The organism is Cobetia sp. SIMBA_158 (genome assembly GCF_046566945.1).
In the GTDB taxonomy this organism is placed as follows: Bacteria; Pseudomonadota; Gammaproteobacteria; order Pseudomonadales; family Halomonadaceae; genus Cobetia; species Cobetia amphilecti.
Map to the genome: position 1 here is coordinate 1 of NZ_JAWJYL010000015.1, position 57,671 is coordinate 57,671.

The 57,671-nt window shown below is 63.0% G+C and carries 48 protein-coding genes and 1 tRNA gene; 15 read left to right on the forward strand and 34 right to left on the reverse strand.

The window, feature by feature from the left end:
* Positions 1 to 2 precede the first annotated feature (2 nt).
* From R2R70_RS16735 to glpK, 4 genes are all read right to left on the reverse strand, one after another.
* A tRNA-Val gene (locus R2R70_RS16735) sits at positions 3 to 76 on the reverse strand.
* A 352-nt stretch (positions 77 to 428) separates the two neighbouring features.
* The gene (locus R2R70_RS16740; RefSeq protein WP_279836059.1) at positions 429 to 1,151 is read right to left on the reverse strand and encodes an MIP/aquaporin family protein; all 723 of its coding nucleotides are present in this window, start codon (positions 1,149 to 1,151) and stop codon (positions 429 to 431) included.
* Between the two features lie 216 nt (positions 1,152 to 1,367).
* Positions 1,368 to 2,090, reverse strand: coding sequence for an MIP/aquaporin family protein (locus R2R70_RS16745; protein WP_052384798.1), 723 nt, complete (start codon positions 2,088 to 2,090; stop codon positions 1,368 to 1,370).
* Positions 2,091 to 2,092: 2 nt separating this feature from the next.
* A complete protein-coding gene (gene glpK / locus R2R70_RS16750; RefSeq protein ID WP_348473312.1) occupies positions 2,093 to 3,625 on the reverse strand; it encodes a glycerol kinase GlpK in 1,533 nt (510 codons plus the stop codon).
* A 471-nt stretch (positions 3,626 to 4,096) separates the two neighbouring features.
* On the opposite strand from glpK, the gene R2R70_RS16755 reads away from it, so the two are divergent.
* Positions 4,097 to 4,888 (forward strand): DeoR/GlpR family transcriptional regulator, encoded by a 792-nt coding sequence (locus R2R70_RS16755; RefSeq protein ID WP_107336310.1) that lies wholly within the window; start codon positions 4,097 to 4,099, stop codon positions 4,886 to 4,888.
* A gap of 605 nt (positions 4,889 to 5,493) precedes the next feature.
* Positions 5,494 to 6,996, forward strand: a complete 1,503-nt coding sequence (glpD, locus tag R2R70_RS16760) for a glycerol-3-phosphate dehydrogenase (RefSeq protein WP_153636254.1) — start codon at positions 5,494 to 5,496, stop codon at positions 6,994 to 6,996.
* Between the two features lie 103 nt (positions 6,997 to 7,099).
* Here glpD and R2R70_RS16765 read toward each other — a convergent pair whose 3' ends face one another.
* A complete protein-coding gene (locus R2R70_RS16765) occupies positions 7,100 to 8,491 on the reverse strand; it encodes a class II fumarate hydratase (protein WP_410978558.1) in 1,392 nt (463 codons plus the stop codon).
* Between the two features lie 353 nt (positions 8,492 to 8,844).
* Between R2R70_RS16765 and R2R70_RS16770 the strand changes: the two genes are divergently transcribed.
* From R2R70_RS16770 to nadB, 3 genes are all read left to right on the forward strand, one after another.
* A complete protein-coding gene (locus R2R70_RS16770) occupies positions 8,845 to 9,495 on the forward strand; it encodes a peroxiredoxin-like family protein (protein ID WP_410978559.1) in 651 nt (216 codons plus the stop codon).
* A 352-nt stretch (positions 9,496 to 9,847) separates the two neighbouring features.
* Entirely contained in the window at positions 9,848 to 11,167 is a 1,320-nt protein-coding gene (locus tag R2R70_RS16775) for an FUSC family protein (protein ID WP_410978560.1), read from the forward strand.
* The gene (gene nadB / locus R2R70_RS16780; protein ID WP_410978561.1) at positions 11,164 to 12,870 is read left to right on the forward strand and encodes an L-aspartate oxidase; all 1,707 of its coding nucleotides are present in this window, start codon (positions 11,164 to 11,166) and stop codon (positions 12,868 to 12,870) included. The genes R2R70_RS16775 and nadB overlap by 4 nt, the downstream gene beginning before the upstream one ends.
* A 5-nt stretch (positions 12,871 to 12,875) precedes the next feature.
* Here the strand turns inward: nadB and R2R70_RS16785 are convergent, their stop codons facing one another.
* On the reverse strand, positions 12,876 to 13,754 hold the full coding sequence (locus R2R70_RS16785) for a hypothetical protein (protein ID WP_410978562.1): 879 nt from the start codon (positions 13,752 to 13,754) through the stop codon (positions 12,876 to 12,878).
* Complete coding sequence (locus tag R2R70_RS16790; protein WP_043335628.1) at positions 13,714 to 13,989, reverse strand: succinate dehydrogenase assembly factor 2; 276 nt, start codon at positions 13,987 to 13,989, stop codon at positions 13,714 to 13,716. The genes R2R70_RS16785 and R2R70_RS16790 overlap by 41 nt, the downstream gene beginning before the upstream one ends.
* 269 nt (positions 13,990 to 14,258) lie before the next feature.
* Here R2R70_RS16790 and R2R70_RS16795 point away from each other — a divergent pair, with 269 nt between their 5' ends.
* The 3 genes from R2R70_RS16795 (at position 14,259) to lapB (ending at position 16,282) form a co-directional block, all read left to right on the forward strand.
* Positions 14,259 to 14,555, forward strand: coding sequence for an integration host factor subunit beta (locus R2R70_RS16795; protein WP_043335630.1), 297 nt, complete (start codon positions 14,259 to 14,261; stop codon positions 14,553 to 14,555).
* A 242-nt stretch (positions 14,556 to 14,797) separates the two neighbouring features.
* Complete coding sequence (locus tag R2R70_RS16800) at positions 14,798 to 15,103, forward strand: lipopolysaccharide assembly protein LapA domain-containing protein (RefSeq protein WP_054555462.1); 306 nt, start codon at positions 14,798 to 14,800, stop codon at positions 15,101 to 15,103.
* Positions 15,104 to 16,282: a lipopolysaccharide assembly protein LapB gene (gene lapB, locus R2R70_RS16805; protein ID WP_043335632.1), complete on the forward strand. Its 1,179-nt coding sequence runs from the start codon at positions 15,104 to 15,106 to the stop codon at positions 16,280 to 16,282.
* A gap of 147 nt (positions 16,283 to 16,429) precedes the next feature.
* Here the strand turns inward: lapB and R2R70_RS16810 are convergent, their stop codons facing one another.
* A complete protein-coding gene (locus tag R2R70_RS16810; RefSeq protein ID WP_410978563.1) occupies positions 16,430 to 17,893 on the reverse strand; it encodes a sodium-dependent transporter in 1,464 nt (487 codons plus the stop codon).
* A gap of 418 nt (positions 17,894 to 18,311) precedes the next feature.
* Between R2R70_RS16810 and R2R70_RS16815 the strand changes: the two genes are divergently transcribed.
* The gene (locus tag R2R70_RS16815) at positions 18,312 to 18,965 is read left to right on the forward strand and encodes a potassium channel family protein (RefSeq protein ID WP_043335637.1); all 654 of its coding nucleotides are present in this window, start codon (positions 18,312 to 18,314) and stop codon (positions 18,963 to 18,965) included.
* The gene (locus R2R70_RS16820) at positions 18,962 to 20,356 is read left to right on the forward strand and encodes a potassium transporter TrkG (protein WP_410978564.1); all 1,395 of its coding nucleotides are present in this window, start codon (positions 18,962 to 18,964) and stop codon (positions 20,354 to 20,356) included. The genes R2R70_RS16815 and R2R70_RS16820 overlap by 4 nt, the downstream gene beginning before the upstream one ends.
* A 125-nt stretch (positions 20,357 to 20,481) precedes the next feature.
* On the opposite strand, the gene ihfA is transcribed toward R2R70_RS16820, so the two are convergent.
* The 15 genes from ihfA to galE form a co-directional block, all read right to left on the reverse strand.
* On the reverse strand, positions 20,482 to 20,838 hold the full coding sequence (ihfA, locus tag R2R70_RS16825; protein WP_107336300.1) for an integration host factor subunit alpha: 357 nt from the start codon (positions 20,836 to 20,838) through the stop codon (positions 20,482 to 20,484).
* Positions 20,839 to 20,864: 26 nt separating this feature from the next.
* Entirely contained in the window at positions 20,865 to 23,249 is a 2,385-nt protein-coding gene (gene pheT, locus R2R70_RS16830; RefSeq protein WP_410978565.1) for a phenylalanine--tRNA ligase subunit beta, read from the reverse strand.
* A gap of 56 nt (positions 23,250 to 23,305) precedes the next feature.
* Complete coding sequence (pheS, locus tag R2R70_RS16835) at positions 23,306 to 24,325, reverse strand: phenylalanine--tRNA ligase subunit alpha (protein ID WP_043335643.1); 1,020 nt, start codon at positions 24,323 to 24,325, stop codon at positions 23,306 to 23,308.
* Positions 24,326 to 24,683: 358 nt separating this feature from the next.
* Positions 24,684 to 25,037: a 50S ribosomal protein L20 gene (gene rplT, locus R2R70_RS16840; protein ID WP_043335644.1), complete on the reverse strand. Its 354-nt coding sequence runs from the start codon at positions 25,035 to 25,037 to the stop codon at positions 24,684 to 24,686.
* Between the two features lie 45 nt (positions 25,038 to 25,082).
* Positions 25,083 to 25,277, reverse strand: coding sequence for a 50S ribosomal protein L35 (gene rpmI / locus R2R70_RS16845; protein ID WP_043335648.1), 195 nt, complete (start codon positions 25,275 to 25,277; stop codon positions 25,083 to 25,085).
* 100 nt (positions 25,278 to 25,377) lie between these two features.
* Entirely contained in the window at positions 25,378 to 25,917 is a 540-nt protein-coding gene (gene infC / locus R2R70_RS16850) for a translation initiation factor IF-3 (protein ID WP_082388253.1), read from the reverse strand.
* 34 nt (positions 25,918 to 25,951) lie between these two features.
* Positions 25,952 to 27,850: a threonine--tRNA ligase gene (gene thrS, locus R2R70_RS16855; protein ID WP_043335653.1), complete on the reverse strand. Its 1,899-nt coding sequence runs from the start codon at positions 27,848 to 27,850 to the stop codon at positions 25,952 to 25,954.
* A 338-nt stretch (positions 27,851 to 28,188) separates the two neighbouring features.
* A complete protein-coding gene (locus tag R2R70_RS16860) occupies positions 28,189 to 29,064 on the reverse strand; it encodes an OmpA family protein (protein WP_043335655.1) in 876 nt (291 codons plus the stop codon).
* Between the two features lie 277 nt (positions 29,065 to 29,341).
* Positions 29,342 to 30,496: an amidohydrolase gene (locus R2R70_RS16865; protein ID WP_410978566.1), complete on the reverse strand. Its 1,155-nt coding sequence runs from the start codon at positions 30,494 to 30,496 to the stop codon at positions 29,342 to 29,344.
* Between the two features lie 20 nt (positions 30,497 to 30,516).
* The gene (locus R2R70_RS16870) at positions 30,517 to 31,029 is read right to left on the reverse strand and encodes a DUF2489 domain-containing protein (protein ID WP_082388255.1); all 513 of its coding nucleotides are present in this window, start codon (positions 31,027 to 31,029) and stop codon (positions 30,517 to 30,519) included.
* A gap of 231 nt (positions 31,030 to 31,260) precedes the next feature.
* Positions 31,261 to 32,394 (reverse strand): glycosyltransferase family 4 protein, encoded by a 1,134-nt coding sequence (locus tag R2R70_RS16875; RefSeq protein WP_410978567.1) that lies wholly within the window; start codon positions 32,392 to 32,394, stop codon positions 31,261 to 31,263.
* The gene (locus tag R2R70_RS16880) at positions 32,391 to 33,743 is read right to left on the reverse strand and encodes a UDP-glucose dehydrogenase family protein (RefSeq protein ID WP_131432476.1); all 1,353 of its coding nucleotides are present in this window, start codon (positions 33,741 to 33,743) and stop codon (positions 32,391 to 32,393) included. Before R2R70_RS16880 ends, R2R70_RS16875 begins: the two co-directional genes overlap by 4 nt.
* A gap of 1 nt (position 33,744) precedes the next feature.
* Entirely contained in the window at positions 33,745 to 35,595 is a 1,851-nt protein-coding gene (locus tag R2R70_RS16885; protein WP_410978568.1) for a sulfatase-like hydrolase/transferase, read from the reverse strand.
* A 79-nt stretch (positions 35,596 to 35,674) separates the two neighbouring features.
* Positions 35,675 to 36,502, reverse strand: coding sequence for a 3'(2'),5'-bisphosphate nucleotidase CysQ (gene cysQ / locus R2R70_RS16890; RefSeq protein ID WP_216059966.1), 828 nt, complete (start codon positions 36,500 to 36,502; stop codon positions 35,675 to 35,677).
* Positions 36,503 to 36,672: 170 nt separating this feature from the next.
* Positions 36,673 to 37,695 carry a UDP-glucose 4-epimerase GalE gene (galE, locus tag R2R70_RS16895; protein WP_054555473.1) on the reverse strand — a complete coding sequence of 341 codons (1,023 nt, stop codon included), beginning with the start codon at positions 37,693 to 37,695 and terminating at the stop codon, positions 36,673 to 36,675.
* A gap of 524 nt (positions 37,696 to 38,219) precedes the next feature.
* On the opposite strand from galE, the gene R2R70_RS16900 reads away from it, so the two are divergent.
* A complete protein-coding gene (locus tag R2R70_RS16900; RefSeq protein WP_054555474.1) occupies positions 38,220 to 39,716 on the forward strand; it encodes an SLC13 family permease in 1,497 nt (498 codons plus the stop codon).
* A gap of 246 nt (positions 39,717 to 39,962) precedes the next feature.
* Here the strand turns inward: R2R70_RS16900 and gltS are convergent, their stop codons facing one another.
* On the reverse strand, positions 39,963 to 41,153 hold the full coding sequence (gene gltS / locus R2R70_RS16905; RefSeq protein ID WP_410978569.1) for a sodium/glutamate symporter: 1,191 nt from the start codon (positions 41,151 to 41,153) through the stop codon (positions 39,963 to 39,965).
* A gap of 457 nt (positions 41,154 to 41,610) precedes the next feature.
* Entirely contained in the window at positions 41,611 to 43,335 is a 1,725-nt protein-coding gene (locus R2R70_RS16910; protein WP_043331272.1) for a 2-isopropylmalate synthase, read from the reverse strand.
* A gap of 557 nt (positions 43,336 to 43,892) precedes the next feature.
* Here R2R70_RS16910 and R2R70_RS16915 point away from each other — a divergent pair.
* Positions 43,893 to 44,381 (forward strand): Lrp/AsnC family transcriptional regulator, encoded by a 489-nt coding sequence (locus tag R2R70_RS16915; RefSeq protein WP_043331273.1) that lies wholly within the window; start codon positions 43,893 to 43,895, stop codon positions 44,379 to 44,381.
* A 126-nt stretch (positions 44,382 to 44,507) separates the two neighbouring features.
* Here the strand turns inward: R2R70_RS16915 and hppD are convergent, their stop codons facing one another.
* Together hppD and R2R70_RS16925 are read right to left on the reverse strand one after the other, a co-directional pair.
* A complete protein-coding gene (gene hppD, locus R2R70_RS16920) occupies positions 44,508 to 45,587 on the reverse strand; it encodes a 4-hydroxyphenylpyruvate dioxygenase (protein WP_216059963.1) in 1,080 nt (359 codons plus the stop codon).
* Positions 45,588 to 45,945: 358 nt separating this feature from the next.
* On the reverse strand, positions 45,946 to 46,551 hold the full coding sequence (locus R2R70_RS16925; RefSeq protein ID WP_175088642.1) for a LysE/ArgO family amino acid transporter: 606 nt from the start codon (positions 46,549 to 46,551) through the stop codon (positions 45,946 to 45,948).
* A 134-nt stretch (positions 46,552 to 46,685) separates the two neighbouring features.
* Here R2R70_RS16925 and R2R70_RS16930 point away from each other — a divergent pair, with 134 nt between their 5' ends.
* Positions 46,686 to 47,624 carry a LysR family transcriptional regulator ArgP gene (locus R2R70_RS16930; RefSeq protein ID WP_324690335.1) on the forward strand — a complete coding sequence of 313 codons (939 nt, stop codon included), beginning with the start codon at positions 46,686 to 46,688 and terminating at the stop codon, positions 47,622 to 47,624.
* Positions 47,625 to 47,664: 40 nt separating this feature from the next.
* Here the strand turns inward: R2R70_RS16930 and argE are convergent, their stop codons facing one another.
* Entirely contained in the window at positions 47,665 to 48,903 is a 1,239-nt protein-coding gene (argE, locus tag R2R70_RS16935) for an acetylornithine deacetylase (RefSeq protein WP_242007671.1), read from the reverse strand.
* Positions 48,904 to 49,134: 231 nt separating this feature from the next.
* Positions 49,135 to 50,343, reverse strand: coding sequence for a formaldehyde dehydrogenase, glutathione-independent (gene fdhA, locus R2R70_RS16940; protein WP_054555477.1), 1,209 nt, complete (start codon positions 50,341 to 50,343; stop codon positions 49,135 to 49,137).
* A gap of 426 nt (positions 50,344 to 50,769) precedes the next feature.
* Here fdhA and R2R70_RS16945 point away from each other — a divergent pair, with 426 nt between their 5' ends.
* On the forward strand, positions 50,770 to 51,147 hold the full coding sequence (locus tag R2R70_RS16945; protein WP_043331278.1) for a hypothetical protein: 378 nt from the start codon (positions 50,770 to 50,772) through the stop codon (positions 51,145 to 51,147).
* Between the two features lie 516 nt (positions 51,148 to 51,663).
* Complete coding sequence (gene cfa / locus R2R70_RS16950; RefSeq protein ID WP_410978570.1) at positions 51,664 to 52,842, forward strand: cyclopropane fatty acyl phospholipid synthase; 1,179 nt, start codon at positions 51,664 to 51,666, stop codon at positions 52,840 to 52,842.
* Between the two features lie 46 nt (positions 52,843 to 52,888).
* On the opposite strand, the gene R2R70_RS16955 is transcribed toward cfa, so the two are convergent.
* From R2R70_RS16955 to R2R70_RS16975, 5 genes are all read right to left on the reverse strand, one after another.
* A complete protein-coding gene (locus R2R70_RS16955) occupies positions 52,889 to 53,572 on the reverse strand; it encodes an FUSC family protein (RefSeq protein ID WP_410978571.1) in 684 nt (227 codons plus the stop codon).
* Positions 53,557 to 53,994, reverse strand: coding sequence for a DUF2955 domain-containing protein (locus tag R2R70_RS16960; RefSeq protein ID WP_410978572.1), 438 nt, complete (start codon positions 53,992 to 53,994; stop codon positions 53,557 to 53,559). Before R2R70_RS16960 ends, R2R70_RS16955 begins: the two co-directional genes overlap by 16 nt.
* Positions 53,995 to 54,003: 9 nt before the next feature.
* On the reverse strand, positions 54,004 to 54,963 hold the full coding sequence (locus R2R70_RS16965) for an HlyD family secretion protein (RefSeq protein WP_410978573.1): 960 nt from the start codon (positions 54,961 to 54,963) through the stop codon (positions 54,004 to 54,006).
* The gene (locus tag R2R70_RS16970) at positions 54,960 to 55,481 is read right to left on the reverse strand and encodes a MarR family winged helix-turn-helix transcriptional regulator (protein ID WP_052384225.1); all 522 of its coding nucleotides are present in this window, start codon (positions 55,479 to 55,481) and stop codon (positions 54,960 to 54,962) included. Before R2R70_RS16970 ends, R2R70_RS16965 begins: the two co-directional genes overlap by 4 nt.
* A gap of 338 nt (positions 55,482 to 55,819) precedes the next feature.
* A complete protein-coding gene (locus R2R70_RS16975; protein ID WP_043331281.1) occupies positions 55,820 to 57,373 on the reverse strand; it encodes a sigma-54-dependent transcriptional regulator in 1,554 nt (517 codons plus the stop codon).
* Positions 57,374 to 57,671: the final 298 nt, after the last annotated feature.

Below are 57,671 nucleotides of genomic sequence, written 5' to 3' on the forward strand. Positions count from 1 at the left end.
GGTAGGACCAGGCGGATTTGAACCGCCGACCTCCACGATGTCAACGTGGCGCTCTAACCAACTGAGCTATGGTCCTGTGTCAGCATGCTGAAATGCGAAGCAGTGTGATGCGAAGTGCTTTGCCCTGTCAGCGAGGACGTATTCTACGCAACTCCCGTTTTGATGCAACCCCCTGATGATAAAAAAATTTCTCGCCATTCCGCCTTGCCATGATCAGGTAAAAAGAACGGGCACAGAGCAGGCACGGACCGGCTGCGCGCGCGGCACGCAAGCAAGGCACGTCATCGCGGCCAGGCCTGAAAAGAACTCACCCGGTCTGATCTGATCTGCCCTGCTCTGCCCGGCACCGCCAGCCACTCTTGCCGAATGACACAAGGTTGGCTGGCAGCGCACGGACACGACAATGACTAGCTGCGGCACCTCGACGGCTAGAGGAAGACCCGACGCAGCGCAGCTGCCAACACCGCCCCCAGCAAGGGACCGGCAATCGGTACCCAGGCATACTGCCAGCCCGAACTGCCCTTGCCGGCAATCGGCAACACCCAATGCGCGATGCGCGGCGCCAGGTCACGCGCCGGGTTCATCGCGTTGCCGGTCGGCCCACCCAGCGACAGGCCGATCGCCCAGACCAGCACACCGATCAGATACGGCAGCGCCTGATCGGTGATCAGCGCGCTGTCGACCATGCTACCGATGGCGAAGATGAGCACCACCGTCGCGATCGCTTCACTGATGACATTGGCCGTCTTGTTGGCCACTGCCGGATCAGTACAGAAGACCGCGCGTTTACGCAGCGGGTCTCGGGTCACCTCCCAATGCGGGTAATAGGCCGCCCACACCAGCACCGCCCCCATGAAGCAGCCCAGCAGCTCCGCCAGCATCATCCTGGCGACCTTGAGCTCGTCGGTATGCACGCCCAGCAGGTATTTCGCGATCGTCACCGCCGGATTGAGATCGCCGTAGGGCGACCCTGTCGAGGTCGAGACCAGCACCCCGACCATCACGGCAAATCCCCAGCCGGCATTGATCATCAACCAGCTGGAACCCGCTCCCTTGGTGCCCCTAAGCATCGCATTGGCGACCACGCCACCTCCCAGCAGAATCATGAAGGTGGTACCCAGAAACTCGCCCGTCATGACGTCAGTCCACATCTTGATGACCTCCGCCACTTGCCCCCTGTCAGTCGTCTACCGCCACCTCTCGCCCGCACGAACGCGCCCCATGACGATGGAGTGGTGCTATCGCCGGGTGATGGCAAGAAAAGGCGGAGACCCGAAATGACTTCGCCCCGTCGAGGGACGGGGCGAAGTCAGGCTACAGTGCCACAGGTGCAGGGGGCTGCTCCAGCGGATTGCGGCAAGGATTTGTTACAGCAGCAGATGCCACATCGAGGCCGCGATCAAGGCCCCCGCCAGGGGGCCGGCGATCGGCACCCAGGCATACCCCCAGCCGGAGGCGCCCTTGCCGTGGATCGGCAACAAGGAGTGCGCGATACGCGGGCCCAGATCACGTGCCGGGTTGATGGCATAACCGGTCGCGCCACCCAGCGAGAGGCCGATGGCCCATACCAGCATGCCGACCAGATACGGCAGCAGGCCAGCGCTGATGGTGCCGGAACCGACGATGGCACCGATACCGAAGATCAGCACCACGGTCCCGATCACTTCGCTGAGCATGTTGCCCAGACGACACTCGACTGCCGGGTCCGTGCAGAACACCGCCCGCTTGAGGCCAGCATCACTGGTGCGCTTCCAGTGCGGCAGATAGGCCAGCCACACCATCACGGCACCGGCGAAACAACCCAGCATCTGCGCGATGACATGCCGCGCCACATCCATGAGGGTGGCATGTACCCCGAGCAGATACTTGGCCAGCGTCACCGCCGGATTGAGGTCCGCCTGGGGCGAGCCGGTCGAGACGGCCACGAACACGCCGATCATCACGGCAAAGCCCCAGCCGGTGGTGATCACGATCCAGCCGGAACCATTGCCCTTGGTGTCAGACAACACCACATTGGCGACCACGCCACCGCCGAACAGGATAAGGAACAGACAGCCGAGAAACTCGCCTGTCATGACATCGGTCCACATGCTCAGTGGCCTCCGTCGCTTTTCACTCTTTCCACCGCTTCCAGCCAACCGGCGTAGAGGCGCTCACGCTGCTCTTCCGCCATTTCCGGCGCGAAGGTACGCTCGCAATGCCACAGCTCGCTGATCTCATCCAGGCTTTCATACCAGCCGATATGCAGGCCGGCCAGATACGCGACGCCCAGCGCCGTGGTTTCCAGCACGCGCGGACGATCCACCTTCACGCCCAGCATGTCAGACAGGAACTGCATCACCCAGTTGTTGCTGACCATGCCGCCATCCACGCGCAGATTCGCGCAGTTGATGGTCACGTCATCCAGCATGCACTCCTGCAGGTCACGCGTCTGATAGCACACCGACTGCAGGCCGGCCGCCACGATATCGGTGATGCCGGTGCCACGGGTCAGCCCCAGAATCGCGCCTCGCGCCTGCGGGTCCCAGTGCGGTGCTCCCAGGCCAGTGAAGGCCGGCACCATGTAGACGCCGTGATCGGCCTTGGCCGCACGCGCCAGCGGTTCGGTCTCGGAGGCATCGGAAAACAGCTTCAGGCCATCACGCAGCCACTGCACGGTAGCGCCCGCCACGAAGATGCTGCCTTCCATGGCATAGGTCGGCTTGCCATTGAGGCGATAGCCCACCGTGGTCAGCAGACGATTGCGGGACAGCTCCATCTTCTCGCCGGTGTTCATGATCATGAAGCAGCCGGTGCCATAGGTGCTCTTGCTCATGCCGGGCGTGAAGCAGGCCTGACCGACCAGCGCCGCCTGCTGATCGCCGGCCACGCCGCGAATCGGCATCGCCGCACCGAACAGCTGCGGGTCGGTGGTGCCGAAATCATCACTGGAATCCAGCACTTGCGGCAGCAGGCTTTCCGGGATACCGAACAGCTCCAGCAGCTCGCTGTCCCAGCACTGATCGACGATGTTGAACAGGCAAGTACGCGAGGCGTTGGTGGCATCGGTGACGTGACGCTTGCCAGCGGTCAGCTTCCAGATCAGGTAGCTGTCGACGGTACCGAAGGCCAGCTCGCCTTTCTCGGCACGTGCGCGAACGCCTTCGACATTCTCGAGAATCCAGCGCAGCTTGGTCGCGGAGAAATATGGGTCGATCAGCAAACCGGTCTTCTGCTGGATCATGTCACCATGACCGGCATCGGAAAGCTCACGACAGTACTCGTGGGTGCGACGGTCCTGCCAGACGATGGCGTTGTAGACCGGCACGCCGGTCTCGCGGTCCCAGACGATGGTGGTCTCACGCTGGTTGGTGATCCCGATGGCGGCCACCTGCTCGGCGCCGACATTGGTGTTGATCAGCGACTGACGCACGGTGCGCTTCACCGACCCCCAGATATCATCGACGTTGTGCTCGACCCACCCGCTGTCCGGGAAATGCTGCGGGAATTCTTCCTGGGCCAGACCTGTCACCGTCCCTTCACGATCGAACAGGATGGCGCGGGAGCTGGTGGTACCCTGGTCGATCGCGAGAATGCGCGTGGGTCCATCGACGCGAGAGTCTTTCTCTGGCTTGGGGCTAGACATTATGACTGTCCTTGGCTTCGAGGCTGCTTCTGAGAGTACACGTCAGCGGAGACTGCGGTACTTCACTATATTGGCTCGGGTATCATGTGAGGGCGACAGGAGAAAGCGGGTTGGCTTTGTCCTCTTCACGCTTGGCAGGCGCAGCGAGAACACTTCCTCTTGAACCATCACAACCGAACACGAAATGTTCGTCTTTGAATATCGCTGCAAACGTTAGCGCCAAATGCGCGCTATCACAAACGTATTACCAATCAATATCATTGTACCTTGGTCTCATGCCCAATGCGCCGACATGGCCTGTTGCAGCTTCGCAACACCTTGACGCCATTCGTCAAATTGCACTGACGCCCCCCTGTTGGATTAGGATGTACCCTCACTGGACGACCCCACTCCCCAACGGCAACCGTGATGTGCGCTTCCTGACATGAAGTGAACTCACTATCCGCAAGCCGCTGACAACAAGAGAGCAGGATGATGCAGCCAAAGCGCCATCGCGCCATTGTCGAACTGATCACGCGTCAGGGATATGCCTCCATCGAGCAGCTGGCCAGTCACTTCGAGGTCACGCCACAGACCATTCGTCGCGACCTCAATCAGCTGTCCGAGGCCGGCGCGCTCAAGCGCGTGCACGGGGGCGCGGGGCTTGAGTCCAGTACCGTCAGCACCGCCTACAGCACCCGCAAGACATTGAACCTGGGCGCCAAGCGGCGCATGGCGGCGGCCCTGGCCAGGCAGATTCCTGACCACGCCTCGCTGTTCATCAACATCGGCACCAGCAACGAGATGGTGGCCGAGGCGCTGTGTGATCACCATGGGCTTGAGGTCATCACCAACAACCTGAACGTGGCGGCCATCCTCCAGCACAAGGAGGATTTCAATGTCATCGTGGCCGGCGGCATGGTGCGTTCCCGCGATGGCGGCATCATCGGCGAGGCAACCATCGACTTCATCAACCAGTTCAAGGTCGACTTCGGGATCATTGGCATCAGCGGCATCGATGAAGATGGCTCGCTGCTGGAATTCGACTATCAGGAAGTGCGTGTCGCCCAGGCGATCATCCACAACTCACGCCAGGTCTTCCTGATCGCGGATCACTCCAAGTTCCAGCGCAATGCGGTCGTGCGCCAGGGCAACCTGAGTCAGCTCGATGCGCTCTTCACCGATATCCAGCCCCCGGAAAGCATCCTGACCCTGATGCGTCAGCACGAAGTCGCGCTGCATGTCGCCGGTGACGAGTCGCCGGGTGAGACTGGCGACGCTTGAGCACCAGGATGCGCCACCCAACCCACTAGTCGCTTCACCAACAAGTCATCGCGCAATCAGGTCATCGCGCAACCAAGGGGCCAGGCAATACGCCGACGTGCGGCCTGGCCCGGCTCTCGCCCCCTTATTCCTCGGCCCCTTTCCCCCTTTCCTCCTTTCCTCCTAGCCCCCTTTCCCCCCCTTTCCCCCCTTTGCACCGATGAACCTCGCATATCACGAAAGCTACCCAGTTGATGACTGTGCGCTGCCCAGCGGCACCGCTTCGTCTCCGTATAACCTGTCAGGACGCTTGATCAGTCACTGCGGGCATCGTCTGCGCCGCCCGCGCGGCAACATGACAGCCAGGCGCTTCATGAAAATGTCACGCCATGATCAGAGACTGAGAAAAAAACACCGGCAAGACAACAGGTTGAATATCAGGCAATCCTCGGTTGCCAGACACTCGCCCAAATGATCACTTCCGAAAGCCATCAGCGCAGAAGAATCCCCTTGATGTTCGACTTTTGCTAAGCTATGTTCACTTTCGAAAACCTATTATCGCGCACCTTGCCGGTGCAGACTCATTCGCCCCACCCGGTAGCGCCGGGCACGAGCAGGAGCAGCCCATGTCCCGCGACAACGATGCACTTCTTGACCTCTTCATCATCGGCGGCGGCATCAATGGCGCCGGTATCGCCAACGATGCCAGCGGCCGTGGCCTGAGCGTGGCCCTGTGCGAGCAGAACGACCTCGCCAGCGCGACCTCCTCCGCCAGCAGCAAGCTGATCCACGGCGGCTTGCGCTATCTGGAGCACTACGAATTCCGTCTGGTGCGCGAGGCCCTGCAGGAGCGCGAGGTACTGCTCAAGAAGGCACCGCATATCATCTGGCCGCTGCGCTTCATCCTGCCGCACCAGCCGCATCTGCGTCCGGCGTGGATGATTCGTGCGGGCCTGTTCCTGTATGACCACATCGGCAAGCGCGAGACCCTGCCAGCCTCCAAGGGCCTCAAGTTCGGCGAGCAGAGCCCGCTGGTCAGCGAGATCAATCAGGGCTTCGAATACTCGGATTGCTGGGTCGATGATGCCCGTCTGGTCATCACCAATGCGCTGCAGGCGCGCGAGCAAGGCGCCGAGATCATGACGGGCACCCGCTGTGTCGGCGCCCGTGATGTCGAGGGCCACTGGGAGCTGACACTTGAAGATGTCAGCAGCGGCGAGACCTTCATCCGCCGCGCACGCACCCTGGTGAATGCGGCAGGCCCTTGGGTGGAGTCCTTCATCAAGGGCGCCACCGAACGCACGCCGCGCTACGGCATCCGCATGATCCAGGGCAGCCACCTGATCGTGCCGCGCATCAACACCGATGACCGCGCCTTCATCCTGCAGAACAAGGACAAGCGCATCGTCTTCGTGCTGCCCTATCAGGAAGACTTCAGCCTGATCGGCACCACCGATGTGCGCTACAAGGGCGACCCCTCCGAGGTGGCCTGCTCCAGCGATGAGACCGACTACATGCTCGAGGTGGTCAACCATCACTTCAAGCGCAAGCTGAGCCGCGAGGACGTGGTCTCGACCTTCTCCGGCGTGCGCCCGCTGTGTGACGACGAGTCGGCAGACCCGTCCGCGATGACGCGTGATTACACCCTGCACCTGGATGACAGCGGCGCACCGATGCTGTCCATCTTCGGCGGCAAGATCACCACCTATCGCAAGCTGGCCGAGTCGGCACTCGAAGACCTCAAGCCGCTGCTGCCGAGCATGGGCGAGCCGTGGACCCACGAGAAGGCCCTGCCCGGTGGCGATATCGAGAGCCGCGCAGCCTTCACCCGCCAGCTGCAGCGCGACTACCCGTTCCTCGGCGAAGCACGCGCCCGACGCTTCGCCTCAAGCTACGGCAGCCTGTGCCTGCACTTCCTCGACGGCAAGAAGAGCGAGGCGGAGCTGGGCGAGGACTTCGGCGCCGGCCTGAGCGCCGCCGAGATCGACTACCTGGTCGAGCACGAATGGGCGCGTGAGGTGCAGGATGTCGTCTGGCGCCGCACCAAGCTGACGCTGCGCCTGAGCGATGAGCAGAAGACGCGCATCGGCGACTACCTCAAGGAACGCCTGCTGGCACGCGCCGCCTGATGAAAACCGGCTGAGCCAGCAGCAAAAAAGCCCGCCCCTCCTTGCCGGAGGGGCGGGCTTTTCGTTCAGGGACAGGCGGAATTTTAGGTCATGTATTGACGACTTACTGGATACCGCCCGCCGTCAGCTTGGCCGGGTCGAGCAGACGCTCCAGCTCCTCGCGTGACAGTTCAGTCTCTTCCTCGGCCACATCCAGAATCGGACGCCCGGCCTGATAGGCCACCTTGGCCACTCGCGCCGCCTCGTTGTAACCGATCACCGGATTGAGCGCCGTGACCAGAATCGGGTTCTTGGCCAGCGGTGCCTCGATGTTGTCCTGGCGCACGTTGAAGGTGGCAATGGCCTTGTCCGCCAGCAGGCGGCTGACATTGGCACTCAGCGTGATCGAGGACAGCAGGTTGTTGGCGATCAGCGGCAGCATGACATTGAGCTGGAAGTTGCCGCTCTGCCCGGCGATGCCGATGGTGGCGTCATTGCCCATCACCTGCGCCGCCACCTGGGCGGCCGCCTCGGGAATCACCGGATTGACCTTGCCCGGCATGATGGAGCTGCCCGGCTGCAGAGCCTCAAGCTCGATCTCGCCCAGCCCTGCCAGCGGGCCGGAATTCATCCAGCGCAGGTCGTTGCTGATCTTCATCATCGCCACGGCGTAGGTACGCAGATGGCCGGAGAGCTCGACTGCCGTGTCCTGGGAGGACAGCGCCGCGAAGAAGCTCTCGGCGGGACGGAAGGCATGGCCAATCTGGTGCGAGAGGCGGTCGGCAATGCGCTCGGCGAATTCCGGATGCGCGTTGATGCCACTGCCGACGGCGGTGCCGCCCTGGGCGAGGCGCTCGAGGCGCGGCAGCACCTGCTCGATACGCTCGATAGCCTGCCCGACCTGCGCCTGCCAGGCACCCAGCTCCTGACTCATGCGAATCGGCATCGCATCCATCAGGTGAGTGCGACCGGTCTTGACGACGTCGTCCACTTCAGAGGCCTTGCGGGAGATCACCTCATGCAGATGGCGCAGCGCCGGCAACAGGGTGTCCGAGACAGCGATGACGGCGGACAGATGGATCGCCGTCGGGATGACATCATTGCTCGACTGGCCCATGTTGACGTGGTCGTTGGCGCCGACGGTCACGTCCTTGTCGCCAAGATGCTGATTGGCAAGCTGCGTCAGCACCTCGTTGACGTTCATGTTGGTCGAGGTGCCGGAACCGGTCTGGAAGACATCGACCGGGAATTGATCGGCATGTTCGCCGTCGATGATCTGCCGCGCCGCCTTGATGATCGCCTCGGCACGCACGTCATCCAGCAGCTCCAGGTCACGGTTGACCTCGGCGGCGGCCAGCTTGATACGCGCCACGGCACGAATGAAGGCAGCAGGCAACGACTGGCCGCTGACGGGGAAGTTGTCGACCGCTCGCTGAGTCTGGGCGCCATAGAGTGCGCTGGCCGGCACTTCGAGTTCACCCATGCTGTCGCGTTCACGGCGGGTCTGGCTGCTCATGCTTGTCTCCCTGTGCTGTTGCATATGACGTCGCACCTGGCTGGCGTCACTGATGGGCGGCTGGCAACAACTTGATCAATGACCTGATCGCCAGCTTCGATCCCCTGATGATCACTTGGGGACGCACAGGATACCAATCAAGCCGCTTGATGGTAGTGATTATCAATAACAATTACACATTCATTACCGGGCTCCGTCATCACCCGCCCTGCAACGGCGCGGACGCACGCTTGCAAGATGGCTTGTCACCAATCCTCTGTTACGCAAGACGGGGCCTCGGTTACACTACCGAGCGTGCGAGGGCCTATGGCTGGCCCTTTCCAGCGGCCCACTACCACCTTAGCGAGGACAGCATGAAAAGCCTGAAAGAGCAGACTGAAGCGAAGGTTGAAGCTGGGCGCCAGGCCAAGCCTGATTTCATGAAGAATGTCGATGAGATCATCGAAAACGCCAAGGCTTTGCAACAGGGTGCGAATGCTCTCTCCGTGAGCGAGAAGGCACCCGGGTTCGCGCTGCCCAACGCCGCAGGCCAGGCAGTGTCTCTCGAGGAATTGCTCGAATCAGGCCCGGTCGTGGTCACCTTCTATCGTGGTGACTGGTGCCCCTACTGCAGCTTGCAGCTGAGAGCCCTGAATGAGCGACTCGATGACATTCGTGCTCACGGCGCACAGTTGGTCGCCATCAGCCCACAGGTGCCGGATGACTCGCTCTCCGCCACCGAGATCGATGAGATGCAGTTCCACGTGTTGTCAGACCAGGACGCAGAGGTCGCCTCTCGCTATGGCGTCGCCTGGAAGGTGCCGGACTATCTGATGGAGCACATGCGCGTGGACCGTGAACTCGATCTGGATGCCATCAACAACGGGGATGGCAGTGTATTGCCTATCCCGGCAACCTTCGTCATCGCACAGGACAGAACCGTGAGCTGGCGTCATGTCGATGTCGATTACCGGACACGCTCGGAACCCGAAGATATCGTCAACGCCTTGAAAGAGCTCGCCTGACACCCTCATAGGCACTTGATGCTCCCCAGACGCCAGCCACCGCCGGCGTCTGGGGTAATATCTCCCGCGTGAGAGGCAGCAGTCTTGAACCGCGACAGTCTTGAATCACTACAGTCTTGAACCACCATGGTCTTGCGCCACCGCAGCCTTGAGCCACCTCGAGCCTGAATCAGCAGCGCAGTGGAGATTCCACGCCTCCACTGCATTTACATCAATGTCGACCATCACCTCATCTTCTCCAGCCACGGGACCCTGTCGCTCCAGATGTTCACCTCATTCTCGTTCACGATGACTGAACCCTTTCGCCCTCGGGTAGCCTCTTCCTCATGACAAGCACAGTGAGATACGCCCGATGAAATGGTTCTCGCACAACCCTTACTTCACCTATCTGCACCGCCAGCGCCTGCATATCCTGCGCGTGACCGTCGCCCTGACGCTGTGCTTTTCCACCATCGAACTGTTCAGCCTGCCGCACAGTTCCTGGGCATTGGTCAGTACCGTGATGGTCATGGGCAACCTGCCCCACGTCGGCGGTGTCATCGACAAGGGCTGGCAACGTCTGGTCGGCACCCTGCTTGGCGGCCTGTGGGGCCTGATATTGATTCTGGTCGCCGAGCCGCTACCGGGCGTGGTGCCCTTCTGGAGCATCGTCGGCATCGCCCTGGCGCTGAACGCCACCTTCAGCAATCGCTATGGCTACAGCTCACTGCTGTTCTGCGTCACGCTGCTGATGGTGATCGGTGATGGCAATCATGATCTCGGCATCGGGCTATGGCGCGTCTTCAATGTGGTGCTGGGCACCCTGATCAGCATCGTGGTCAGCATGGTGCTGCTGCCCCAGAAGGCGACGGATGTCTTCCGCTTCCTGCTGGCCGACAACCTCGACAAGCTGGCACGTCTCTACCACGGCCATACCAAGGCCGAGCGTGAGGGCGTCAATGAGGGGCTCGCGCTGGTGCGTGCCACCTCGGCACAGCTGGTCAAGCAGCGCGGACTGGTCGATGCCGTCGCTCAGGAAGGTCGCATCAATCGTGCCGACATCGAGGAAATCCTGTCCTTCGAGCGCCGCATGATCTCGACCATCGAGCTGCTGCAGGAAACCCACTGGAACACCCGCGAGGGGCATGAATTCATCGAGGGGCTGGATGGCCTGCGCGATGCCCAGCATCGTCTGGCCCGCGCCCTGGGGACCCTGGCCTTTCAGGTGCGCACCGGCCAGAGCATCGAGCTGACGGTGACGCCCTTCGACCTGCAACGCTATGCCGATGTTCGCAATGTCGAGAGCCGCAACGGCCGCGCGCTGTTCAGCCCGGCAGGCTACCTGTGGCTCAACCGCGAACTGGCACGCCTGACCGAAGCCCTGGGCGAGCGCCTGGCCTTGCTGGAGCGCCTGCCGAGCCAGCGCCTGCAACGCCGACTGCCGGGCCATGGCCTGATCAGTGATGCACGCCGCCTCTTCCTGCCCGAAGACCCGACACCGGGCGATACGGCAGCCCCCACCAGGCGCGAGAACAGCGCTGGCGAGCATCACTCTTCGGTCGGCAAAGCGCCGGCCAGCAAAGCGCCGGCGAGTGATGACAGCATCAGTGACAACAGCAGCGATGAGCCAGACCGCCACGACAGGCACCAGCCGGACTCGGCCGGCAATGAGACTGCCAGGAAAGACACATGAACTCAGTATCCGGAGTGACTCCCGCAAGCCAGCATGACGTGCTGATCGTCGGTGGCGGCGCGGCAGGTTTGACCCTGGCACTCAGCCTCGCCAATCGCCTGCCCCCCGGCCCGCGTACCCGCCGCGTCACGCTGTTGCGTCCGGCGCGTGAGGCACAGGGTGCCAGCCGCTGGGCGCAGGGCGGTATCGCGGCGGTGCTGGCGCCCGAGGACGATGTGGAATCCCATGTCGCCGACACCCTGATTGCCGGCGATGGCCTGTGCAACGAGCGTGCGGTGCGCTTCACCGTCGGTCACTCGCGGGAGGCCATCGAATGGCTGATCGCGCTTGGCGTGCCCTTCACCCCGGCCGACGCCGACGCCAGCTACCCCTTCCACCTCACCCGTGAAGGGGGGCATGGTCGCCGCCGCATCATCCACGCCGCCGACGCCACCGGGCGGGCGTTGCTCGATACGCTCAGCGCCCACGTCGAAGCCCACCCGAACATCGAGATTCTCGAAGACCTGCTGGCGGTCGACATCGCGGTCAACGCCGGCCGCGCCAGCGGTCTGTGGGTGATGGACGGCACGGGCCAGCGCCAATGGCTGGCGGCCAATGACCTGGTACTGGCCACCGGCGGTGCCAGCGGCCTGTTCGCCCACGCCACTAGCCCGAGCGCCAGCGTCGGTGATGGCATGGCGATGGCGACTCGCGCCGGCGCCAGCCTGATGAACCTGGAGTTCCAGCAGTTTCATCCCACCTGCCTGTATGACCCCGATGGCACGCCCTTTTTGATCTCCGAGGCGGTACGGGGCGAAGGGGGACTGCTGCTGCGCCCGGATGGGCATCGCTTCATGGCCGATCATGATCCGCGCCTGGAGCTGGCGCCGCGTGATGTCGTGGCACGTGCCATCCTCGCCGAGATGCGCACGCACGGCCTCGAGCATGTCTGTCTGGATATCAGCGCGCTGGGGGCCGAGGCCATCGAGCATCACTTCCCGACCATCGCCGAGCACTGCCTGGCACGCGGGATCGATATTCGTCATGCACCGATTCCCGTCGTCCCTGCCGCCCACTACAGCTGCGGCGGCATCGCCACCGGACTGGATGGCGCCAGCGACCTGCCGGGCCTGTGGGCCATCGGCGAAGTCGCCTGCACGGGCCTGCACGGCGCCAACCGCATGGCCAGCAACTCGCTGCTCGAGTGCCTGGTGCAGGCGCGCGCCTGTGGTGAAGCGCTGGGGCAGCCGCGCCGCGCCGACGAGCCACGCCTGATGAGCACGCTCGACTCGCTGATGCCGCAGCACGCCGCCCTGCTCACACAGCTTGCCGACAATGGTCAGGTCTGGCGCTGCGTGATGCATCTGAGCGCCGACGAGGCGCGCACGCGCCTGCAAAGCTTGCGCCAGCTGATGAGTCTGCAAGCGGGGATCGAGCGCAGCCAGCACGGCCTGAGGGAGGCGTTGAAGCAGATAGCGCAGTGGGTCTCGCTGGAGGCGGAGCAAACGGCGGAGACCGAGCAGCACAGGCAAGCTTCAGCGCCGCGTGCAGGGCTCGATCATCTGGCGCTCTATCAGGCCTTGACACTGGCACCGCTGTTGCTGCTCAGCGCCCATCAGCGCCATGAGTCACGTGGCCTGCACTTCATCCGCGACTTCCCGATGCCGGCGCCGCGTGCCCGCGATAGCGTCATTCGGCTCTCGGCCTTCGCTGCCGCGATCTGAGCGGTTCAGCGTAGGTGGTCTCCCTGGGCAGCGACGCGCCGCAGGGTCTCCAATGGCGGCGGCTGACGCGGCAAGCCATGCGGCAAGGGCGGCCACAGCAACCACAGCCGCAGCTGGTGAAGGTCTTCGCTGGAGGCGCTATCCGGCCACAGCCACACCTGCTGGGTTTTCAGGTGCTGCTGGTCCGCGTCCTGCGCTCTCAAGCCCTGTAGCCCCATCCCCTGTGGCCCCATCCCCTGGGGCCCGAAATCCTGCGGCGAGATCTCGAGCCCCAGCAGACGTGGTGAGCACCACAGACAGCGCACGTTGACGGGCTGCCAGCTGCGTGAGGCACCATCGGCCCACCACCAGCAGAGCTGCATCTCCGGGTGACGATGGCGTGCCTCTGACGCAGGCGGGGTGTCGCTGACTTCGGTCTCGGCTTCGCTCTCTGCTTCACTCTCGGCTTCAGCCTCGTTCTCCGGCACTGGCGCCTGGCCACCGCTGGCAAGCGCCACATCGGCGCAGAGGCTGCCCCCCAGGGCCAGCCAGACTCGCGCCTCGGGGTCCTTGAGGCGCCGCCGAGCCTGGCGCCACCATGACACCAGCTCTACGGCCTGCAGCAGCCAGCCCAGCCCCAACACGCTCAGCAGCGCCATGACACCATCCGGCAGCTGAGCGAGCCCCTCAAACGCACAATACCCCGCCTCGAAAGGCAGGGCATTGCGTAGAAATTGCCACTGACAGGTCCACCACGTACTGACAACGAACTGGCCAGTCGCCAGCTCGGCAAGCCAGACCCACAAGGCGAGACTCGCCGCCAACAGCCCGACGCGCAGGCTGGCGTGGGTCGCGAACGCCTGTCTAGAGGCCCTTGAACTGATCGCGCTCGCCATTCTCGGCATTGGCGATCACCATGTTGATCAGGCGCTGGTACTCGGCATTGCCGCACGGGTCGCGCTTCATCAGCCACACGAAGAGATCCTGGTCCTCTTCGGCCAGCAGCTGCACATAGAGCGCCTTGTCGTCTTCGCTCAAGGCGTCGAAACGCTGCTCCAGAAACGGCAGCAGCAGCAGATCGAGCTCCCACATGCCGCGACGCGAATGCCAATGAAGCCGCTTGCGAATCACATCTTCCATTGCCTGAACCTCAGTCGTCACATCAATGCGCGCAGTATACCCGAGGGGGGCGTCAGCGGCATCCGTTGACCCGTCGCTCGGGCAGGAATTGGCAATCCGTGCCGTGATCGGCAATGATGTCCCTAGTGCGTTGTTTTCTCAGGATTTGCCCATTATGCTGAGGAGATAACAATCACAAGGATGCGTGTGCCTGTCCGGTGACAAGAGGTCGCCCGGCTGCCGCATCACGAACGCCTTTCGCGAGAAAGGTGCAGGCATGGAGAGATCCGATGACCAAGTCCGAGCTGATCGAACAGATAGCCATGCGACAGCCTGAGTTGTCGCTCAAGGATGTAGAGGCCGCGGTTCGCATCATCCTCGATGATGTGACAGACGCCCTGGCCCACGGCGGTCGCGTCGAGATTCGCGGTTTCGGCAGCTTCTCGCTGCACTACCGTGAGCCACGACTGGGGCGCAACCCCAAGACCGGTGAGCCGGTGGACCTGGATGGCAAGTTCGTCCCCCACTTCAAGCCCGGCAAGGAGCTGCGCGAGCAGGTCGATGCCAGTCGCGCCCTGGGGTATTGACGACAGCGCGACTGATGACAGTGCCAAAGACGACGGCGCGGCTGACTGACAGCGCTGCCCGCAGAGGAAGACCCGGTGTCACGGGGCCGACTGGCTCAGCGCCGGCCGACATCTGCTCAAGCCGTCATGCCAGAGACGACAACCACCCACCTCACGGCGTCGCCGCCAAGACTCGCGCGATGGGCAGTGATACACTCGCTCCCAGATGATTCACGACTGCATTTCATGACAAGGAAACCGTTATGCGTTGGCTAAAAGGTCTCGTTCTGGCCGTGATCCTGCTGATCGTCCTGCTGGTCGGTATTCTCTTTGCCGTTCACAACCAGCAAGCCGTGCCCCTCGACCTCATCTGGGTAGAGCTGCCTGCTGCGTCCCTTTCCATGTGGCTGCTGTTCTCGCTGGCCGTCGGCGTCGTGCTTGGCATGGTCGCGATGACGGGCATGTACCTGCGCCTGCGCACGCTGTTGACCCGTGCCCAGCGTCGCAACCAGCAGCAACGCAAGGAACTGGACCAACTGCGCATCCAGGAGATCAAGGAAGTGGCATAAATGCCTGATCTGATATTGCTGGGATTGCTGATGGCGGCCATCGCCATCGGATTCTGGCTGGGGCGGCGTGATCGTCGCCCCGATGAACAAGCACCGGCTCCTGCCACCCTGTCCCGCGACTACTTCGTCGGCCTCAATCATCTGCTCAACGAGCAGCCTGATCGTGCCATCGAAACCTTCGTTCAGGCCCTGGAAGTCAACAGCGACACCGTCGATACCCACATCGCGCTGGGCAATCTCTATCGCAGTCGCGGCGAAGTCGATCGTGCCGTCAAGATTCACCAGAACCTGCTGGCCCGCCCTGCCCTGGATAGCGAACAGGGCGAGCGTGTCCAGCTGGAACTGGCCCGCGACTTCATGCGCAGCGGTGTCTATGACCGCGCCGAGAAGCTGCTGGAAACCCTCCTCAAGCAAGCGCAACACGACAGCCATCGGCGTGCCGGCCGCCGCCTGTTGATCGACCTCCTCGAGCGGGAACGCGAATGGGAGGCCGCACTCGAAGTCGCCCACGCCATCCTGCGTCAGGAAGGCGGCATCCGCCGCGCGGCGGCCCACTGGCACTGCGAACTGGCCGCGCTGGATATCGCCGAAGGCAGTCAGGCGATGGCCCGCAAACGCCTCAAGCAGGCACTCTCCACCGACGAGAAATGCGTCCGCGCCAACTGGATGCTGGCCGAGATCGAATTCGATCATGCCAACTACAAGCAGTGCATCCGCCTGCTGCAGCGCATTCCACGTCAGGACACCGGCTTCACCCCTATCATCCTCGAGCCACTGGGCAACGCCTTTCGCATGCTGGATGACGAGAGTGGCCTGGTGCGCCTGCTGCATCAGGAAGTCGAGCGCGCGCCCTACACCACGACGGTCATCAGCCTTGCGCAATTGATCGAGCGCCGCGAGGGCGTCGAGGCCGCCGCCAGCTTCGCCAGCGAGCAGCTGCATCGTCACCCCAGCCTGCGCGGCGTCGACTACCTGCTCGATCTCTACCTGCTGGATGCCGACGAGCGCGAGACCGAGCGTTTCAATCTGCTCAAGCGTCATACCCAGCAACTGATCCAGGCGCGTCCTCGCCATCGCTGTCATCGCTGCGGCTTCGAAGCCTCGATGCTGCTCTGGCAATGTCCGAAGTGTCGTCACTGGGGCACGGTCAAGCCGATCACCGGTCTGGAAGGCGAGTAACGGCGCCAGCTGTTAGACAGATACCAGCAGACAGACAGACCACAGACACCAGAACGAAAAGCCCCCTGCAGCACGCTGCAGGGGGCTTTTTCATGCCGCTTTGATGACTACCGAGCTGGCGCTATCGAACTGACGCTAGCGAGCATATCAGCCCTGCTCGGCGGCACGCTCGCGCAGGCGCGGCGAGAGCAGCTCACCCACGAGACAGGCTGCCAGGATGACAGCCACGAAATACGGCCAGTCGCCGAATGACAGCTCTGCGACACCCAGGGCGTCGACGAAGATCGCCAGGATGCAGACCGGACTGACATAGCGAATCATGAACAGCCACAGACGATAGCCGGCATCGCTCAGATTCAGCTCATCGCGCAGCATGCTGCTTTTGAAGACGAACCCGGCCAGCAGCGCCATGGCGATGCCACCGATCGGCATCATCCAGCGCGAGGTCAGATAATCGAGCCAGTCGAAGAAGTGCTTGCCGGCCAGCGTCCAGTCCGCGCCGAGATTGAACGACAGCATCGCGAACATCGCCACCAGCCACAGCACGCTGCCAGCCAGCCACGAGGCCCTGGTGCGGCTCATGTTGCGGCTCTCGCTCAGCCAGGCGACGGTCGCCTCGATCATCGAGATGGCGGAGGTCAGGGCGGCGATCGAGAGCATGGCGAAGAACAGCACCCCGAACAGCTGCCCGAAGGGCATCTGGTTGAAGGCCACCGGCAGACTCATGAAGATCAGCCCCGGCCCGGAGGACGGGTCCATGCCATTGGCGAAGATGATCGGGAAGATCGCCAGACCCGCCATCAGCGCCACCAGGGTATCGGCGATCGCCACCGTGAAGGTGGTGCGGGCGATGGAGGTGCCCGACGGCAGGTAGGAGCCATAGGTGAGGATGGCGCCGGAGGCCAGCGACAGGGTAAAGAAGGCATGCCCCAGCGCGGCCAGCACCCCTTCGCTGCTCAAGCGCGTGACATCGAAATCGAACAGGAAGTGGAAGCCTGCCGAGAAGTTGCCCGAGGTCAGGGCATAGCCGATCATGATCAGCAGCATGATCACCATGCCCGGCATCATCCAGCGCACGCTCTTCTCGACGCCTTCCTGCACTCCGCGCCCGACGATCAGCATCGTCACCACCGTCACCAGCGTGGCCCAGCCACCCAGCGCCCATGGGTTGGCGTTGCCGGCCTCGAAGATGGCGCCCAGCTCCGCGACGCTGTGTCCGGACAGCGCGCCACTGGCCATCTTCCACAGGTAACTGAACGACCACCCCGCCACCACGACATAGAACGACAGGATCATGAAGCCGGCCAGCATCGCGATCCAGCCGAAGACCTTCCATAACGGACTGGCCCCCGCTTCACGCGCCAGATTGGCAATCGCCTCGATGGGGCTGCCGCGCCCGCGCCGCCCGAAGGCGATCTCCGCCATCATCACGGGCACGCCCACGGCGAGGATGCAGGCCAGATACACCAGCACGAAGGCGCCCCCGCCGTACTCACCGGTGATATAGGGAAACTTCCAGATATTGCCCAGCCCTACCGCGGAACCGGTAGCTGCAAGGATGAAGCCCCAGCGACTGATCCAGAGATTCTTGGGTTGCTGTCTTGCCGTCATGGAATACCTTACGAGTTATTGTTGTGAGCCAGTGGTGATCGACGCAACGCCTGGCCGTCTTGGGTGCTCACACAGACCATTTTACTGATATGAAGCAGGTTCGTCCGCGATTCCCATCGAAAATCACCACGATTCCCTCAGAATTCCTCTGCGAAAACGCCATCACCACACGACGGCAATCACTCTACATTAGATGCTTCAAATTGGTAACATTTGAAACGATACCTGCCACTCAGGCCTGACAAGCAACCTCGCCTGAGACGCACCGCGCCGCAAAAGGACCCGACATCCCCGCATCACTGGAGTAGGCTCATTCAAGAGACGCCGACCAGAACGCTCTGGCTAGAGAGTGCTGGGCTAGAGAGCTTCTGGACAAAAAGCGTATGGTCTCACCCAGCAGCGCAGACAAGGAGTCGTCATGCATCGTCAATTCGCGGTCATCGGACTGGGCTATTTCGGCAGCACCGTCGCGCGGGAGCTCAGGCGCCATGACCATGAAGTGCTCGGCGTGGACGCCGATGAGAAGCGCCTCAATGCCGTGGCAGACCTGCTCAATCAAGCCGTGATCGCGGACCCCACCGATGAACATGCCCTGCAGGAGCTGGGGCTTGAGCAGTACGACGCCGTCTTGATCGATCTGGCCGACTCGATGGAACAGAGCCTGATCTGCGCGCTGCTGGCCAAGGAGCTCGGCGCCAGGGAGCTGTGGGTCAAGGCCACCTCGGATGCACACCACAAGCTGCTCAGTCGTCTGGGTGTCGATCACATCGTGCATCCGGAGTACGACCTGGGCGTGCGTGTGGCAGAAAGCCTCGCCTACCATGCCATGGTCGACTTCATCCATCTCGGCGATCACCAGTTCGTGGTCGAGCTGGAGGTCAGTGCACGACTGGGCGATGACTGCCAGCAGCTCGATCAGCTGCCCATCGATGACGACATCAGCGTGATCGCGCTGCGCAAGGGCAAGACACTCGATCGCCAACCCTCCGGCAGCACGCGTCTGGCCGCCGGTGACCATCTGGTCCTGATCGGCGAGCTGAGCGCGCTGCGCAAGCTGGGAGCACATCTATGAGGCAGCGCTACCGGCGCTATCTCCGCCCCCTGACCCGCAGCCCACGCGGGCCCATCATCCATCTGTCGCCGCCGGAGATTCTGCTGAGCGGCTTTCTGGGCCTCGGCATGCTGGGCGCCTGCCTGCTGAAACTGCCCGGCATGCACCAGCAAGGGCTGAGCTGGCTGTCGGCGCTGTTCACCGCGACCTCTGCCATCACGGTCACCGGCCTCTCCGTCACTCCGCTCAGCGACTTCACCCTCGCGGGCCAGACCGTCGTAGTGATACTGATCCAGCTCGGTGGCCTCGGCTTCATGACCATCGCCGCCCTGTCGCTGGTGATGCTGGGCCAGCGCCTGCCGATGCATCAGACCAGCCTGCTGCGCGAGGCGCTCAATCGCAGCAGCTCACGCGAGATAGGCCGCCTGCTCAAGATCATCACCGCCTTTGCGCTGACGCTCGAGCTGGCAGGTGCCTCCTTGCTGGCGTTGGACTGGGTGCCCGAGTACGGCTGGCAGGAGGGGCTCTGGCTGAGCCTTTTCCACTCGGTCTCGGCCTTCAACAATGCCGGCTTCACCCTGTGGCCGGACAGCCTGATGCGCGAGGCGGCCAACCCCCTGACCAGCGGCGTGATCGGCATCCTGTTCATGACCGGCGGCATCGGCTTTGCCGTCATCGGCGAGCTGCGCGAGCGGCGGCGCCGACATGGCTGGCGCGTATTGCTGCAGCCGTCACGCTTCTCGGTGCAGACACGCCTGGTGATCGAGGCCACCGTGGCGCTCAACCTGCTGAGTCTGGTGGTGATACTGGCGCTTGAATGGCGCAACCCCGGCACGCTGGGCGCCATGGCCAGTCATGGCGAACGCCTGCTCGCCGCTGCCTTCATGGCCATCACACCGCGCACCGCCGGGTTCAGCGTCATCGATTCCGCCGAGATGACACAAGCCTCGACCCTGTGGACCATGGCGCTGATGTTCATCGGCGGCGGCAGCGGCTCGACGGCCAGCGGCATCAAGTTGACCACCTTCGTGGTGCTGCTGCTGACCACGCGCGCCTTTCTGCGCAGCGAGCCCTCCCCTACCCTGCACGGCCGCCGCATCGGCGATGACACCGTCTTCAAGTCGATCGCCGTGGCACTGGCGGCGATGTTGCTGATCTTCAGCATGCTGTTCGGCCTGACCATCACCGACCCGGACCACGCCTTTCTGTCGCTGGCCTTCGAGACCGTCTCGGCCTTCGGCACCGTCGGCCTGAGCCACGGCCTGACGCCCGAGCTCTCGCCCGGCGGGCAATTGCTGATCATCGCGACCATGCTGCTGGGCCGCACCGGGCCACTCGCCCTCGGCTACCTGCTGGCGACCCGCAGCCGCCCCGGCATCAGCTATGCGCGCACCGAGCTCTCGATCGGCTGATGACGCACACCTGATGACACAAGAAACGATGCCTCAGAACGACGAAAGCCCCGACGCAAGGCGTCGGGGCTTTCGTGAGCATGGTCACCCGCTCAGGGAGCGGCGGGTGAGATCAGGCAATGACCTCAGTGATCATCATCATGATCATCGTGGTCATCATGCTCTTCAAGACGCTGATGTGCGTGCGTCTCGCCGTCGTACTCATCCACTCGGGCCTTGAGCTTCTGACCTGGGCGGAATGTCACCACGCGACGCGCGGAGATCGGAATCTCCTCGCCTGTCTTGGGATTGCGCCCCGGACGCTCGCGCTTGTCACGTAGATCGAAGTTGCCGAAACCGGACAGCTTCACCTGTTCATTTTCCCGCAGGCAACCGCGAATCTCGTCGAAGAATACCTCTACCATCGACTTGGCTTCGCGCTTGGACATGCCGAGTTCTGCGTGCAGATGCTCGGCAAGTTCCGCCTTGGTCAACGCTCCCATGTCCGCTCCCTCGTTCAAGTGGCGACTCATGCTCTCAGCGCCGCCCCGAAACGTGTGTGGCCATCGGTGACGATCGCATCGACTAACTGATTGATTTCCTCATCATTCAGCGTGCGCGAAGGATGCTGCCAGGTCAAGCCCAGGGCGAGCGACTTGTGACCATCGGCTACCCCCTGGCCCTGATAGACGTCAAACAGGCGCAGGTCCGTCAGCCATTCACCGGCTTGCGAGCGGATGGCGTCGAGCAGCGACTGCACGTGAACGCCCTCTTCGACCACGAAGGCCAGGTCGCGACGCACTTCCGGATACCTGGAGAGCGGCGCGAAGCGCGGCAGACGGCCCGCGCAGGCAGAGGCCAGTGTGATCTCGAACACGAACACCTCGACCTTCAGGCCAAGCTCGGCGCGCGCCGCCGGGTGCAGGGCACCCATCCAGCCCGCCGGCTCGCCATTGAAGAACAGCTGAGCGCACTGGCCCGGGTGCAGTGCCGGATGCTCGGCGGCTTCGAAGCGCCAGGCATCCAGATTGCCGCCCAGTGCCAGCAGTGCCTCGACATCGCCCTTGAGATCGAAGAAGTCGACCTTGTCACGACCGCCATTCCAGCCTTCCGGCAGACGGGCGCCGGTGATCAGGCCACCGATCATCGGCGTCTGCTCGAGGGAGTCCAGCTCACCGTGGAACACAAGCCCGGTCTCGAACAGGCGCACGCGCGACTGCTGACGATTGAGGTTGTGGCTCAGCGCCTTGACCAGCCCCGGCAGCAGTGAGCTGCGCATCACGGCCATGTCGCTGGAAATCGGGTTGGCCAGTGCCGGCGCCACCCCTTGCGGGTCCAGCGTCTTCTGCAGCTCAGGGGCGACGAAGCTGTAGCTGATCGCTTCCTGATAGCCCCGCGCCACCAGCTGACGACGCAGGCTGGTCAGCGGCTGGGTGGTCTCATTGGCCACGGCCGGCGCCAGACGCGCGTTCGGACGGCTGACCGGCAGATTGTTGTAGCCGTGGATGCGTGCCAGCTCTTCGATCAGGTCAGCCTCGATGCTGACATCGAAACGCCAGCTCGGCACCGTCACCTGCCATTGGCTATCGCCATTCGCGGCGACCTGCATGCCTAGACGCTCGAGAATCTCGACGATCTCGTCATCCGGCAGCGCCATGCCCAGCGTGCGCTCGACACTGGCGCCGCTCAGGCTGACGACGGCGGCCTTGGGCAGCGCTGCGTCGCTTGCGACCTCGATGATCGGGCCCGGCTTGCCGCCGGTGATCTCGAGCAGCAGGGCTGTCGCGCGCTCGATGGCATCACGCTGCAGCTGCGCGTCCACACCACGCTCGAAACGATGTGAGCTGTCGGTGTGCAGGCCGTAGCTGCGCGCCTTGCCAGCGACGCTCAACGGCGCGAAGAAGGCCGACTCGAAGAAGATGTCGCGCGTCTCGGCGTTCACGCCACTGCCTTCGCCGCCCATCACGCCAGCGATGGCCAGCGGACCCTTCTCATCGGCGATGACCAGGGTGTCGTCACGCAGCGCGACTTCTTGACCGTCGAGCAGCGTCAGCGGCTCTTCAGCGGCTGCCATGCGCACCTCGATGCCACCGTTCAGGCGTGCCAGATCGAAGGCGTGCATCGGCTGGCCGAGTTCGAGCAGCACGTAGTTGGTGACGTCGACGACGGGGTCGATGCTGCGAATACCACTGCGACGCAGACGCTCCTCGAGCCACAGCGGCGAGGTCGCGGCGACATTGACGTCACGCACGACACGCCCAAGATAACGCGGGCACGCCTCTGGAGCGCTGACGGTGACCGGGAAGGTATCGTCGATCTGGGCGGCGACCGGCTCGATGCTCGGCGCCGTGACGGCGAGACGGTTGAGCACGCCGACTTCACGCGCCAGACCCTTGACGCTCAGGCAGTCGCCGCGATTCGGGGTCAGATCGACCTCGATGGCGTTGTCGTCAAGATTCAGGAAGTCACGGGCATCGCGGCCCACCGGCGCATCCGCGGCCAGCACCATGATGCCGTCGGAGGCCTCGGCTTCCAGACCCAGCTCGGAGGCGCCACAGATCATGCCGCGGGATTCGACACCGCGCAGCTTGGCCTTGCGAATCTTGAAGTCGCCCGGCAGCTTGGCGCCGACCTGAGCGAAGAGCACCTTCTGGCCAGCGGCGACATTCGGCGCGCCACAGACGACCTGCACCAGTGCACCACTGCCATCATCCACCTGGCAGACATTGAGGCGATCGGCCTCCGGGTGCGGTTGCTTGTCCTTGACCTCGGCCACGACCACACCAGTGAACTCACCGGCGACCGGTTCGATACCATCGACTTCCAGACCGGCCATGGTGACCTGATCGGCAAGCTGCTGGGTGTTCAGTTCCGGCGACACCCACTCACGCAGCCACTGTTCGGAAAATTTCATCTTGCTGTCCTGTTCCGTAAGTTCACGCCCTCAAGGCGCGATACGTGAATGAGTGCCTAGCTGAACTGGCGAAGGAAACGCAGGTCATTCTCGAAGAACAACCGCAGGTCGTTGACGCCGTAACGCAGCATCGCCAGACGCTCCACGCCCATGCCGAAGGCGAAGCCGCGGAAGCGCTCGCTATCGATACCGGAGTGACGGAAGACTTCCGGATGCACCATGCCGCAACCCATCACCTCGAGCCAGCCGGTGTGGGAGCAGACACGACAGCCGTCACCGGCACACATCACGCACTGGATATCGACTTCAGCGGACGGTTCAGTGAACGGGAAATAGGACGGACGGAAGCGCACTTCCAGGTCATCACGCTCGAAGAAGGCATGCAGGAACTCTTCGACGGTGCCCTTGAGGTCGGCGAAGCTGACATTCTCATCGACCAGCAGACCCTCGACCTGATGGAACATCGGGGTGTGGGTCAGATCGGAGTCGCAGCGATAGACGCGGCCCGGGCAGACGATGCGCAGCGGCGGCTCACTGGCCTTCATGCTGCGTACCTGCACCGGTGAGGTGTGAGTGCGCAGAAGACGCGTGGCATCGAAATAGAAGGTGTCATGCATCGCGCGCGCCGGGTGGTGCGACGGGATGTTCAGCGCTTCGAAGTTGTGATGGTCATCTTCGATTTCCGGCCCTTCTGCGACACCGTAGCCGATGTGCGAGAAGAAGCTTTCGATACGCTCAAGCGTACGGGTGACCGGGTGCAGGCCGCCTACCGGCTCACCACGGCCCGGCAGGGTCACATCGACGCGCTCGGCGGCAAGACGCGCATTGAGCGCCGCCGTTTCCAGCGTATTGCGACGTGCATCCAACTCGCCACTCAGCAGCTGCTTGGCTTCGTTGATGGTCTCACCGGCCTTGGGACGCTCTTCGGGGGACAGCTTGCCGAGGCCCTTGAGCAGTGCGGTGATCTCGCCCTTCTTGCCGAGAAAACGTACCCGTACCTCGTCGAGGGTCTGGACGTCTTCGGCCGCCTGGATCGCGGTGCGTGCTTCGTCCACCAGGGTGGAAAGATGTTCCATCCGTTCAGCTCCGATCGCTTGAGTCACTGGCGCGGCAATGTCCGCCACCAATGGAAGTCGCGCCGACCCGAAGGTCGGCAGGGAGAGCGCTCCGCCTGCGGTGAGTCACACAGACGATCGCACCCTTGCCAGAGACCGGCCCACAACGCGGCCAATCCCGTTCATGTCGCTGTCGACCCACCGCCGGCTCTCTGACGGCAGGCCAAACAAAAACAGGGGAAGAGCGGCTGCTCTTCCCCTGTGACGTAACACGTCATCTCGATACCGCCTGAGTTGTCCAATGCAAGCATTCGACAGTCACGGCCCGATTCGCCACCTGAGCGGCTCGCCGGGTCTGGGCGACATCTGATCCGGTCACTTACTGAGCAGCCTTGGCCTTCTCGACGATGGCAGCAAAGGCAGCTTTTTCGTGAACCGCGATATCGGCGAGGACCTTGCGGTCGATCTCGATATTGGCCTTCTTCAGGCCAGCGATGAAGCGGCTGTAGGACATGCCATTGATGCGGGCCGCAGCGTTGATACGCGCGATCCACAGGGCACGGAACTGACGCTTGCGGACACGACGGTCACGGTAAGCGTACTGGCCGGCCTTGATGACAGCCTGCTTGGCTACGCGGAAGACGCGTGAACGCGCTCCGTAGTAACCCTTGGCCTGCTTCATGATCTTCTTGTGACGGCGACGTGCGACGACGCCACGCTTGACGCGGGACATAGCGTACTCCTGATATTAAGAAAGTTGGACCGAGGTAAGGACGGCTTACAGGTTCGGCAGCATGCGCTGGATCAGCGCCTTGTCTGCAGCGTGAACCTGCTTCATGCCACGCAGCTGACGCTTACGCTTGGTCGACTTCTTGGTCAGGATGTGGCTACGGAAGGACTGCTTGTGCTTGAAGCCGTTGGCAGTCTTCTTGAAGCGCTTGGCAGCGCCGCGGTTAGTCTTGATCTTCGGCATGAGTATTAACTCCGCTCGGTTTCTTGAGAAAATCCAGGGCCGACAAAAAGAGCCACGCCCGCAGGCGTGACCCTGATGTGTCCGTTTTACTGCCTATGGATCACTTCTTTTTCGGCGCGAGAATCATGATCATCTGACGGCCTTCCATTTTCGGGAAGGACTCGACGGTCACGAGCTCCGAGAGATCGCCGGCGATCCGTTCCATCAGCTTGCGGCCGATGTCCTGGTGCGCCATTTCGCGACCACGGAAGCGCAAGGTTACCTTACCCTTGTCTCCGCCTTCGATGAAGCGAGTCAGGTTGCGTAGCTTGACCTGATAATCGCCTTCATCGGTACCAGGACGGAATTTGACTTCCTTGACCTGGATCTGTTTCTGCTTCTTCTTCTGCAGATTCTTCTGTTTCTTCTCGTCGAAAAGAAACTTGCCGTAATCCATGATCTTGCAGACGATGGGGTCGGCATTGGAAATCTGGACGAGGTCGAGCCCTGCCTCTTCGGCCTTGACAAGCGCATCTTTGGTTGACACTACGCCAACCTGCTCGCCATCTGCGTCGATGAGGCGGACTTCGTCCGCACGAATACGGTCATTGATGGGAGCCCGCTTTTCCTGGGGGCGTCCGCGCTGATTATTCCGCTTGATCGTTGCGTCTCCGTTTGGCTGAAATTCGTTACTGTCAGACCTGTTCTTCCTTCAGGCGTTCCATGAATTCTGAAACTTTCATGGTGCCGAGGTCTTCACCGGAACGGGTTCTGACAGCTACTGCATCAGCTTCCACTTCCTTGTCGCCAACGACGATGAGGTAAGGAACCTTCTGCAGAGTATGCTCACGGATTTTAAAGCCGATCTTCTCGTTCCTCAAGTCTGCTTTGACACGGATGTCATGTTTCTCGAGGCGGGAGACCAGATCCTTGGCATATTCTGCCTGGGAATCCGTGATATTCATTACGACAACCTGCTCCGGGGCGAGCCAGAATGGCATCGCGCCTGCGTGGTGCTCGATCAGGATGCCGAGGAAGCGCTCGAAGGAGCCGAGAATCGCGCGGTGCAACATGACCGGCATGCGACGCTCTCCACTTTCATCGACAAACTGGGCACTGAGACGCTCAGGCAGATTGAAGTCGAGCTGTAGAGTACCACACTGCCAGACACGATTCAGACAATCTCGCAGAGAGAATTCAATCTTTGGTCCATAGAAGGCACCCTCACCCGGCTGCAGCTCCCACGGCAGGCCAGTCGCATCCAGTGCTGCCTGCAGGCCGGCTTCGGCCTTGTCCCACGCTTCCGGCTCACCGATGAAGGATTCCGGACGGGTGGAGAGCTTCAGTTCGACGTCTTCGAAGCCGAACTGACGGTAGACTTCCAGTGTCAGACGGATGAAGTCCTCGGCCTCGGACTCGACCTGATTCTCGGTACAGAAGATGTGGGCGTCATCCTGGGTGAAGCCACGCACACGCATCAGACCATGCAGAGAGCCGGACGGCTCGTTGCGGTGGCATGAGCCGAACTCGGCCAGACGCAGCGGCAGGTCACGGTAGCTCTTCAGGCCCTGATTGAAGACCTGGACGTGACACGGGCAGTTCATCGGCTTGACCGCGTACTCACGCTTCTCGGACTCGGTGGTGAACATCAGCTCGTTGTAATGCCCCCAGTGCCCGGACTTCTTCCACAGCGAAAGATCGACCACCTGCGGCGTCTTGATCTCCTGGTAGCCATTGGCACGCTGGATACGACGCATGTACTGCTCGAGCACCTGATACATGGTCCAGCCATTCGGGTGCCAGAACACCATGCCCGGCGCTTCTTCCTGCATATGGAAGAGGTCCAGCTTCTTGGCCAGCTTGCGGTGATCGCGCTTCTCAGCTTCCTCGAGACGCTTGAGGTAGGCCTTGAGCTGCTTCTTGTCCGGCCAGGCGGTGCCATAGATGCGGGTCAGCATCGGCTTGGTGGAATCACCACGCCAGTAGGCACCGGCCAGCTTGAGCAGCTGGAAGTGCTTGAGGTGACGGGTATTCGGCACGTGCGGACCGCGGCACATGTCGGTGTATTCTTCGTGGTGGTAAAGGCGGATGGTGTCGCCTTCGCCGATGCCCTCGATGATCTCCTGCTTGTACGGCTCATCGCGCTTCTCGAAAGCGGCCATGGCCTGGTCACGCGAGACATACTCACGCACCACATCGTACTCGCTGTCGATCAGCTGCTTCATGCGCTTCTCGATGGTCTCGAGATCTTCCGGGGTGACCGAGCGGCCAAAGTCGATGTCGTAATAGAAACCGTCATCGATGACCGGGCCGATGGCCATCTTGGCCTCCGGGTAGAGCTGCTTGACGGCATGACCGATCAGGTGTGCGCAGGAGTGACGAATCACGTCCAGGCCTTCCGCATCACGCGCCGTGAGAATGGCGACGTTGGCGTCTTCGGTGATCATGTCAGCGGCATCGACCTCGACGCCATTGATCTTGCCAGCCACGCAGGCCTTGGCAAGACCGGGGCCGATGGACTCGGCCAGCTGCATCACGGAAATCGGAGTATCGAAGGTACGCTGGCTGCCGTCAGGCAGAGTAACGATAGGCATGAAGAATTCCTTGCGTTCAGTGGTGGCCCTTACCAAGGGTCACGTGAAGCGAATTTGGCCGAACGCGGGGCGTCGGCTCGAAATGGGGGCAATGACGATCACGCCCCTCACGCTACTGACCCCGGCCTACAATGCCTGGGGCGCCGCCCACTGCCCCATGCTGATCGAGCGACCAGTCAGGGCGTGGACACATAACGCGGGAACATGAACGAGGCAAGACCTTAGCAGCCCGTTCAAAAGTCGTAAAGATACGCTTGAGCCACTGAAGGCCATGCACGACACGAACGCAGACGGGGCGCCCTGAGGCGCCCCGTCTGATTCAGCTTACCGCGTTCGGCTTACTTGACTTCAGCAAGCTCGACACGACGGTTTTCGGCACGGCCTGCAGCGGTATCGTTGCTGGCGACCGGCTGCTCTTCACCGTAACCCACAGTCTGGATACGGTTGGCGCCAACACCTTCGGAAGCCAGGTAGGCCTTCACGGAGTCAGCACGCTTCTGGGACAGCTGCTTGTTGTAGGAGTCAGAACCCACGGAGTCAGTGTGACCTTCGACGCGAACGCGGACGTTCTCGTTGGAGACCAGCTTGGCCGCCACACCGTTCAGCACTTTCTCGGCGTTGGCAGTCAGCTTGGCGGAGTCGAACTCGAAGTTCACGTCACGCAGGACGAGGTCAGCGACACAGCCCAGGGCATTGACCTTGGCACCGGCCGGGGTGTTCGGGCACTGATCCTGGTAGTCCGGCACGCCGTCACCGTCGGAATCGAGCGGGCAGCCTTTCGCGTCAACAGTGACGCCGGCCGGAGTACCCGGGCACTGGTCCTTGTAGTCAGCAACGCCGTCACCGTCGGTGTCCAGCGGGCAGCCTTTCGCATCAACAGCGACGCCTGCCGGAGTCCCCGGGCATTCGTCACGGTCGTTCGGCACGCCGTCGCCATCGTCATCCATGGACTTCGGAGCATCGTCAGCACACAGCAGTGCACCGGCAGTCGCGCCGCCGACAGCACCCAGAGAAGCGCCGGTATCTTCGTCGCTGTCGCCAGAGACGCCGTAACCAATCCCGCCACCGATCAGGCCACCGGCCAGACCGCAGACGAACGGCTGGCTGTACCAGGGCTTCTCAGCAGATGAAGACTGGGAAGCAGAGCTTGCGCAGCCAGACAGGCCAACAACCAATGCAGAACCCAGAACCAGGCCAGTCGTAGATCTTTTCATGTAAGACTCCTTCTTAACACAGCGCAATATGTAACGAGGGTGTTACGTATCGACTCAGTATAAGAGCCGAACTCGTTACGATGAAAGGAATTTTATTCAAATCTTCCTTTAAGAAGAAAGCACATGCAGGTGCGTCCTTCCAGCTCTGATCGGGTCTGTTTCCCTTGAAAACGGTACCGATCCTCAGGCATACGGTGAAGGAAAACAGTGTTTTTTGCAACGTCGAAAAACTTTGACACTAACTGTATCAGAATGGCGACGCTGTAAAACCCCTGTTTTACTCTCTTCCAAGGTGCTGGCGCACCAGCCCCTCGAAAATCTCGACGCCGGGCGCCAACAGCGTATCAGGAAAATCGTAATCGGGGTGGTGAAGCCCCGGCATTTCCTCACCTGCGCCAAATGTGAACATGGCGGCATGGCAGTCACGTGCCAGCACGCCAAAGTCCTCGGACCAGCGATGCGCCTGAGGAAGTTCCACGCAATCAAGCGCTTGCTGTCGCGCCACGCGGCGAATCATGTCGTTCGCCTCAGGCGAATTCCAGGTCGCATCGAAGGTGTCACACCAGTCCACGTCGATGCCCAGACGGTCTTCTTCCGCCTCGCTGCGTGCCAGTGAGACCGCCGCTTCGGCCAGCGCCTTCATCATGTCATCACTCTCGGTGCGCAGGGTGACCATCACCTCGGCGTCGCCCGGTGAGGTGCCGAACGCGACCTCGCCCAGGCGCGCATGAATCAGGGTCACCATCGCAAGTCCGGTCTCATCGGCAAATTGCAACGGCAGACGCGACAGGCCTTGCATGATGCGACACATGGCCATCGCCGGGCTGCGACCATTTTCCGGGTGGGCCGCATGTGCACAGAGCCCGGAAAGCCGCACGATCATGCCGCGTGAGGCACAGGTGAAGGCATGGTCGCGCACGCTGACTTCCCCGAGGGGGCGCCCCGGCAGGTTGTGGCACGAATAGAGATAGTCCGGCTTGAGCGCGGCAAAGGCCTTGCTGCGCACGACGGCGCGCGCCCCTTCGCCGGTTTCCTCGGCGGGCTGGAACAGCAACACCACCTCGCCCCTGGCGACCGGAGACGCCGCCAGGCGCTGCGCCACGCCCAGCATCCAGCTCATGTGGCCGTCATGGCCACACAGGTGCCCGACATGCGGGTGACAGGAGGACCAGTCGCCGCGTGGCGCCTCATCGATGGGCAGCGCATCCAGCTCACAGCGCAGCATGACGCGCGGGCCTGGCTCGGCGCCGCGGAAGATGGCGGCCAGACCATGCCCGCCCAGCCCGCTGACCACCTCGGCGCCGGCCTCCTGCATCCAGCATGCGATGCAGGCCGCCGTGGCGGCTTCCTGTCCGGAGAGTTCCGGTGAGCGGTGCAGGGCGTGACGCAGCTCGGCCAGCGGCGTGCCCAGCAAGGAAAGTGTCGTGTTCATGCCTGCCTCTTGAAGACTCATCAGACTGCCTGCCCCAGATCTGCTGGCGAAGCGGGACGCTTGCGCCCCAGGTAATGCTGATGCCAGAACTCCATGTTGCTCAGCACGCGACTCGCCGCCAGCTGCAGCGGCTCCGCCAGCGCTTCCTCGACGGCGATGCGCTCCTTGTCTTCGGCAAGGCGTTCACGCGGCGACAGCTCCTTGCGCGCCGAATGGGTGTGCAGGTGTGATACCCGCCCATGCAGGACACCGAAGACCGAGAGCACGTCATCTTCGGCCAGACTGGTATCGAGAATCTCGATCAACACCTTGCAGCGCAGACCGCCTTCCACCATGTCGACCTGCCCGGCCTGCATGGCGCGTGCGATGGCTTCGAGGCTTTCCAGACAGTTGGCGCGCGCCTGGATGAGCTCTTGCTCACGACGCGCCTCACGCACCTTGACCTCGCGGCGCAGCTTGAGGGCATAGAACGCCAATCCCGCGATGATGATGATCGCGATGACGGCCAGAATGATGCTGATAGTCAGGGACATGCCTTTCTCCTGCGGTAAACAAGCCATGAGTATAGGGACTGCACACGCGACACCCAAGGCGGGGCACTGCGACCGATGACCACGTAGCCCACCCTCACCCACGCCTTGCGTCAACAAAAGGCCCCGCATCAGGGATACGGGGCCAGTCGTGTCATTCACTCTTGCACGCTTTTCTCTGTCGCACTCATGCTTCGTCCGGCACGCGAGCGGTCAATCTGTCAGCGCGGACCTTCACCGCCCCGCCATCAAGGCCTCGAAGCTGGCCTTGAGCTTGAGATTCTGCGCCTGATGCGAGTAATTGCATGCCAGGCTGGCCAGCGCAGCGCTCAGCGCCTGCGTATCGCTCTCGAGCAGATGGGTGCTACGCTCGGCCCACTGCTGTGGCGTGGACTCTGCCGCCATGACCAGTTCAGGGTAGTCATCGAGCAACTCGGCCGAGCCGACCCGCGCATTGAGCAGCACCGGCGCACCACAGGCCATCGCCTCCAGCGCGACACGCCCGAACTCCTCGATATGGGCCGGCATCACGAACAGGTCCAGCGCACCATAGAGCGTCTCGACCTCGGGAATGGTCGAGCGCCAGATCATGCGCTCGGCGATGCCCGCCTCCCTGGCCTGCTGCTGGTAAGGCGCGGCATCATCCTTGCCTACCACCAGGAAGCGATAGCGGCCCGGTGAGGTCTGCTCCATCAGCGCCGCCATCGCCACGAACCCGGCCACGTTGCGCTTGGTGAAGTTGCCGGATGACACCAGACCGACCAGCAGCTCATCCTCGGCCACGCCCAATGCCTCACGCTGGGCGGTGCGCCCTGCGCGCGCACGCTCGACCGTGAATTGCTCCGGGTCATAGCCCGGGTAGCTGATCTCGATCCGCTCAGGCGCGATACCGTAGCGCGCCATCAGATCCTCTCCCATCATGCGCGAATTGACCGCGACCTGACGGAACTTGCCACCCTTGAGCACGTGATCATGAATCGCCGCCACTTCGTGGTCGCGAGGCAGCTCACGGCCATGGATGCACTGCGAGGCAAGGTGCACGCAATTGTGCAGATAGACGGTATCCGGGCTTTCGCAGTCACCATGACTGATCAGCAGGTCGGGCGCATGACGGCTGGCCCAGGCCTGAACACGGCGATTGAACCAGAAACGTCGATACGCCCCCTTGAAGGGCCACCGCCACAGGCGCACCAGTTCCGCGCCGTGTGAGCGAGCCAGCTCAGGCTTGCCGCGCTCGGCGAGAATCACCACGCGATAGCCCAGCGCGCGCAACGCATCCGCCTGCTCGAAGGCATTGCGGCTGGCACCGGTATTCTTCTCGACCTGACGAATGGCGATCGCGGCCAGCTTGCCTGCGCCAGTGCTCACGACGCCTCCTGCACGCGGCGCATGGAGTCACCGCGACCGACCGCGTAGTACATCAGGCCGGCGGCCTTCATGGCGGCAGGCTCGAACAGGTTGCGGCCATCGACCACCACAGGGAAGCCGAGCTGCGCCTTGAGCCACTCGCCATCCAGGGTGCGGAATTCCTTCCACTCGGTGCATACCACCAGTGCATCGGCGCCCTTGACCGCCTGCTGACGGTCCGCGACCAGTACCAGCTCATCGCGCTCGCCGTAGATGCGGCGGCATTCCTTCATCGCTTCCGGGTCATAGGCCTGCACGGTCGCGCCAGCGGCCCACAGCGCTTCCATCAGCGTGCGGCTCGGCGCATCGCGCATGTCATCGGTGTTGGGCTTGAAGGCCAGACCCCAGACAGCGATGGTCTTGCCCTTGAGGTCGCCATCGAAGGCCCGCGACAGCTTGTCGAACAGCGTGACCTTCTGGCGCTTGTTGACGGACTCGACCGCGGTGAGCAGCTCGGCGTCATAGCCGACCTGACTCGCAGTACGCGCCAATGCCTGGACGTCCTTCGGGAAGCAGGAACCGCCATAGCCACAGCCCGGATAGATGAAGTGGTAGCCGATACGCGGGTCACTGCCGATGCCGCGACGCACTTCCTCGATGTCCGCACCCAGGCGCTCGGCCAGGTTGGAAATCTCGTTCATGAAGCTGATCTTGGTCGCCAGCATGGCGTTGGCGGCGTACTTGGTCAGCTCGGCGGCGCGCACATCCATGAACATCAGCTTTTCATGGTTGCGGTTGTAGGGCGCGTAGCATTCGCGCATGCGCTCACGCACCTTCTCGGAATCGGTGCCGACCACGATGCGCGCGCCACGCGTGAAGTCCTCCAGCGCCGCGCCTTCCTTGAGAAATTCCGGGTTGGAACAGACATCGAAGTCGACACTTTCGCCGCGCTCGGCAAGCACTTCGGCGACTCGCGCCGTGACACGATCCGCCGTGCCCACCGGCACGGTGGACTTGTCGATGATGACCTTGTAGTCATTCATGTGCTCGCCGATGGTGCCGGCCACCGCAAGCACGTACTTGAGGTCGGCGCTGCCGTCCTCGTCCGGCGGTGTGCCCACGGCGATGAACTGCAGCACGCCGTGCTCGACGGCCTGACGGGCGTCAGTGGTGAAGTTGAGACGGCCGGCCTCGACATTGCGCAGCACCATGCTCTCCAGCCCCGGCTCGAAGATGGGGATCTCGCCTTGCTTGAGGCCACCGATCTTGGCCGCATCAACGTCCATGCAGATCACGTCATGGCCGACATCGGCCAGACAGGTGCCAGTCACCAGGCCTACGTAGCCTGTTCCGAAGACAGTGATTTTCATGTCAGTCCTTGAGGGTTTCTGAAGGTAATGAAGCAGGTGACAAGGTGAACGCCGATGAATCCTCCGACGGCGTCACGCGGGAATCCGGTTGTGTGGCTTGCCCATCGCGTTTCGCGCCCTGCCCGGACATGAACTCCGGACGCTCCAGCAGCTCGGTGGTCGCCTCGACCGCTTCCTCGAGCTCTTCGGCACCCGGCGCGAGAGGTCGGGAAAGAAAGTCCGACGGCAGGGCTTCATAGAAGTTCAATCGTCCCAGCTGGTCCAGCACCGGATGACGTTCACGCGGCTGATAGCAGACTGCCCAGGGCGACAGGCACGGCTTGTCACCGGAGAAGCGGATGCCCAGCCAGTCGCTGGCCAGATAGGGCAGGTCAAAACTGGCGAAAGGCTCATCGGCGTGCGAGCGCAGGCGCGTCAGCTCGCGCGCGGGATTGGGCGCCTGCCCCGTTTGCCACAGCCACAGCGGAATACGGTACGGCGCCTGACTAGGGCGATCACCGCCATGCACATAGGCGTCACTGAGCGGATCATGCTCGAGGCCGTGGTCCGATATATAGAGCACGCCAGCGGGTCGCCCCTCGAGGCGCTGGAAGACGCCCTCGATCACCTGATCCGTGAAGCGGATGCTGTCATCGTAGGCATCGGTCAGCGGCGAGCGGCTGTCCGGGGTCAGGAAATAACGCAGTGAATCCGGGTACTGCAGGCTGGCCGGCGGGTGGCTGCCGTAGAGATGCAGCACGATCAGCCGCGGCCCCTCGACCTCGCGCGCCAGCGCCTCATCAAGTGCATCCAGCAAGCCATCGTCATAGTCGGTCATGATGGTGCGAGCGACATCGGCACGCTGGGCGATGGCGGTGATCCAGGTGCGCTCGGAGGTGATATCGAGCCCCTGGCGCGACAGCCACTCGGTATGATAGCCGGCCTGATTGGCCAGCGAGATCAGATTGGCGTCCAGGTAGCGCGGCGAGAAGGTTCGCGGGTCGGTCAGACTGGCCAGCATCGGTACCGCCAGCACGGTCTGTGGCGCCGGTGCGATGGCCTGATCGAAGACCACCAGCTCGTCGCGACGCGCATCGAGATTCGGCGTCGTGGCGCGGGAATAGCCATATAGCGACAGCTGATCGCGGCGCTGGGATTCGCCGATGATCAGGACGAAGACGGCATCATCCGACACCTCGGGGCTACGCGAGACGCCACCGAAATCATAGTCATCCGCCATCAGCGCCTTGTAGCGCTCCTTCTCCCACCAGGCATGCGAGGTGGTGGCCAGGTTCCAGCCCGGCGAGACCGACAGCGTCGTGATGGCCAACGGCACACTGGCCCGCCCCCACTGCCAGCTACCGGCCAGCAGCATCAGCATCCAGAGCACGAAGGCGATTCCGCTGAGTCCACCCAGCCGGGCGCGAGCCAGCCCCGCCCCGAAGCGATTGCCCAGTGACAGCGCCAGCAGGAAGAACCCCAGCGGCACGATCAGGGCCAGCGGGAACTTGAACAGCATCGCCATCGATTCGCTGCGGCTGGTATCCAGCGAGCTGAGCGCGAAGGCCAGCCCATAGCGGGAATCGTAATAGACGGCGCTGACCACACTTGCGGAGAGATTGACGCCCAGCGCCGCCATCAGCCCCAGCGCCGGCCAACGCCAGCGCGGACGATGCAGCGCCGCCAGCAGACACGGCCACAGCAACAGGTTGCCGAACAGGATCAGGCCGCCCTCGAGCAGGCCGTGATAGATCAACGGCACCAGACTCGCCAGCAGGGCCAGCGTGATGGCGGAGATCACCCCGGCCCGCTTGCTTGCCTGATCGCTGCGCGCAAACAGGCGACGGACGAGGCGCTGCAGCAGGCCCTTCATGCGCGTCCTCGCCATGACATGGGCGCTTCAGCCCTCACGCAGGCCAATGGATGCACGAACCGTCGAGCCCCGGCCACCCTCAGACGTCCAGCGCCTGGCGCCAGCGACCATCCGCTTGGCCACAGGCGATGAAGAAGGGATTCACCAGCGTATCGCGGGCGTTGTAGTCCAGACGACGCGGTTGTGCGGGCAATGACTCGGCATCGAAGACCTGGCCGCCGGCCGCTTCCAGCACGGCCTGGGCCGCCGCGGTGTCCCACTCGCTGGTCGGCGCGTAGCGCGGATAGAGATCCGCATTGCCTTCCGCGATGCGACAGAACTTGAGCGAGCTGCCACAACTGACGTTCTCCACCGGTGCCAGTCGTTCGATCAGCGCCGCCGTACGCGCATCGAGATGCGACTTGCTGGCCACGACTCTCAATACCTCGGGCTCCGGGCTGACCGTGATAGCGACACGCCCGGTGGCGTCTTCCCGGAAAGCCCCCACACCGGCGAGCCCGCTCCAGGTCGTCTCCAGCACCGGCGCATCCACCACGCCCAGCACGCTGCGCGAACCCTGTATCAGCGCCACGTTGACGGTGTATTCACCGCTGCCGGTGACGAATTCACGCGTGCCATCCAGCGGGTCGACCAGCCAGAAGGTCTGCCAGTCACGCCGCGCCGCGATATCGGCCTTGTCACTCTCCTCCGAGAGCACCGGAATCTGCGGCGTCAGGCGGGCCAGCCCCTCGACCAGCACATGATGCGCCGCCATATCCGCCGCCGTGACGGGGCTGTCATCCGCCTTGGCGCGCGTGCCGAGCTCTCCCCCACGGGCAACGGCGAGTATCGCCTGCCCCGCTTCACGGCAAAGCTGTTCAATGGCCGTCAGCAGTTCAAGATCGAGGGTGACATCAGACTGGGTCATGGGGGTCTCGCAGAGAATTCGAAGGAGTCGACACGGGCCCTTCGGCCCGCCGTCATCATACGCAAAAGCGGCCGCGGATGCTGCCCGCGACCGCTTCGAGAGGTCTTCACACAAGCGCCGCCAACTCAATCTCGGTCAACTTCGGCGCACTGACCATGCAGTGTCAGTTTTCAGGCACTGCGATAGCCGTTGGGGTTGCGTGACTGCCAACGCCAGCTGTCGGCCATCATGCGATCGAGACCCAGCTCGGCCTTCCACTTGAGCTCATTGAAGGCCTTGTCCGGCTCTGCCCAGCATTCGGCGATATCGCCGGCGCGACGCGGTGCGATGCGATACGGCACCGGACGACCGCTGGCCTTCTCGAACGCCTTGACCATGTCCAGCACGCTGTAACCGGTCCCGGTGCCCAGGTTATAGGTGTGAACGCCATCCCGCGCATCACCGGCCAGGTAGTCCAGCGCCTTGAGGTGGCCATCGGCCAGGTCGACGACGTGGATGTAGTCGCGCACCCCGGTGCCATCCGGCGTCGGGTAGTCATCACCGAACACGGCCAGTTCCTCGAGGCGGCCCACGGCGACCTGGCTGATATACGGCACCAGGTTGTTGGGGATGCCGTTGGGGTCTTCACCGATGGTGCCGGACTCATGGGCGCCCACCGGATTGAAGTAGCGCAGCAGCGCGATGCGCCAGCTGTCATCCGCGACGGCCAGGTCGCGCAGCACTTCCTCGACCATCAGCTTGGAGCGGCCATAGGGGTTGGTCGCGGAGGTCGGGAAGTCTTCACGGATCGGCGTGGAGGCCGGATCGCCATACACGGTGGCGGAGGAAGAGAACACGATACGCTTGACGCCGGCACGCGCCATGGCGTCACACAGCACCAGGGTGCCGTTGACGTTGTTGTCGTAGTAGGCCAGCGGCTTGGCGACGCTCTCGCCGACCGCCTTGAGCCCGGCGAAGTGGACCACGGCCTCGATATCGTGACGCTCGAACAGGCTGTCGAGCAGCGCGCCGTTGCGGATATCTCCTTCGACGAACGGCACTTCGCGCCCGGCAAGCGTCGCCACACGCGCAAGAGAGGCTTCACTGGCATTGGACAGGTTGTCCAGCACCAGCACCTGATGGCCGGCCTCCATGAGCGCCAATACCGTATGAGAGCCGATGTAGCCTGCACCACCCGTGACCAGAATCATCAATCATCTTCCTTGTGAAAGTAACGCGACAGTGGGCCACGCAGTTGTCCTGCGCTGGCCCTGTTCATGGCTGCTAACCCTACCTTCCAGCCCTTGCGCTCACAAGTCCACAGCCAACGACAGCGTCTGTCGCCAGACAGCAACCTGCCCCGTGCAAGATGGCGTCACACAGGGCCTGGCCCGAGGTGTGAGCGCCTCGGATCAAGCGTCGCGCTTGCGCGGCGTCAAGGTTTCACTTGCCGGAGTTTCAAAACAGGCAATGAAGGCTATTGAGCCGCGCCGCAATGCTGAGACAATGGCCGCGCCTTGCCGCCTGAGCGCCCGGCTGATCGACTCGCGAGCGACTTTCTGACAAGGCAGGCAACATGACACGCCGTGCACGTCACCCCGACCGCGGGATACATGCGCGACATGTAATGAATAACACCAACACGACAACTCGCCATCACCTACCATGACCCATACCAACAACACGATGACCACCATGATGAGGAAGCCAGTCGCCGACCGGCTTCTCTGGAGTCGACATGCCTGAGCAATCTCCCGATCACGTCGCTGATCAATCCACTACGCCGCCACAAGCGCCACTCGCGGCGCGCATCGGCCTGATACTCGGTCCCCTCCTGTTGCTGCTGACCTGGCTGACACCGGCACCGGGTGACATGCCGGACAGCGCCTGGCTCTGCGTCGGCCTTGCCCTGCTGATGGCCACCTGGTGGGCCACCGAGGCCCTGCCGATTCCGGTGACCTCGCTGCTGCCCATCGTGCTGGTGCCGGCGCTTGGCATCGACGACATCAAGAGCACCACCGCCGCCTATGCCAACCCGACCATCTACCTGTTTCTCGGTGGCTTCCTGCTCGGGATCGCCATGCAGCGCTGGGACCTGCATCGCCGCGTGGCTCTGCATACGCTGAAGCTTGCCGGCCACTCGCCGCGCCGCCAGATCGCCGGCTTCATGATCGCCACCGGCTTCATCAGCATGTGGGTGTCCAACACCGCCACCAGCATCATGATGCTGCCCATCGGCATGTCAGTGGTCAGCCTGATGTCCAGTGGTCAGGACGAGCGCGACAGCAATGACCCGGAATTGAAGCGCTACGCCGCCGCCCTGCTGCTGGGCATCGCCTACTCCGCCAGCCTCGGCGGTATCGCGACCCTGATCGGCACGCCGCCCAATGCCCTGCTGGCAGGCTACCTGTCCAGTGATCAAGGCATCGAGATCGGCTTCGCCCAGTGGATGGTCGTCGGCCTGCCGGTCGCCATCGCCATGTGTGCCATCACCTGGTGGTGGCTGACGCGCACGCCCTTCTCCTTCAAGTCCGAGACGGCAGACAGCGGCGAGATGATCAGCCGTGAACTCAAGGCACTGGGTGCCATGAGCAGCGCCGAGAAACGTGTCGGCGTCGCCTTCCTGGTGGCTGCCCTGCTGTGGATGTTCCGTCCGCTGATCAACCAGATGGGTCTTGCCTGGCTGTCGGACACCGGCATCGCCATGGCCATCGGCGTGGGCCTGTTCGCCATTCCCTCCGGCACCTCACGCGGCCGCCGCCTGCTGGTGTGGGAAGACGCGCGTGACCTGCCCTGGGGCGTGTTGTTGCTGTTCGGGGGTGGTCTGGCACTGGCGGGCGTGATCAAGAGCTCGGGGCTCGCCGAGTGGATCGCCGGCCAGCTGTCGATGTTCAGCGTGCTGCCGCTCATCGGCCTGGTCGCCATCGTGGTCGTGGTGATCATCTTCCTGACCGAGGTCACCTCCAATACCGCGACGGCAGCCGCCTTCCTGCCGCTGCTGGGGGCACTGGCGCTGTCACTGGACATCGATCCGCTGCTGATCACCGTGCCGGCGGCCATCGCGGCCAGCTGTGCCTTCATGATGCCGGTGGCGACGCCGCCCAACGCCATCGTGTTCGCCACCGGCCACCTCAAGATCCAGACCATGATGCGCGCCGGTTTCTTCCTGAACCTGGCTGGTACCGTGGTCGTCACCCTGCTGGCCTATGGCCTGATCGTGGCACTGTGGGTGTAGAGGCAAGTGCTGACGCGGGGCCTGGAGGAGAGTGAAGGTGAAAGCGAAGGTGAGAACGAGGGTGAGAGCACAAGCGCCTGACGAGCTTCTCACCGTCTTTGAAGTCTGAGGCCTTGAAGCCTGAGCCCTCGAAACCTGTAAGCCTCAGCCCCCCGAAACGACAACGCCGGACTCCAATGGAGTCCGGCGTTGTCGTTCATGCCAGGCAGATTCTGCGACATCTCATCATGACATCTGCTGTCATGTTCAGAAGAAGCCGAGGAAACCCTTGATGATCAGCGAGTTGGCGATATCGATCAGGAAGCCACCCACCACCGGCACGATGATGAAGGCCAGACGCGACGGCCCGTGGTGCTGCGTGACCGCCTGCATGTTGGCGATCGCCGTCGGCGTGGCGCCCATGCCGAAGCCACAGTTACCCGCGACCAGGACTGCTGCGTCGTAGTTCTTGCCCATCAGGCGGAAGGTGACCTGGGTGGTGTAGAGGAACACCAGCGCGACCTGTGCCAGCAGGATGGCCAGAATCGGCAGTGCCAGATTGGCCAGATCCCAGAGCTTGAGCGTCATCAGCGCCAGCGCCAGGAAGATGGACAGGCTGATATTGCCCAGCACATCCACGGCGTGGGTATTGAGGTGCTTGTCGCCGAAGGCGCGCACCACGTTGCCGATGACGATACAGCTGAACAGCACCCACACGAAGGTCGGCAGCGAGAAGGCGGTGCCCGAGGTGAGTGACTGCAGCTGCTGGCCACAGACGACCCCGAGCAGCAGCATGAAGAGTGTCTTCAGGGCATTGGACGTATTCAGCGGATGCTGGACTTCCGTCTCGTCATATTCGGAATCGCTGACCTGGGCGTTGATGTCCTGCCCTTCACTCTTCATGCGATTGATCAGGAAACGCGCCGTCGGCCCACCGATCAGGGAACCGAACACCAGCCCGAAGGTGGCACAGGCCATCGCGACTTCCATCGCGCCATTGATGCCATATTCGTCGGCGAAGACGTTGGCCCATGCCGCGCCGGTACCGTGACCACCGGACATGGTGATGGAACCGCCGAGCAGACCCAGTACCGGATCAAGACCGAACAGACTGGCAACACCGACACCCAGCAGGTTCTGCAGGATGAGCAGACCGATGACCAGCGCGAGGAACAGCACCAGCTTGCTGCCGCCGGCACGAATCATGCGCACGTCTGCCGACAGGCCAACGGAGCCGAAGAACAGCAACATGAAGGGAGTCTGGAGACCGCCGAAGAACTGGAACTCGTAACCCAGGCCGCGCAGGCCGGTGACGATGATGGTAGCGATGAGGCCGCCGACCACAGGCTCGGGGATATTGAATTCGCGCAGCACGCGCACGCGCTCGACGATCAGATGGCCAACGACGAGGACAAGCGCCGCCAGCAACAGGGTGGTGATAGCATCAAGTTGAATCATGCGATACCGATGAGTAGTTGTGGGTTGTTCTAGCGGACCTCCTGAACGAGAGGTGCACTGGCGATGCCCGATCAGAGCAGGGATGGGGACGCATCCATTATCTCTTCAATCAGGGGGTTTGCCTTTGCACCGCTTGGAATTGTTGTGTTCTCGAATCCGGTCTGCCACCAGATCGTTATCATTATGCGGGTGCAGCGATGATACGCAGGGTGGGCACCGGTGCAAGCCCGGATGTTGACTGAGCCGTCAACATCAGACAAAAGTCTATAGCGGCCTGGCGAGCATGACACGTATTTTCCACGCAAGCCTGCCCGCGTCAGCCCAGCAACGGCGGGCGTGAGCGCCAGCCGGGCAACTTCTGCCCTGCCACAAAACGCAAAGACCCCCGCTCTGATGAGCGAGGGTCTCGAGAGAGGCAAAAATGCCTTTGATCAGTCAGGCATGAGGCGTGTTGTCGTCAGACAGCGACCGGGCCGGCTTCCTCGGCACGTTCCGCTTCGCTGCGTGCACTGCTTTCCAGGCCGCGATTGACCGCCGACAGCACGGCCTTGAGCGACGCGCTCACGGTATCGCCATCCTCGGCCATGCCGCAGACACGCTTGCCATCCAGGTTGAGCATCACGAAGGCCACCGCGACGGCATCGCTGCCTTCGCCGAGGGCGTGCTCACCGTAGTCCACCACGCTGACGGTGGAACCGGTGTGACGCTGCCAGGCATCCATGAAGGCGGAGATGGCACCGTTGCCTTCGCCGGCCAGCGCGATCTGCTCGCCCTTGTCATCGACCAGTGTCGCGGTGAGCTGCTCGGCCCCTTCGCGATCCAGACGATAGCCCTTGAGACTCAGCGGCGCTTCACGCTTGAAGCTGGCATCGAGAATCGCGCGAATCTGGTCGCTGGACAGCTCACCACTGACCTGCTCGCTGGCCTTCTGCACGTGCGGCGCAAGCTCGAGGCTCATCCAGCGCGGCAGGCTGATGCCGTGATCGCGCTCGAGCAGGAAGGCCATGCCACCCTTGCCGGACTGACTGTTGACGCGGATCACCGCCTGGAAGTCGCGGCCCAGGTCCTGCGGGTCGATGGGCAGATAGGCGACCTGCCACGGCTCGTCAGGCTGCTGCTTCTTGAGGCACTTGCGGATGGCGTCCTGGTGGCTGCCGGAGAAGGCGGTGTAGACCAGCTCGCCGACCCACGGGTGACGCGGGTGAACCGGCAGATTGGTGCACTCGGTGTAGACCTGGATGATCTCGTCCGGGTTGGAGAGATCCAGCTCTGGATCGATGCCCTGGCTGTAGAGGTTCATCGCCAGGGTGATCAGGTCCATGTTGCCGGTGCGCTCACCGTTGCCCAGCAGGGTGCCTTCGATGCGGTCAGCGCCGGCCAGCAGGCCAAGTTCGGCGGCGGCAGCGGCGCCACCGCGGTCGTTGTGGGTGTGCAGCGAGATGATCGCGCAGTCACGACGGCTCAGGTGCTTGATGAAGTACTCGACCTGGTCGGCGAAGTGATTGGCCGGGCCCACTTCCACCGTGGCCGGCAGGTTGAGGATGCAGCGTTTTTCCGGCGTCGGCTGCCAGACATCCATCACCGCTTCACATACCTCGACGGCGTAATCCATCTCGGTGGAGGTGAAACTCTCCGGCGAGTACTGGAACACCCAGTTGGTGTCCGGATAGCGCTCGGCGTAGTCCTTGACCAGCTGCGCGCCCTCGACGGCGATGGCCTTGATGCCGTCACGGTCCATCTCGAACACCCGCTCACGCTGCACGGTGGAGGTGGAGTTGTAGACGTGAACGACGGCATCACGCGCGCCGACCAGTGATTCGAAGGTACGCGCGATCAGATGCTCACGCGCCTGCACCAGCACCTGGATGCTGACGCCTTCCGGAACCTGGTCTTCCTCGATCAACCAGCGCACGAAGTCGAAATCGAGCTGACTGGCGGAGGGGAAACCGACTTCGATCTCCTTGAGGCCGATCTTGACCAGCAGCTTCCACATCAGCTTCTTCTGCTCGACCGTCATCGGCTCGAGCAGCGCCTGATTGCCATCACGCAGGTCGACACTCGCCCATAGCGGCGCCTGGGTCACAGTACGCGACGGCCACTGGCGGTCGGTCAGTGCAACAGGGGTCACGGGGCGATATTTGGTGTGGTCGAAGGCAGCACTTGGCGTGGATGCAGCAGTCATGGTCGTGTCCTTGGCGGTCTGGGTGCGAAAAACCGGCAATCGAGGCCCGATACGGGAGATCGATGGCACCTTTCGCACTCAACAGTGTCCCAATCGGGGCGCCTGAGTAAATGTGAGATGACGAAGGCGTGAAGGCCTTGCATCCGAAAGCTTGCCGTCAGCAGGGCAAGCAAGCAAGTCGGGGGCAGCGTAACGTCACTGCCCGCCGCAAGCTCCGGGACCGGATCACGGTCACCAGCGCGGAGAGAAGGACGGTGGGATCACCACCAGAGCCCTTTCGGCAGCCTCGCTTCGATCAGAAGCCGACTGCGTTCCGCGTTCACCGGTTGCAAGAGGCGTGTCGCCAGCGCCGGTGGCTCATCCTGCTCAGGTCTGTCGTTCGCGTCGTGCGTCGTGTCATGCGACAGCCACGACCCGAGCGGGCATCTTCATCGCTGAGCAGTGATTACAGTATATGCCGCATATCAGGGCGGACGATTGCGAAAACTACATGACATCGCCATCTTAAAAGCAGATTATTTCACCATTCACATCTTCACCGCTAATGGATTGCGAAAATGAGCCAGAATATTCCTCTCCCGACACTGGACCGCTTCGACCGTCGCATTCTTGACGAGCTTCAGCACTCGGGTCGCATCAGCAATCAGGAACTCGCGGAGCGCATTGGCCTGTCCCCGTCGCCTTGCCTGCGCCGTGTCCGTGCGCTGGAAGAAAGCGGCATGATCACCGGCTACCGCGCCCAGATAGATGCCCGCAAGCTGGGACTCAGTCTGATGGCGCTGCTGCATATCTCGATGGACCGCCACACCCCGGAGCGCTTCACCAACTTCGAGGACACCATCGCCTCGCTGCCCCAGGTGATGGAATGCCTGCTGATCACCGGCCAGGAAGCCGATTACCAGCTCAAGGTGGTGGTCAAGGACATGGATGACTATCACGACCTGCTGCTCAAGCAGATCACGCGGATCGAAGGTGTGACCGGCGTGCATTCAAGCTTCGTGCTGCGTCAGGTGATCGATCACCAGCGCGTCCCGACGACCTCCTGAGCCTGACTGCCTGAATCAAGTCTTCAGCAACATGAAAGCCCCGTCGGCTATCACCGGCGGGGCTTTCATGTTGCTGAAGATGCCATCGTGATCACGCCCTGATCAGGGCGTGCCGGAATGGGTGGATCACTCGCCACCGATGATGCCGCGGCGGATCTGGTCTTCCTCGATGGATTCGAACAGCGCCTTGAAGTTGCCCTCGCCGAAACCATCGTTGCCCTTGCGCTGGATGATCTCGAAGAAGATCGGCCCGATCACCGTCTCGGTGAAGATCTGCAACAGAATGCCCTCCCCCGGCGCGCCATCGACCAGCAGATTCAATGCCTTGAGGTCCTCGACATTCTCTTCGTGGTTGGGCACCCGCGCATCGACCTTCTCATAATAGGTGGCCGGCGTGGTCAGGAAGGTGACGCCATTGGCCTTGAGCGCCTTGACAGTGGCATGGATATCATCCGTCGCCATCGCCAGATGCTGGATGCCTTCGCCATGGTATTCGCGGATGAATTCCGCGATCTGGGAGTCATCATCCGCTGACTCGTTGATGGGAATGTGCATCTTGCCGCACGGCGCCGTCATCGCGCGCGAGAAGAGCCCGGTCATCTTGCCTTCGATATCGAAATAGCGGATCTCGCGGAAGTTGGCGATACGCGCATAGAAGTCGGCCCACACATCCATCTGGCCACGCCCGACATTGTGGGTCAGGTGATCCAGCGTATGCAGGCCGACACTGTTGGCATTCTCGATTGCGCCGTCGATGGCGACGAAGTCGGTATCGTAGATCGAGCGCTCGCGGTGATGGTCCACGAAGTACAGCACCGAACCGCCGATGCCTTGCACCGCCGGAATGCCCACCTCGCCCGGCCCGACCGGATGCTCGACGCTGCGCGCACCGTGCGCCAGGGCGTAGCGATGCGCCTGCTCGGCATCCGCCACGCGCCAGGCCATCGCACAGGCACTCGGGCCGTGGATCGCCGCGAATTCCGCCGCCGGGCTGTTCGGCTCGGCGTTGAGCACCACATTGATGCCGTGCTGCTGAAACAGGAACACCTGCTTGGAGCGATGGCGACGGGTCTCGGTAAATCCGAGCTGGTTGAACAACTTGCGCAGGGCATCGATGCCGGCCGCATCCGGGGCCGTGAATTCGACGAACTCGAAGCCGTCCGTGCCGATGGGATTGTGCTGTTCGATACGCGCCGGTGCGTTCATGAGGGGCTCCTGAGTCAGGCTGCCGACAGGGCAGGCAAGGTAGAGAAAAGGCGGGCAACATCCTTCACGACAGGCGAACGCATCGCGCTGATCACCTGTCGTGTCCCGATTCCGTTATCGGAAATCTATGCCTTGCCTGCCGCCCTGCCCATTCGCCTTGCGCCCTCATTGGTGCCGTGTCCGACCTCCCCTCACGCCAGACATGTAACGAAACCCTGCCATGGCGCTGACGGCCATCTCGACACTGCCCACTCGGGGCGCTCCCACTGCCGCCAGCGCCTGACACTGCGTCATGCTTTCTTTACACCTATCGACGCGTCTCGCCTGCTGCTGCCTCTTGCCCGTCTTGCGTTGGTCGCTAGAGCCAGGCACCGCTGCCCAGCTGCCAGGCCACCCACAGCAGAATCGTGGCGATGAAGGCCTCGATGACCTGCCAGGCACGCGGACTGGTCAGACGTGGTGCCAGCCAACCGGCACATGCCACCAGGCCGAAGAACCAGCCGAAGGAGGCCAGGCTCGCCCCGACGATGAAGCTTTCAGGGGACGGCTGCTGCGCGCCGATCGCGCCCAGCATCACCAGCGTATCCAGATAGACCTGGGGGTTGAGCAGCGTGACGGCCAAGGTTGCCGCCAGCACCTTGCCGAGGTTGGCCTTGAGCGCGTTGCTGGCCGTCAGCTGGCCGCCAGTGCGCATGCGCCCCAACGCCTTGAGTGCCTGCCAGAGCAGAAACGCCACCCCGCCCCAACGGGCAATGCTCATCAACAGCGGCGACTGCTGCATCAGCGCGCCCAGCCCGAGCACGCCGGCGATGATCAGCACGCCATCGCACAGCGCGCAGAGCCCCGCCACCCACCATTGATGCTCGCGCTTGAGCCCCTGCCCCAACACGAAGGCATTCTGCGCTCCGATGGCGATGATCAAGCCTGCGCCTACCCCTGCCCCATTGAAGAATGACCACCACATATCGCTGTCCTTTCGTCGTGTCGTTGCCGTGACTGACGACGTCTGCCACGGCTGTCAGTGCTGAGGCAGGCAGAGTACGCTAGGATGAATCCATCAAGGAAATTGATTCAGGGAATGGATCATAAGGAATACTGATGCTGGACTATAAACTGCTGGAGGCACTGGCGGCCGTCATCGATCAGGCGGGCTTTGAACGCGGGGCACGAGCACTGGGGCTGACGCAGTCGGCGGTCTCGCAGCGCATCAAGTTGCTGGAGGCACGGCTGGGGCAGCCGGTACTGGTGCGTACACCGCGCCTGGGGCCGACGCCGCTCGGGCGGCGCCTGCTCAATCATGTCCAGCAAGTGCGCCTGCTGGAACATGACCTGCTCGACCAGATTCCCGCCCTCGGCGAGAGCGAGCAGCGACTGCGCATCGCCATCAATGCCGATTCGCTGGCCACCTGGTGGCCGACCGTCACCGGCAGTTTCTGTCGCGAGCGTGACCTGTTGCTGGACATGCTGGTGGAGGATCAGGAAGTGGCGCTCAGACGCATGCGCGATGGAGAAGTCGCGGGCTGCATCTGTGCCACGCCACGCCCGGTGCAGGGGGCACGCTCCCACCCGCTGGGCAGCATGCGTTATCGGGCGCTGGCCAGCCCGGACTTCGTGCAGCGCCATATCGCAAAGAAAGGCCATCCCATCCCGCCCATTCTGCCGGCCGAGACCCTGCGCAGCATGCCCGCCATCGTCTATGGCCGTGATGACCGCCTGCAGCACCGACTGTTGTCGACCATGGGCTTCGATGAGCCCTTCCCCCACCACCTCTGCCCGTCGTCGGAGGGTTTCGTGCGTCTGGCCTTGAGCGGCATGGGCTACGGCATGATTCCCGAGCAGCAGGCGGCGCATCTGCTGGCCAGTGGTGAGCTGGTGGATATCGCGCCGAACCATGCCCTCGATGTACCGCTTTACTGGCATCACTGGCGCCACGGTGGCAGCACGCTGGACAAGCTCACCGACCACCTGCTGCGGGAATGTGCCACGGCATTGCGCCCGATGCCGGAGCAGGAGACGCCCCGCCCCGGCATGCTGTGAGAGCACGTGTCAGTCGTGCATCAGGCCCGGCACAGGAGCCTCAGCCGCCCTGTTGCTCACGCACCAGCTGGGCCAGGAAGCGATCACAGGCCGCCAGCTGGCTGAGCTCGATGTACTCGTTGGCCTGATGCGCGACCCCGATGGAGCCTGGCCCGCAGACCACCGTCGGCCAGCCTTCGCTCTGGAACTGGCCCGCCTCGGTGGTGTACGCCACAGCCTCGCTGGCCCGCTCATCGCCCAGCAGACGCTGGCAGAGGCGAATGGCCGGGTCCCGATCGCCATGCCCCAGTGACGGCACCGTTTCCACCGTGCGCTCACTGCGGATCGCCACTTCTGGCGCTCGCTCACGATAGGGGGCGACCAGACGCTCAGCGTGGGCATCGATCTCCGCCAGCATCGCCTCGACATCCTCGCCCGGCAGATGGCGCAGCTCCCAGTCGAAGATGCACTCCCCGGCGGTGATGTTGACCGCCGTGCCGCCCTCGATGCGCCCGACATGCAGACTGGCGTGAGGCACATCGAAGCGCTCGTCCAGATGACCGCAGTCGATGCGCGCCTGCATGCGGTCCTCGATGAAGGTCACCATGCGCGCCGCCAGATGGATGGCACTCACCCCCTGATAGACCAGGCTGGAATGCGACGGCTTGCCGGTCACCGTGGTGCGCAGATCGGTAATGCCCTTGTGGGCATCGACGATCGCCATCATGGTCGGCTCGCCCACCAGCACCGCCGCCGGACGCGGCAGGCGGTCACGCAGGCGCGCGATCATGCGCGGCGCCCCCAGACAGCCGATCTCCTCGTCATAGGAGAAGGCAAGAATCACCGGCTTTTTCAGCGTGCCCGCACGTTGGGCATTCACCAGCGCCGGCACCGCCGCCATGCAGCAGGCGATGAAACCCTTCATGTCGGCGGAACCGCGCCCATGAAGGCGACCCTCGGCCTCACGCAGCGTGAAGGGATCACTGTCCCAGGCCTGACCCTCCACCGGCACCACATCGGTGTGCCCGGAGAGCACCACACCACCCTCGACCTCCGGCCCGATCACCGCCAGCAGATTGGCCTTGTCGCCGCCATCGTTGTGGATGACCTCGGCACTGACGCCGACCACTTCCAGGGCGTCGCGCAGGCAATGGATCAACGCCAGATTCGACTCGCGCGACACGGTATTGAAGCTGACCAGATGCGCCAGCCAGTCGCGGCTGTTGGGCCAGTCGGAGAAATCGGCGTGCTGCGGCATCAGGCTGGCGGTATTGGCGATGGGGGACGCTGAAGCGGACATGGGCATTCCTGTGCAGATACATCAGAGCGGAGAGCACCACGCGCAGCGCGCTGGCCTCATATGCCCACCGGTATAGCGCAGCGCCTCTTCGACAACAAGGGCCTGGCTGCAACATCCGCCTGGCAGGCACGCTTCAAAAAAGACGACGCTGCCACGCCCCGGCAAAGGGCGTGGCAGCGTCGTCTGTGGCGACAGAACTCCGCTACGGGCGGGATTCAGCCCGTGATGGCATCAGGCGGCACGGCCGTTGCGCACCATGGCGTGAGGGTCGATGACGAATTTCTTGGCAGCGCCGCCATCGAAGTCCGCATAGCCCTGCGGCGCTTCTTCCAGACTGATGACCTGCACATTGACCGCATCGGCGATATTGACGCGCCCGAACAGGATCGCCTGCATCAGCGGGCGGTGATACTTCATCACCGGGCACTGGCCCGTGTGCAGCGAGTGGGACTTGGCCCAGCCCAGCCCGAAGCGCATCGACAGCGCCCCGACCTTGGCGGCCTCATCCTCGGCGCCCGGGTCTTCGGTGACATAAAGCCCGGGAATACCGATCTGGCCGCCGGCACGCGTCAGCGCCATCGCCGAGTTGAGCACCGTGGCCGGCTGCTCGCGGCCGTGATCACAACCACAGCCATGCGCCTCGAAGCCGACGCAATCGACGAAGCAATCCACTTCGCGCTCGCCGAGAATCACCTCGACCTTGTCTTCCATCGAGCCTTCCTGACGCAGATCGATGGTCTCGCAGCCGAAGCTCTCGGCCTGCTGCAAACGCTCGGGGATCATGTCACCGACGATGACACAGGCCGCCCCCAGCAACTGAGCGGACACGGCCGCCGCCAGCCCGACCGGCCCGGCGCCCGCGATATACACCGTGGAGCCCGGCCCGACACCCGCGGTCACGCAGCCGTGGAAGCCGGTGGGGAAGATATCGGACAGCAGCGTCAGATCACGGATCTTCTCCATCGCCTGGTCGGCATCCGGGAACTTGAGCAGGTTGAAGTCGGCATAGGGCACCATGACGTAATCTGTCTGACCGCCAGTCCAGCCGCCCATGTCGACATAGCCGTAGGCCGCGCCGGGACGCGCCGGATTGACGTTCAGACAGATCCCCGTCTTGCCTTCCTTGCAGTTGCGGCAGCGGCCGCAGGCAATGTTGAAGGGGACCGAGACGATGTCACCGACCTTGATGAATTCCACATCGCGCCCGGCCTCGACGACCAGACCGGTGATCTCGTGGCCCAGTACCAGGCCCTGCGGCGCAGTGGTGCGGCCACGCACCATGTGCTGATCACTGCCGCAGATATTGGTCGAGACGACCTTGAGAATGACCCCGTGTTCACACTTGCGATTTCCCAGCGCCAGGGTCGGATAGTCCAGTGATTCGACACTCACCTTCCCCGCTCCCTGGTATACGACTCCGCGATTGGCATTGGCTGACATGACGTGCTCCTGGCTGGCATGGGGTTTGGCAGGTGGCCGGCGACAGGCAGACAAGCTGGCTTGCGCCGCCCGTCACTTTTCCTGCACCGGCCACCAGCCCCCGGTCGGTGGCGTCCAACCGGTAGGGCTTATGCAGACTAGGTCAGTTGTCACAGGCTGGCTGTCCAGATGAGGCATCGACATGCCTAAATGAGACAGCTCACGACCAAAGTGTCACTTCGGTTGCCCGCAGCCTGCTCGCCAGTGCCCCGCGCCTCCGCTGTTGGCGGCAGGCGACAGCCAGCGTCGATGTATCTCGACACTTGAAGCACGCGCCCATACCCCCCAGTACTGATGTCAGCGTCATCTTGACGACAGATATTGCGACCCGAGCCCGTTTACGACAGCTCTGAACGACAGTTCTGAAAGACACTTCAAGGAGAGATCATGACCCTGACATCCAATGCCCTGCGCAATTCCTGCATGACCCTGGCCCTCGTCGGCTCCGCCTTCATCGCCGGTTGCGGCAACACCAGCGTGATCGAGAAGCAGGACACGCGCTACGAAGTCAGCGCCGTCGATGAAGACCGCGATGATGCCATCGCACAGGTCAAGGAACGCGCGCTCGAGGTGTGTGAAGAGCAGGACCGCGACAAGTACGATGTGCTCGACTCGCGCGTCTTCGGCCCGCACGACGCCACCGCCAAGGCCGCCGATGGCAATGACCAGCTGGAGGGTGGCACCGTCAATGAAGACACCGAAATGGCTGCCGCCACCCATGAAGGCGAAGGCTACAAGGTCGTCTGGACCGTGCGCTGCCGCTGAGGCGCTCCCCCGTCAGGTAGCGTGACCTGACAGCGCGATCGAACGCGAAAGCGAAAGTCGCAACGACGGTGAAAGCGAAAGCGCAGCATCCGTCAGAAAGCCGCCCCCAGGGGCGGCTTTCTTGCATTCCGACACCAGGCGATAACCCAGGGAAACCGACACTGCGGCACTTGAGTTCCGAGGGCGCAACCATCAGTTGCCCCAGAAATCAGTCAATTGCACCGCCCCATTAGACGACTCTTGACTATGCTGAGACGAAAGCTGTCCCAGCGCCGCCCCTGACCGCCGCGTATACCTGGTGAAGAAAGTTGTTACCAGCCACCCGGCTGGCACGCCAGTGGCGACTCGGACGCTGTACCTGCAACCTCGCTGCATGCACCTCGCAGCATGAAGCTCGCGCATTGCCATGCGAGACGTTCGACAGCCCTATCGCCCGGGGACTGTCGATCACTGCCATACGCCATGACGAACCCATCAGGACTCTCTGCGCCCGCGCGCCGTCAAGGAGGCTTTTCCATGAGCATCGAACAACGCCTGGCCCCCGTTGCACTCCCCGACACCCGTCATCGACGCACCGTCGAACACCTGCTGGCAGGTTCCGGCGTCAGGCTCAACGGGCCTGATCCCTGGGACATTCGCGTTCGCCATCCAGACCTCTTCCGGCGGGTGCTGCAGCAAGGCAGCCTGGGACTGGGCGAGGCTTACATGGAAGGCTGGTGGGACTGCGAGCAGATCGACGAGATGATCTGTCGCCTACTGCGGCATGGCTTGGGCAGTCGTGCCCACACCACCAGCGAGCGCATCGCCTATCGACTGCAGGCCGGAGTGATCAATCTGCAGAGTCGCCGCCGCGCCGGCGTGGTCGGCAAGGTGCATTATGACTTCGGCAATGACCTCTTCACGCGCATGCTGGATGACACCCTGTGCTACAGCTGCGGCTACTGGAAAGACCTGCCGGTGAGCGCGGAGAAGCTGGGCAAGGCACAACAGGCCAAGCTGGATCTGGTGTGTCGCAAGCTGGGGCTGGCGCCCGGCATGCGCCTGCTGGATATCGGCTGTGGCTGGGGGAGCCTGGCCGCCTACGCCGCGCGCCATTACGGCGTGGAGGTCGTCGGCATCACTATCTCCGCCGAGCAGGCCGCGCTGGCGCGCGAGCATTGCGCAGGGCTACCGGTGGAAATCCTGCTCAAGGACTATCGCGACCCTGATTTCAGGCGCACGGTGGGCAGCTTCGATGCCATCGCCTCGATTGGCATGTTCGAACACGTCGGCCACAAGAACTACGCCACCTACTTTGCCCATGCCGCGCACCTGCTGCGTCCCGGCGGACGCTTCGTGCTGCATACCATCGGCTCCAACCAGAGTGATATCTCGGCCGACCCCTGGGTCAACCGCTATATCTTCCCCAATGGCGTGCTGCCCAGCGCCAGCCAGCTGGTACGCGCCAGCGAAGCGCATCTGGTGATGGAGGACTGGCACAACTTCGGCGCCGACTACGACCCGACATTGATGGCGTGGCGCGCCAATCTCGACCAGCACTGGCATGAGCTGGCCGATACCTATTCACCGCGCGACAAGCGTATGTTCGAGTACTATCTCGGCGCCTGCGCCGGCGCCTTCCGCGCCCGCCAGCTGCAGCTGTGGCAGGTGGTGTTCACCCACGGCACCGCAGGGCGCTACGACGCGCCACGCTGATCCGCCGCTCGCGGGGCGCCGACAGTCTCGACCGGGAACGACTGCCTCAAGCGGCGGGGCGAATCAGACGCGTCGCCGCGAAACGATTGAGCAGCGCATGCATCAGGTAGATCAGCAGCATCGCGCTGCAGACCGCGACCAGCACGGAGCTGGTGCGGTAGAGCGCGCTGTAGATCAGGTCCTTGTCGGGCGACATGTACTGGCCAAACAGGATCGCCATGGTGGTCATGGCGCCCAGACCCGCACCAGAGCCCACCCGCTCCAGAACATGGTGGCGCGCGAACAGCATCAAGCTCAGCCAGAGCCCCAGCGCTACCAGCCACAGCAACGAATAGTGCGTCATCAACACCAGCTGGATCGCCACCGCCACGTTGCAGCCCACCAACGTACCCGCGGCGCGCCGAATGCTGGCCTGAATGGCACCGAACCAGTTCATCGGAAAGAGAATCAGGATCGAGGCGATCTGCGCCGACAGCGAATCGCTCAGATCGAGCACCTGGAACATCACGTAGACCACCATCGCCACCGCGGTGGTCAACAGCACCTCGTGACGGCGATTGGATGGCGGCTTGGCGGGGCGTGACGGCGGCTGGCGCGGCGCCTTGTCCGGGAAGCAGTAATGCATCAGGGCCACGATCGAAAGCGTGGTGCCGCCACCGACGAAGTTGCACCACACCAGATCACTGATATCCGTGCTCGGGTAGCTGGCGAAATTCAGCTGCACATGCATGCCGAACACACACTCAGGGCACCGAACAGGAACAATGGCCCGCGGCTCATGCAGTTGAACAGCACCAGCTGCATGCCAAACACCAGCAGCAACATGATCGCCGGGTTGTCACCGAACAGCCCCTGCACGACGAGGGTGAAGGCGTTGTTGAGAAAGACGCTGGCCAGAAACTGCCGCGCGATGGAGGCGTTCAGTACCGGCACCAGGGCCAGCAGCAGAATCGGGTTGACCACGAAGAAGGTGCCGTAGGTCCAATCCATCCACTTGAGCAGCACGAAGCCCAGGGTGCCGCCGAAGGCGATCCGCAGGCACTGCTGGACATCGTTCTCGCTCAGGCGTGGCTCACCACCCTCGACGCGCGGCAAGGACTCGTCGCGTGTCCACAGGCGTGACAGCCGGTCTCGCAATGCATTCGCCAACATGCCGCCGCCTCAATAGATGTAATGCAGCAGGCTGACCGCACGCGCCTGGGCATGCGCCAGCCAGCTGGCTGGTCCGGCCACGGGGAACAGCTGTACGGTGGCACGCGAGCCGGTCGGCAGCTGGCTGAGCGAGAGGCCATGAGCCCTCGGCATCACGAGATGGACGCGCATGCGCTGGGCATCACGCACCCAGCGATCGCTGTCCTCGGGGGCGGCCAGATAGCCATCGGCGTTGAGCTGACCCGCCTGTACGCCTGAATCCCGCGATGAAAGCGTTGCCGTGAAGACCCGCCCCGGCTGCGCATCGAAGATGATGCTTGCCTGATCGCCGATCGCGACGCGTGACAGAGACTTCTCGCGAAAGTCGGCAATGACATCGGCACGATCGGCCACGATGGCCAGCCGCGCCTGACCGGTGCTGGCGTAGGCGCCGGCGACCAGCTGCATGTTGGACACCGTCCCGGCCTCGCGGGCGCGCACCTCGGTATAGGCCAGATCGAGACGCGCCTGCGCGCCCTGATAGCTGGCACGTGTCTGATCGTACTGCTGGCGCGAGATGCTGTGCGACTTGATCAACCGCGTGACGCGCGCCATCTCCAGCCGCTGCTCTTCCTCGCTGACACGGCTCTGCTCGAGCTGCGCCTTCGCCGCCAGAATCGAGGCATCCAGCTGTTGATTGGCCTGAATGGCGGCTTCCAGCGCCAGCTCCGCCTGCTGCACGGCCAGCTGATAGGGCTTTGCATCAATACGAAACAGCACATCGCCCGCCTCGACATGCTGGTTGTCGTGGACCAGCACCTCATCGATACGACCACTGACCCGCGATGCCACACTGACCACCGGGTGCATCACGCGCGCCTGGGACGTCATCGGCATCCACAGGTCCGCGATCAGGAAATACACGAAACTGAATACGGCGATCAGCAAGGCTCCCCGCACCCAGCGCCGAAAGCGCTGATCGGATGTCACCCCTGACGACTCCGCTGATATTCAGCCTGGGAGCGCGCGATGCTGGCACTGGCATTGTCTTCGAACTGGAGCAGAGTGCGGGCGAAGGCATTGAGCGCTTCGTCATCGAAGCCGACGTACAGCTCGGCACGCACTCGCTCGATGCGCTCCGTCAACTGGGTCAGGCACTGGCGGCCTTGCTCGGTGAACCACAGGCAACGCGCCCGCTTGTCGGTCTCGTGCGGCACGCGGGCGATCAGCTGCTGAGCCTCGAGCTGGTTGAGGGTGCGCGTCAGCGACGGCATCTCGATGCCCAGCTCGCTGGCCAGCATCTGTTGGGTACAGCCCTCGCCGAGCTTTTCCAGATGGACCATGACCGTCCAGCGCGATTCCGTCATGTCCAGGCTACGCACCGCGCTGGTGATGGCGGTGCGCCATAGACGATGGACCCGGCCGACCTGGCCCCCCAGCGAGGGCTTGATCTGCTCGTGAAACGGGATTTCCTGTGTCGAATCCGTCCCCGGAGAATGTGCGTTCATGTATCATCTCTCGACATGAAGGCTCCCATGACACTCCCCCTCATCGATACTGAGCGGAAGACCCACGAGAGCCTTGATTGGTGCGGCGTCAGGACGGCTGTTGCCGCCGATATCGGACGCCATCTATATTAGCTTGCTAACAATGTGAGGATCATACCCTTTATTAGCGAGCAAAACAATTCACCAATTCCGATATTCAAACACGCATTTAAGCGCCTCTGCGCTTCTATCTTCTTGCCTGCCTTCTCCCCCTTCTCCTGCTCTTTCTTCTTTTGCTGCTCGTCTGCTTTGCTCTCGCCCTGTTGCCTATTCTCTCCCGCCATCACCTGCGCCGCGGGTCACTCCTGTGCGATGCCATGACGCTTGAGCTTGTTGGCTATGGTGGTATGCGAGACTCCCAGGCGCTTGGCCAGCAATCGGCTGGACGGATACTCGGGGTAGAGATGCGCCAGGATGCGCCGTTCGACCTCGTCATGGATATCGCCCAGACTGCCGGTCAGGTCGATGTTGTCGAGCCCCTCATCACGCGCCTCACCGGTCAGGCGCAGATGCTGCGCCTCGATCACCTCGCCATCGCACAGCGAGACGGCCTGGAACAGCACGTTCTCCAGCTGACGCACGTTGCCCGGCCAGTGATAGCCCTGCAGGCGCGCCATGGCCTCGGGTGAGATATCCCGTACGCGAGCGCCGATCTGACGCACCGCCCGCTCGAGGAAATGCCGCGCCAGCTCCTCGAGCCCATCCAGACATTCCCTGAGCGGCGGAATCTGCACACACAGCACATTGAGGCGATGGAAGAGATCGTGGCGGAAGCGCCCTTCGCTGCACAGTGCCGGCAGATCCTGTTGGGTGGCGCAGATCACGCGCACATCGAGGAAGGTCTCCTCATCGCTGCCGACACGCCGGAAACCGCCGTCCTGCAGAAAGCGCAGCAGCTTGACCTGCATGCGCGGACTCATCTCGCCGACCTCATCCAGAAAGATGGTGCCGCCGCTGGTCAGCTCCAGCAGGCCCAGCTTGCCCTCCGGGCGCGCGCCCTCGAAGGCGCCCGGGGCGTAACCGAACAGCTCCGTCTCGGCCATCGACTCCGGCAGCCCCGCGCAATTGAGCGCCATGAAGGGGGCCTGGCCGCGGGGGCTGGCCAGGTGGCAGGCCCGCGCCAGCAGCTCCTTGCCGGTGCCGGTCTCGCCCTCGATCAAGAGCGGCGCATCCAGCGGTGCCATGCGGCGAGCCTCCTTGACCACCGCCGACAGCTGACGGCTCGCCTGGAATATCGCTTCGAAGCCACGCACCTCGGTGCGCTGGATCTGATAGATACGCGAGCCCAGGCGGTCTGCACGATGCAGGGTGACCACGGCGCCCGCCAGCGAGGCGACATCCTCATTCTCGGTGTGCAGTGGCGCGATATCGGCGAGGAAGGTCTCCTCCCCCACCCGCAGGCGCAGGCCATTGACGCGGGCATTGTTGCGCCGGATCAGCTCCGGCAGATCGACATCCTGGACATGACGCGTCAGCGCCAGCCCCGGCACCTCATCGATGCGCACCCCGAGCAACTTGCCCGCCGCGCGATTGGCCGCTACCACGCGCCCATCCATGTCGATGGACATCACTGGGTCTGACAGCGATGACAGCAGCGCATTGAGCTCCAGATGGCGTCGCTCGGTGGGCATCAGACTGACGCGACTGACCTTGAAGACCCCGGGTATCTCCTCGAGGGTCGGCTTCAGGGTCGAGAGCTGCATACGCAGCATGTTGGGCACATGCAGATAGATGGAGTTGTTGGCCTCCCCGCCGACCTCACCGCGCAGCACGTTGAGGCCGTAATCGGCAAAGGGGGCCAGGATGTCGCGCAGAATCCCGATTCGATTCTGGCAGGTCAGTTTGAGGCGCATGGCGTTCTCGGCATTGTCGTTGGAATTCTTGTTGGCATTGTCATCGAAATGGTGTCGCTGGCCTGGCGTCGCCGCTCGAGTGACGGGCGGCTTGGCGACGGACAGCTTAGCGACGGACGGCTGAGTGACGTTAACGTAAGCGTTATCAAAAACGTCGTAAAGCATTCCTTACAAAAGACGGCGACACAGCAGTGCACGAGCGCCCGAATGGCACAGGATGCGCCCGATTACCGCTCCAGTGTCACAAATATGTGACAAGACACGCGCCAACGCAGCGTTATCTGCGGCGCAGAGCCAC

What these genes read in the sequence shown, in the direction of transcription:
- R2R70_RS16740 (WP_279836059.1), bottom strand. Translation starts at nt 1,151, where the DNA reads ATGTGGACTGACGTCATGACGGGCGAGTTTCTGGGTACCACCTTCATG.
- R2R70_RS16745 (WP_052384798.1), bottom strand. Translation starts at nt 2,090, where the DNA reads ATGTGGACCGATGTCATGACAGGCGAGTTTCTCGGCTGTCTGTTCCTT.
- glpK (WP_348473312.1), bottom strand. Translation starts at nt 3,625, where the DNA reads ATGTCTAGCCCCAAGCCAGAGAAAGACTCTCGCGTCGATGGACCCACG.
- R2R70_RS16755 (WP_107336310.1), top strand. Translation starts at nt 4,097, where the DNA reads ATGATGCAGCCAAAGCGCCATCGCGCCATTGTCGAACTGATCACGCGT.
- glpD (WP_153636254.1), top strand. Translation starts at nt 5,494, where the DNA reads ATGTCCCGCGACAACGATGCACTTCTTGACCTCTTCATCATCGGCGGC.
- R2R70_RS16765 (WP_410978558.1), bottom strand. Translation starts at nt 8,491, where the DNA reads ATGAGCAGCCAGACCCGCCGTGAACGCGACAGCATGGGTGAACTCGAA.
- R2R70_RS16770 (WP_410978559.1), top strand. Translation starts at nt 8,845, where the DNA reads ATGAAAAGCCTGAAAGAGCAGACTGAAGCGAAGGTTGAAGCTGGGCGC.
- R2R70_RS16775 (WP_410978560.1), top strand. Translation starts at nt 9,848, where the DNA reads ATGAAATGGTTCTCGCACAACCCTTACTTCACCTATCTGCACCGCCAG.
- nadB (WP_410978561.1), top strand. Translation starts at nt 11,164, where the DNA reads ATGAACTCAGTATCCGGAGTGACTCCCGCAAGCCAGCATGACGTGCTG.
- R2R70_RS16785 (WP_410978562.1), bottom strand. Translation starts at nt 13,754, where the DNA reads ATGCCGAGAATGGCGAGCGCGATCAGTTCAAGGGCCTCTAGACAGGCG.
- R2R70_RS16790 (WP_043335628.1), bottom strand. Translation starts at nt 13,989, where the DNA reads ATGGAAGATGTGATTCGCAAGCGGCTTCATTGGCATTCGCGTCGCGGC.
- R2R70_RS16795 (WP_043335630.1), top strand. Translation starts at nt 14,259, where the DNA reads ATGACCAAGTCCGAGCTGATCGAACAGATAGCCATGCGACAGCCTGAG.
- R2R70_RS16800 (WP_054555462.1), top strand. Translation starts at nt 14,798, where the DNA reads ATGCGTTGGCTAAAAGGTCTCGTTCTGGCCGTGATCCTGCTGATCGTC.
- lapB (WP_043335632.1), top strand. Translation starts at nt 15,104, where the DNA reads ATGCCTGATCTGATATTGCTGGGATTGCTGATGGCGGCCATCGCCATC.
- R2R70_RS16810 (WP_410978563.1), bottom strand. Translation starts at nt 17,893, where the DNA reads ATGACGGCAAGACAGCAACCCAAGAATCTCTGGATCAGTCGCTGGGGC.
- R2R70_RS16815 (WP_043335637.1), top strand. Translation starts at nt 18,312, where the DNA reads ATGCATCGTCAATTCGCGGTCATCGGACTGGGCTATTTCGGCAGCACC.
- R2R70_RS16820 (WP_410978564.1), top strand. Translation starts at nt 18,962, where the DNA reads ATGAGGCAGCGCTACCGGCGCTATCTCCGCCCCCTGACCCGCAGCCCA.
- ihfA (WP_107336300.1), bottom strand. Translation starts at nt 20,838, where the DNA reads ATGGGAGCGTTGACCAAGGCGGAACTTGCCGAGCATCTGCACGCAGAA.
- pheT (WP_410978565.1), bottom strand. Translation starts at nt 23,249, where the DNA reads ATGAAATTTTCCGAACAGTGGCTGCGTGAGTGGGTGTCGCCGGAACTG.
- pheS (WP_043335643.1), bottom strand. Translation starts at nt 24,325, where the DNA reads ATGGAACATCTTTCCACCCTGGTGGACGAAGCACGCACCGCGATCCAG.
- rplT (WP_043335644.1), bottom strand. Translation starts at nt 25,037, where the DNA reads ATGTCCCGCGTCAAGCGTGGCGTCGTCGCACGTCGCCGTCACAAGAAG.
- rpmI (WP_043335648.1), bottom strand. Translation starts at nt 25,277, where the DNA reads ATGCCGAAGATCAAGACTAACCGCGGCGCTGCCAAGCGCTTCAAGAAG.
- thrS (WP_043335653.1), bottom strand. Translation starts at nt 27,850, where the DNA reads ATGCCTATCGTTACTCTGCCTGACGGCAGCCAGCGTACCTTCGATACT.
- R2R70_RS16860 (WP_043335655.1), bottom strand. Translation starts at nt 29,064, where the DNA reads ATGAAAAGATCTACGACTGGCCTGGTTCTGGGTTCTGCATTGGTTGTT.
- R2R70_RS16865 (WP_410978566.1), bottom strand. Translation starts at nt 30,496, where the DNA reads ATGAACACGACACTTTCCTTGCTGGGCACGCCGCTGGCCGAGCTGCGT.
- R2R70_RS16870 (WP_082388255.1), bottom strand. Translation starts at nt 31,029, where the DNA reads ATGTCCCTGACTATCAGCATCATTCTGGCCGTCATCGCGATCATCATC.
- R2R70_RS16880 (WP_131432476.1), bottom strand. Translation starts at nt 33,743, where the DNA reads ATGAAAATCACTGTCTTCGGAACAGGCTACGTAGGCCTGGTGACTGGC.
- R2R70_RS16885 (WP_410978568.1), bottom strand. Translation starts at nt 35,595, where the DNA reads ATGAAGGGCCTGCTGCAGCGCCTCGTCCGTCGCCTGTTTGCGCGCAGC.
- cysQ (WP_216059966.1), bottom strand. Translation starts at nt 36,502, where the DNA reads ATGACCCAGTCTGATGTCACCCTCGATCTTGAACTGCTGACGGCCATT.
- R2R70_RS16900 (WP_054555474.1), top strand. Translation starts at nt 38,220, where the DNA reads ATGCCTGAGCAATCTCCCGATCACGTCGCTGATCAATCCACTACGCCG.
- gltS (WP_410978569.1), bottom strand. Translation starts at nt 41,153, where the DNA reads ATGATTCAACTTGATGCTATCACCACCCTGTTGCTGGCGGCGCTTGTC.
- R2R70_RS16910 (WP_043331272.1), bottom strand. Translation starts at nt 43,335, where the DNA reads ATGACTGCTGCATCCACGCCAAGTGCTGCCTTCGACCACACCAAATAT.
- R2R70_RS16915 (WP_043331273.1), top strand. Translation starts at nt 43,893, where the DNA reads ATGAGCCAGAATATTCCTCTCCCGACACTGGACCGCTTCGACCGTCGC.
- hppD (WP_216059963.1), bottom strand. Translation starts at nt 45,587, where the DNA reads ATGAACGCACCGGCGCGTATCGAACAGCACAATCCCATCGGCACGGAC.
- R2R70_RS16925 (WP_175088642.1), bottom strand. Translation starts at nt 46,551, where the DNA reads ATGTGGTGGTCATTCTTCAATGGGGCAGGGGTAGGCGCAGGCTTGATC.
- R2R70_RS16930 (WP_324690335.1), top strand. Translation starts at nt 46,686, where the DNA reads ATGCTGGACTATAAACTGCTGGAGGCACTGGCGGCCGTCATCGATCAG.
- argE (WP_242007671.1), bottom strand. Translation starts at nt 48,903, where the DNA reads ATGTCCGCTTCAGCGTCCCCCATCGCCAATACCGCCAGCCTGATGCCG.
- fdhA (WP_054555477.1), bottom strand. Translation starts at nt 50,343, where the DNA reads ATGTCAGCCAATGCCAATCGCGGAGTCGTATACCAGGGAGCGGGGAAG.
- R2R70_RS16945 (WP_043331278.1), top strand. Translation starts at nt 50,770, where the DNA reads ATGACCCTGACATCCAATGCCCTGCGCAATTCCTGCATGACCCTGGCC.
- cfa (WP_410978570.1), top strand. Translation starts at nt 51,664, where the DNA reads ATGAGCATCGAACAACGCCTGGCCCCCGTTGCACTCCCCGACACCCGT.
- R2R70_RS16955 (WP_410978571.1), bottom strand. Translation starts at nt 53,572, where the DNA reads ATGCATGTGCAGCTGAATTTCGCCAGCTACCCGAGCACGGATATCAGT.
- R2R70_RS16960 (WP_410978572.1), bottom strand. Translation starts at nt 53,994, where the DNA reads ATGTTGGCGAATGCATTGCGAGACCGGCTGTCACGCCTGTGGACACGC.
- R2R70_RS16970 (WP_052384225.1), bottom strand. Translation starts at nt 55,481, where the DNA reads ATGAACGCACATTCTCCGGGGACGGATTCGACACAGGAAATCCCGTTT.
- R2R70_RS16975 (WP_043331281.1), bottom strand. Translation starts at nt 57,373, where the DNA reads ATGCGCCTCAAACTGACCTGCCAGAATCGAATCGGGATTCTGCGCGAC.